Annotated in this window: 61 protein-coding genes (2 of these 61 cut by a window edge); 33 read left to right on the top strand and 28 right to left on the bottom strand. The window is 58.4% G+C overall.

What is annotated here, in order from left to right:
• On the bottom strand, nt 1–1,346 hold the 5' portion of the coding sequence (locus AC0V6U_RS07020) for an alpha/beta fold hydrolase (protein ID WP_472645457.1). 28 nt of this gene lie to the left of the window's left edge; the window shows 1,346 of its 1,374 coding nt (coding positions 1–1,346); the start codon lies at nt 1,344–1,346; its stop codon lies beyond the left edge, outside the window.
• 96 nt (nt 1,347–1,442) lie between these two features.
• On the opposite strand from AC0V6U_RS07020, the gene AC0V6U_RS07015 reads away from it, so the two are divergent.
• The 6 genes from AC0V6U_RS07015 (at nt 1,443) to AC0V6U_RS06990 (ending at nt 5,944) form a co-directional block, all read left to right on the top strand.
• Nucleotides 1,443–1,757, top strand: a complete 315-nt coding sequence (locus AC0V6U_RS07015) for a hypothetical protein (RefSeq protein WP_472645456.1) — start codon at nt 1,443–1,445, stop codon at nt 1,755–1,757.
• Entirely contained in the window at nt 1,729–2,127 is a 399-nt protein-coding gene (locus AC0V6U_RS07010) for an isochorismatase family protein (RefSeq protein WP_472645455.1), read from the top strand. The genes AC0V6U_RS07015 and AC0V6U_RS07010 overlap by 29 nt, the downstream gene beginning before the upstream one ends.
• Entirely contained in the window at nt 2,127–3,011 is an 885-nt protein-coding gene (locus tag AC0V6U_RS07005; RefSeq protein ID WP_472645454.1) for a polysaccharide deacetylase family protein, read from the top strand. Before AC0V6U_RS07010 ends, AC0V6U_RS07005 begins: the two co-directional genes overlap by 1 nt.
• Before the next feature lie 127 nt (nt 3,012–3,138).
• Nucleotides 3,139–4,068: a polysaccharide deacetylase family protein gene (locus AC0V6U_RS07000; protein ID WP_472645453.1), complete on the top strand. Its 930-nt coding sequence runs from the start codon at nt 3,139–3,141 to the stop codon at nt 4,066–4,068.
• Complete coding sequence (locus AC0V6U_RS06995; RefSeq protein WP_472645452.1) at nt 4,065–5,492, top strand: aldehyde dehydrogenase family protein; 1,428 nt, start codon at nt 4,065–4,067, stop codon at nt 5,490–5,492. Before AC0V6U_RS07000 ends, AC0V6U_RS06995 begins: the two co-directional genes overlap by 4 nt.
• Entirely contained in the window at nt 5,489–5,944 is a 456-nt protein-coding gene (locus tag AC0V6U_RS06990; protein WP_472645451.1) for a hypothetical protein, read from the top strand. The genes AC0V6U_RS06995 and AC0V6U_RS06990 overlap by 4 nt, the downstream gene beginning before the upstream one ends.
• Before the next feature lie 31 nt (nt 5,945–5,975).
• On the opposite strand, the gene AC0V6U_RS06985 is transcribed toward AC0V6U_RS06990, so the two are convergent.
• The 10 genes from AC0V6U_RS06985 to AC0V6U_RS06940 form a co-directional block, all read right to left on the bottom strand.
• Entirely contained in the window at nt 5,976–6,161 is a 186-nt protein-coding gene (locus AC0V6U_RS06985) for a hypothetical protein (RefSeq protein WP_472645450.1), read from the bottom strand.
• Nucleotides 6,118–6,699 (bottom strand): hypothetical protein, encoded by a 582-nt coding sequence (locus AC0V6U_RS06980; RefSeq protein ID WP_472645449.1) that lies wholly within the window; start codon nt 6,697–6,699, stop codon nt 6,118–6,120. Before AC0V6U_RS06980 ends, AC0V6U_RS06985 begins: the two co-directional genes overlap by 44 nt.
• Nucleotides 6,700–6,714: 15 nt before the next feature.
• A complete protein-coding gene (locus tag AC0V6U_RS06975) occupies nt 6,715–7,785 on the bottom strand; it encodes a nitrilase-related carbon-nitrogen hydrolase (RefSeq protein ID WP_472645448.1) in 1,071 nt (356 codons plus the stop codon).
• Between the two features lie 21 nt (nt 7,786–7,806).
• A complete protein-coding gene (locus AC0V6U_RS06970; protein ID WP_472645447.1) occupies nt 7,807–9,357 on the bottom strand; it encodes an FAD-binding oxidoreductase in 1,551 nt (516 codons plus the stop codon).
• Complete coding sequence (locus tag AC0V6U_RS06965; RefSeq protein ID WP_472645446.1) at nt 9,357–10,670, bottom strand: MFS transporter; 1,314 nt, start codon at nt 10,668–10,670, stop codon at nt 9,357–9,359. Before AC0V6U_RS06965 ends, AC0V6U_RS06970 begins: the two co-directional genes overlap by 1 nt.
• Nucleotides 10,657–11,670, bottom strand: a complete 1,014-nt coding sequence (locus tag AC0V6U_RS06960) for a VOC family protein (protein ID WP_472645445.1) — start codon at nt 11,668–11,670, stop codon at nt 10,657–10,659. Before AC0V6U_RS06960 ends, AC0V6U_RS06965 begins: the two co-directional genes overlap by 14 nt.
• A gap of 64 nt (nt 11,671–11,734) precedes the next feature.
• The gene (locus tag AC0V6U_RS06955) at nt 11,735–13,444 is read right to left on the bottom strand and encodes a TonB-dependent receptor (protein ID WP_472645717.1); all 1,710 of its coding nucleotides are present in this window, start codon (nt 13,442–13,444) and stop codon (nt 11,735–11,737) included.
• Nucleotides 13,326–14,012, bottom strand: a complete 687-nt coding sequence (locus tag AC0V6U_RS06950; RefSeq protein ID WP_472645444.1) for a TonB-dependent receptor plug domain-containing protein — start codon at nt 14,010–14,012, stop codon at nt 13,326–13,328. The genes AC0V6U_RS06955 and AC0V6U_RS06950 overlap by 119 nt, the downstream gene beginning before the upstream one ends.
• Before the next feature lie 115 nt (nt 14,013–14,127).
• Nucleotides 14,128–15,558: a flavin monoamine oxidase family protein gene (locus AC0V6U_RS06945; RefSeq protein WP_472645443.1), complete on the bottom strand. Its 1,431-nt coding sequence runs from the start codon at nt 15,556–15,558 to the stop codon at nt 14,128–14,130.
• Between the two features lie 8 nt (nt 15,559–15,566).
• Nucleotides 15,567–16,496: a DUF1838 family protein gene (locus AC0V6U_RS06940; RefSeq protein ID WP_472645442.1), complete on the bottom strand. Its 930-nt coding sequence runs from the start codon at nt 16,494–16,496 to the stop codon at nt 15,567–15,569.
• Between the two features lie 100 nt (nt 16,497–16,596).
• Here AC0V6U_RS06940 and AC0V6U_RS06935 point away from each other — a divergent pair, with 100 nt between their 5' ends.
• The 5 genes from AC0V6U_RS06935 to AC0V6U_RS06915 are packed head-to-tail and all read left to right on the top strand — an operon-like array spanning nt 16,597 to nt 21,535.
• A complete protein-coding gene (locus tag AC0V6U_RS06935; RefSeq protein WP_472645441.1) occupies nt 16,597–17,463 on the top strand; it encodes an HpcH/HpaI aldolase/citrate lyase family protein in 867 nt (288 codons plus the stop codon).
• Nucleotides 17,456–17,965, top strand: a complete 510-nt coding sequence (locus AC0V6U_RS06930; RefSeq protein ID WP_472645440.1) for a MaoC family dehydratase — start codon at nt 17,456–17,458, stop codon at nt 17,963–17,965. Before AC0V6U_RS06935 ends, AC0V6U_RS06930 begins: the two co-directional genes overlap by 8 nt.
• A gap of 24 nt (nt 17,966–17,989) precedes the next feature.
• Nucleotides 17,990–19,177, top strand: a complete 1,188-nt coding sequence (locus tag AC0V6U_RS06925) for an acyl-CoA dehydrogenase family protein (protein ID WP_472645439.1) — start codon at nt 17,990–17,992, stop codon at nt 19,175–19,177.
• Between the two features lie 16 nt (nt 19,178–19,193).
• Complete coding sequence (locus AC0V6U_RS06920) at nt 19,194–20,411, top strand: CaiB/BaiF CoA transferase family protein (RefSeq protein ID WP_472645438.1); 1,218 nt, start codon at nt 19,194–19,196, stop codon at nt 20,409–20,411.
• A 23-nt stretch (nt 20,412–20,434) separates the two neighbouring features.
• Nucleotides 20,435–21,535 (top strand): CaiB/BaiF CoA transferase family protein, encoded by a 1,101-nt coding sequence (locus AC0V6U_RS06915; protein ID WP_472645437.1) that lies wholly within the window; start codon nt 20,435–20,437, stop codon nt 21,533–21,535.
• Nucleotides 21,536–21,543: 8 nt separating this feature from the next.
• Here AC0V6U_RS06915 and AC0V6U_RS06910 read toward each other — a convergent pair whose 3' ends face one another.
• Nucleotides 21,544–22,170, bottom strand: a complete 627-nt coding sequence (locus AC0V6U_RS06910) for a GntR family transcriptional regulator (protein ID WP_472645436.1) — start codon at nt 22,168–22,170, stop codon at nt 21,544–21,546.
• A 172-nt stretch (nt 22,171–22,342) separates the two neighbouring features.
• Here AC0V6U_RS06910 and AC0V6U_RS06905 point away from each other — a divergent pair, with 172 nt between their 5' ends.
• From AC0V6U_RS06905 to AC0V6U_RS06865, 9 genes are read left to right on the top strand one after another with little or no spacing between them, the layout of a single operon-like run.
• Nucleotides 22,343–23,569, top strand: a complete 1,227-nt coding sequence (locus AC0V6U_RS06905; protein WP_472645435.1) for an MmgE/PrpD family protein — start codon at nt 22,343–22,345, stop codon at nt 23,567–23,569.
• Nucleotides 23,566–24,867, top strand: coding sequence for an MmgE/PrpD family protein (locus AC0V6U_RS06900; protein WP_472645434.1), 1,302 nt, complete (start codon nt 23,566–23,568; stop codon nt 24,865–24,867). The genes AC0V6U_RS06905 and AC0V6U_RS06900 overlap by 4 nt, the downstream gene beginning before the upstream one ends.
• Nucleotides 24,864–26,231, top strand: a complete 1,368-nt coding sequence (locus tag AC0V6U_RS06895) for a phenylacetate--CoA ligase family protein (RefSeq protein ID WP_472645433.1) — start codon at nt 24,864–24,866, stop codon at nt 26,229–26,231. The genes AC0V6U_RS06900 and AC0V6U_RS06895 overlap by 4 nt, the downstream gene beginning before the upstream one ends.
• Nucleotides 26,215–27,378, top strand: a complete 1,164-nt coding sequence (locus AC0V6U_RS06890; RefSeq protein ID WP_472645432.1) for an amidase — start codon at nt 26,215–26,217, stop codon at nt 27,376–27,378. Before AC0V6U_RS06895 ends, AC0V6U_RS06890 begins: the two co-directional genes overlap by 17 nt.
• Before the next feature lie 10 nt (nt 27,379–27,388).
• Complete coding sequence (locus tag AC0V6U_RS06885; protein WP_472645431.1) at nt 27,389–27,697, top strand: REDY-like protein HapK; 309 nt, start codon at nt 27,389–27,391, stop codon at nt 27,695–27,697.
• A gap of 3 nt (nt 27,698–27,700) precedes the next feature.
• Nucleotides 27,701–28,513, top strand: coding sequence for an SDR family NAD(P)-dependent oxidoreductase (locus tag AC0V6U_RS06880; RefSeq protein ID WP_472645430.1), 813 nt, complete (start codon nt 27,701–27,703; stop codon nt 28,511–28,513).
• Entirely contained in the window at nt 28,513–29,322 is an 810-nt protein-coding gene (locus tag AC0V6U_RS06875) for a polysaccharide deacetylase family protein (protein ID WP_472645429.1), read from the top strand. Before AC0V6U_RS06880 ends, AC0V6U_RS06875 begins: the two co-directional genes overlap by 1 nt.
• Nucleotides 29,323–29,382: 60 nt before the next feature.
• A complete protein-coding gene (locus tag AC0V6U_RS06870; RefSeq protein ID WP_472645428.1) occupies nt 29,383–30,138 on the top strand; it encodes an enoyl-CoA hydratase/isomerase family protein in 756 nt (251 codons plus the stop codon).
• Complete coding sequence (locus AC0V6U_RS06865) at nt 30,135–31,037, top strand: VOC family protein (protein WP_472645427.1); 903 nt, start codon at nt 30,135–30,137, stop codon at nt 31,035–31,037. Before AC0V6U_RS06870 ends, AC0V6U_RS06865 begins: the two co-directional genes overlap by 4 nt.
• A gap of 31 nt (nt 31,038–31,068) precedes the next feature.
• On the opposite strand, the gene AC0V6U_RS06860 is transcribed toward AC0V6U_RS06865, so the two are convergent.
• Entirely contained in the window at nt 31,069–31,530 is a 462-nt protein-coding gene (locus AC0V6U_RS06860; RefSeq protein WP_472645426.1) for an Lrp/AsnC family transcriptional regulator, read from the bottom strand.
• 69 nt (nt 31,531–31,599) lie between these two features.
• Here AC0V6U_RS06860 and AC0V6U_RS06855 point away from each other — a divergent pair, with 69 nt between their 5' ends.
• Together AC0V6U_RS06855 and AC0V6U_RS06850 are read left to right on the top strand one after the other, a co-directional pair.
• Complete coding sequence (locus AC0V6U_RS06855; RefSeq protein ID WP_472645425.1) at nt 31,600–32,322, top strand: hypothetical protein; 723 nt, start codon at nt 31,600–31,602, stop codon at nt 32,320–32,322.
• A 5-nt stretch (nt 32,323–32,327) separates the two neighbouring features.
• Nucleotides 32,328–33,305, top strand: a complete 978-nt coding sequence (locus AC0V6U_RS06850; RefSeq protein ID WP_472645424.1) for a quinone oxidoreductase family protein — start codon at nt 32,328–32,330, stop codon at nt 33,303–33,305.
• A gap of 33 nt (nt 33,306–33,338) precedes the next feature.
• On the opposite strand, the gene AC0V6U_RS06845 is transcribed toward AC0V6U_RS06850, so the two are convergent.
• The 15 genes from AC0V6U_RS06845 to AC0V6U_RS06775 form a co-directional block, all read right to left on the bottom strand.
• Nucleotides 33,339–34,172: an alpha/beta fold hydrolase gene (locus AC0V6U_RS06845; protein ID WP_472645423.1), complete on the bottom strand. Its 834-nt coding sequence runs from the start codon at nt 34,170–34,172 to the stop codon at nt 33,339–33,341.
• Between the two features lie 286 nt (nt 34,173–34,458).
• Nucleotides 34,459–35,115, bottom strand: coding sequence for an IclR family transcriptional regulator domain-containing protein (locus AC0V6U_RS06840; RefSeq protein WP_486169411.1), 657 nt, complete (start codon nt 35,113–35,115; stop codon nt 34,459–34,461).
• A gap of 56 nt (nt 35,116–35,171) precedes the next feature.
• Nucleotides 35,172–36,158, bottom strand: a complete 987-nt coding sequence (locus AC0V6U_RS06835; protein WP_472645421.1) for a VOC family protein — start codon at nt 36,156–36,158, stop codon at nt 35,172–35,174.
• A 22-nt stretch (nt 36,159–36,180) separates the two neighbouring features.
• Nucleotides 36,181–36,477: a DUF1330 domain-containing protein gene (locus tag AC0V6U_RS06830; RefSeq protein ID WP_472645420.1), complete on the bottom strand. Its 297-nt coding sequence runs from the start codon at nt 36,475–36,477 to the stop codon at nt 36,181–36,183.
• 19 nt (nt 36,478–36,496) lie between these two features.
• Nucleotides 36,497–37,663 carry an MFS transporter gene (locus AC0V6U_RS06825; protein ID WP_472645419.1) on the bottom strand — a complete coding sequence of 389 codons (1,167 nt, stop codon included), beginning with the start codon at nt 37,661–37,663 and terminating at the stop codon, nt 36,497–36,499.
• Nucleotides 37,545–37,877 (bottom strand): MFS transporter, encoded by a 333-nt coding sequence (locus tag AC0V6U_RS06820; protein ID WP_472645418.1) that lies wholly within the window; start codon nt 37,875–37,877, stop codon nt 37,545–37,547. Before AC0V6U_RS06820 ends, AC0V6U_RS06825 begins: the two co-directional genes overlap by 119 nt.
• The gene (locus AC0V6U_RS06815; RefSeq protein WP_472645417.1) at nt 37,874–38,686 is read right to left on the bottom strand and encodes an alpha/beta hydrolase; all 813 of its coding nucleotides are present in this window, start codon (nt 38,684–38,686) and stop codon (nt 37,874–37,876) included. Before AC0V6U_RS06815 ends, AC0V6U_RS06820 begins: the two co-directional genes overlap by 4 nt.
• A 97-nt stretch (nt 38,687–38,783) precedes the next feature.
• Nucleotides 38,784–39,938, bottom strand: a complete 1,155-nt coding sequence (locus AC0V6U_RS06810; RefSeq protein WP_472645416.1) for a hypothetical protein — start codon at nt 39,936–39,938, stop codon at nt 38,784–38,786.
• A gap of 143 nt (nt 39,939–40,081) precedes the next feature.
• Nucleotides 40,082–40,870, bottom strand: a complete 789-nt coding sequence (locus tag AC0V6U_RS06805) for a CpcT/CpeT family chromophore lyase (protein WP_472645415.1) — start codon at nt 40,868–40,870, stop codon at nt 40,082–40,084.
• Nucleotides 40,842–42,335, bottom strand: coding sequence for a flavin monoamine oxidase family protein (locus AC0V6U_RS06800; RefSeq protein ID WP_472645414.1), 1,494 nt, complete (start codon nt 42,333–42,335; stop codon nt 40,842–40,844). Before AC0V6U_RS06800 ends, AC0V6U_RS06805 begins: the two co-directional genes overlap by 29 nt.
• A 163-nt stretch (nt 42,336–42,498) precedes the next feature.
• Nucleotides 42,499–44,835 carry a TonB-dependent receptor gene (locus AC0V6U_RS06795; RefSeq protein ID WP_472645413.1) on the bottom strand — a complete coding sequence of 779 codons (2,337 nt, stop codon included), beginning with the start codon at nt 44,833–44,835 and terminating at the stop codon, nt 42,499–42,501.
• A 377-nt stretch (nt 44,836–45,212) separates the two neighbouring features.
• The gene (locus AC0V6U_RS06790; RefSeq protein ID WP_472645412.1) at nt 45,213–45,752 is read right to left on the bottom strand and encodes a VOC family protein; all 540 of its coding nucleotides are present in this window, start codon (nt 45,750–45,752) and stop codon (nt 45,213–45,215) included.
• Between the two features lie 33 nt (nt 45,753–45,785).
• Complete coding sequence (locus AC0V6U_RS06785) at nt 45,786–46,283, bottom strand: hypothetical protein (RefSeq protein ID WP_472645411.1); 498 nt, start codon at nt 46,281–46,283, stop codon at nt 45,786–45,788.
• The gene (locus AC0V6U_RS06780; RefSeq protein ID WP_472645410.1) at nt 46,270–46,401 is read right to left on the bottom strand and encodes a hypothetical protein; all 132 of its coding nucleotides are present in this window, start codon (nt 46,399–46,401) and stop codon (nt 46,270–46,272) included. Before AC0V6U_RS06780 ends, AC0V6U_RS06785 begins: the two co-directional genes overlap by 14 nt.
• Nucleotides 46,402–46,514: 113 nt before the next feature.
• Nucleotides 46,515–46,907: a tetratricopeptide repeat protein gene (locus AC0V6U_RS06775; RefSeq protein WP_486169410.1), complete on the bottom strand. Its 393-nt coding sequence runs from the start codon at nt 46,905–46,907 to the stop codon at nt 46,515–46,517.
• Between the two features lie 260 nt (nt 46,908–47,167).
• Here AC0V6U_RS06775 and AC0V6U_RS06770 point away from each other — a divergent pair, with 260 nt between their 5' ends.
• The 11 genes from AC0V6U_RS06770 to AC0V6U_RS06720 all read left to right on the top strand — a co-directional run.
• Complete coding sequence (locus AC0V6U_RS06770) at nt 47,168–48,676, top strand: flavin monoamine oxidase family protein (RefSeq protein WP_472645408.1); 1,509 nt, start codon at nt 47,168–47,170, stop codon at nt 48,674–48,676.
• Nucleotides 48,677–48,681: 5 nt separating this feature from the next.
• The gene (locus AC0V6U_RS06765; protein ID WP_472645407.1) at nt 48,682–49,716 is read left to right on the top strand and encodes a chromophore lyase CpcT/CpeT; all 1,035 of its coding nucleotides are present in this window, start codon (nt 48,682–48,684) and stop codon (nt 49,714–49,716) included.
• A gap of 22 nt (nt 49,717–49,738) precedes the next feature.
• Entirely contained in the window at nt 49,739–50,191 is a 453-nt protein-coding gene (locus tag AC0V6U_RS06760; protein WP_472645406.1) for a c-type cytochrome, read from the top strand.
• A 131-nt stretch (nt 50,192–50,322) separates the two neighbouring features.
• Nucleotides 50,323–51,132, top strand: coding sequence for a formylglycine-generating enzyme family protein (locus tag AC0V6U_RS06755; protein WP_472645405.1), 810 nt, complete (start codon nt 50,323–50,325; stop codon nt 51,130–51,132).
• Nucleotides 51,133–51,183: 51 nt separating this feature from the next.
• Nucleotides 51,184–51,870 carry a hypothetical protein gene (locus AC0V6U_RS06750; protein WP_472645404.1) on the top strand — a complete coding sequence of 229 codons (687 nt, stop codon included), beginning with the start codon at nt 51,184–51,186 and terminating at the stop codon, nt 51,868–51,870.
• A 60-nt stretch (nt 51,871–51,930) separates the two neighbouring features.
• The gene (locus AC0V6U_RS06745; RefSeq protein WP_472645403.1) at nt 51,931–52,692 is read left to right on the top strand and encodes a hypothetical protein; all 762 of its coding nucleotides are present in this window, start codon (nt 51,931–51,933) and stop codon (nt 52,690–52,692) included.
• Nucleotides 52,693–52,989: 297 nt separating this feature from the next.
• Nucleotides 52,990–53,259 (top strand): DUF6356 family protein, encoded by a 270-nt coding sequence (locus AC0V6U_RS06740; RefSeq protein ID WP_472645402.1) that lies wholly within the window; start codon nt 52,990–52,992, stop codon nt 53,257–53,259.
• Entirely contained in the window at nt 53,256–54,308 is a 1,053-nt protein-coding gene (locus AC0V6U_RS06735; RefSeq protein ID WP_472645401.1) for a YeiH family protein, read from the top strand. Before AC0V6U_RS06740 ends, AC0V6U_RS06735 begins: the two co-directional genes overlap by 4 nt.
• 12 nt (nt 54,309–54,320) lie before the next feature.
• Complete coding sequence (locus tag AC0V6U_RS06730) at nt 54,321–54,587, top strand: aminotransferase class I/II-fold pyridoxal phosphate-dependent enzyme (RefSeq protein WP_472645400.1); 267 nt, start codon at nt 54,321–54,323, stop codon at nt 54,585–54,587.
• Between the two features lie 4 nt (nt 54,588–54,591).
• Nucleotides 54,592–55,239 (top strand): aminotransferase class I/II-fold pyridoxal phosphate-dependent enzyme, encoded by a 648-nt coding sequence (locus tag AC0V6U_RS06725; RefSeq protein WP_486169409.1) that lies wholly within the window; start codon nt 54,592–54,594, stop codon nt 55,237–55,239.
• Nucleotides 55,202–55,463, top strand: partial view of an aminotransferase class I/II-fold pyridoxal phosphate-dependent enzyme gene (locus AC0V6U_RS06720; RefSeq protein WP_472645398.1) — the 5' portion only. 62 nt of this gene lie beyond the right edge of the window; 262 of the gene's 324 nt are visible here — the first part of the coding sequence; its start codon is at nt 55,202–55,204; its stop codon lies beyond the right edge, outside the window. The genes AC0V6U_RS06725 and AC0V6U_RS06720 overlap by 38 nt, the downstream gene beginning before the upstream one ends.

The following is a 55,463-nucleotide window of genomic DNA, read 5'->3' as shown; positions in this document are numbered from 1 at the left end:
AGTGTTTGGTGCCAGCGGCGTGCAGCGTCGTCGGCGCGAATTCGGGCAAGGGCGCGGGCATGGAGCGCTTGTGGCTCCAATCCTGCGGGGTCGAGCGTGGTGGCGCTTGCGGCGCCCGCTTCGTACCACGGGTTAAAGAACTGCTCTGCGCGGGCGATGCCCCAGGCGCGCTGAAGATGCAGGCCAAACCGGTCTGGCGTCATATCTGGATAGAGCTGATCCGGGTCGCCTTGCGGCGCGTCTGGCCACTGGATTTCGGTCGCGGCCAGCGATTTCGCAGCGGCTTCGATTGCGCCGCGCATGTCAGCAAAATCAGAGGATTGTCCATGGCCGGGCACATCGATGGCGAGTTCGCCCTGCGCTGGCTCTGCCATTTCGCCCGCTGGTCCGTGCAGCATCAGCCTGCCGCCGATTTCGCCGCGCCAATGGACCAGCCCGTCATCGACCGGCACCCAGCCTTCGTTTTCATCCTCGGCGAGGGCGGGGCATGGTTCCCCACTGGCGTGCTCTAACAAAAACGCGAGGCTCTGCGACAAATGATCGGCGGGGGTGCGGACCTTGGCTGCTTTCCAAGCCGTCGGCATCGCGCCCAGACGGTCAATATGCGGCTGAAGCGGATCACCGTCACTGGCGGTGATCAGGCACGGCGGCACATCGGCATCAAGGGCTGGTATGTCGCGCGGTGCGCGTATCACCGCGCCATAACCTGCGCGGTAGGCATCGCCTGCATCGAGCATTTCCGACACCGCCTGATTGATGCGGGCAACATCGGCATGGGCCACGGACATGCGCGCTTCCTCGCGGGTGTCGAACCATGGGAAGACCCAGCTTTGCTCGATAATCCTGTTCCATAGCCAGGTCAGGTGCTCGCCGTAATGGCTCGGCTGGAAGGGCGGCAGATACCTCTCGCTGAAGACTGCCATCTCCTCTGCGTTCCAGACGGCATAGCCGCCAATGGCAAGACAATCGAAGCGCACGCGATGACGCTTGGTCGCGGCAACGAGGATGATCCCGCCGGAATGGAAACCGTAAGCGGGGCAGCGCTCAACCCCAAGCGCGTCCAGAAATTCGCACAGCGCATCCGCGAAGTCATCAATGTCCGGATCGCGGCCCTCGGTCTGAGGCAAGGGATCACTCTGCCCAAATCCCGGCGTGTCGGGCACCACACAAGTGAAATGCTCACCCCATACGCGCATCAGATCGATGTATTCGGCGCTTGAGCGGGGGCTTTGATGCACCATCAACAGCATCGGACCCGCGCCGCAGCGGCGGTAGTGAACCTTACGCGCAGGCACTCCGTTTTTTGCTGGAACGGTCAGCATATGCCGTGTGATCGGAGCGCTCAAAAGGGGCCTTTGCAAAGTTGTCCGGACAAATTCTACTCGACAAGCCTCTACGCCTGTTTATTAGCTGCTGTCAAAGAGGAATCGAAAGGGAGCCTGATGAGCGAATTGATCGGTACGAAAATGATCGAGGATGGCCAGACTGCGCGCGCGATCTTTGAAGGCGTGATGGCCAACCCGGCCCGCAAAAAATTCGGCTTTGGACAGAAACTGGCGATTGTGAATGTCGATGTGCAGCAGGCCTATACGCGCACCGACATGTTCAAGACCGCATACGAGACTGACCCGAAACAAATCGATTACATCAACCAGATCAGCCGCCTGGCCCGCGCCAAAGGAATGCCAGTTATTTGGAGCCGAGTGGCGTATAAAGGCGATGCGGCGGATGCCGGCTGTCTGGGGAACGCGGACTGATACTGAGGACAGTCTGCAGAACATCAAGTATGACAGCGAGCGACATGCCTATGACCCGCGCTGCGATGTGCACGAAGACGACCTGCAATACACCAAGCGGATGCCGTCGAGCTTTTTCGAAAGCCCGCTGGCGAGCTATCTAACCTTTCACAAGGTCGACACGGTGGTGGTGACCGGCGGATCGACCAGTGGCTGTGTCCGGGCTACGGCGGTGGATTCGCTGTCTTACGGATACCGCACGATCGTCCCGGTAGAGACCTGCGCGGACAAGCATGAAAGCTATCACTTTGCGAACCTGACCGACCTTCAGTTGAAATATGCTGATGTAGAGCCAGTGCAGGCGGTGATCGATTGGTTGGAGGCGCGTTGATGCAAGAGGGCGCTACTGATCCGGGGCTGTACGATTATCACCCTTATAACGCGCGGCCAAAGATCGCTTGGCCAGAGGGCAAGACCTGCGCGGTCTGGGTCGCGCCCAACCTCGAATATTACGAGATCGATCCACCAGCGAACTCGCACCGCAAAAGCTGGCCCAAGGCGCATCCCGATGTCGTCGGCTATTCTTACCGTGATCATTCCAACCGGGTCAGCCATTGGCGCATGGCCGATGTGATGAGCCGCCACGGATTTCCCGGATCGGTAAGCCTGTCGGTGGCTTTGTGCGATCACCATCCCGAAGTTGTCGCCGATGGGGTGGAGCGCGGCTGGGAGTTTTTCAGCCACGGGATTTACAACACCCGCTATTCCTACGGCATGTCAGAGGCTCAGGAACGCGCGATCATCGAGGACTCGATTGAGACGGTCGAGCGCGCCACCGGACAGCGCATTCGCGGCTGGCTCGCGCCCGCTTTGACGCACACGCCGCGCACGCTTGATCTGCTGGCGGAATATGATTTCCATTACACCTGCGATCTCTATCACGATGATCAGGTGCAAGAGGTGAAGGTTGCCAAGGGCACGCTTGCCTCCATTCCCTATAGCCTTGAGGTCAACGACCATTACGGCTTCAACGTCTACGGCATGTCAGGCCGCGAATATGCCGATTGTCTGATCCAGCAATATGAGCGGCTCGCTGAAGAAGGCGAGCGCACCGGGTCTGGCACAGTGATGTGCGTTCCGCTGCACGCCTATCTGATTGGGCAGCCGCACCGGATTGGCCCGTTTGAAGAGGCCTTGGCGCATATCGCCGCGGACAGCCGCTGTTGGAAAGCGCGCGCTGGCGAGATCGTGGACCATTGGAGGGCCGCGCAATGAGCCATTCCATTCAATCACCGTTCGCCCTGAGCCTGTCGAAGGGCTGTCTTGCTTTCTGCGGTGCCGGGGGGAGCGAAGTGCAATGCTTCGACAAGCTCAGCATGAACGGATCAGGGAGGCTTGTCCCATGACGCTTCCAGCCGACTACACCACCTATCCCCGCCGCGCCGAGGGGTATGACCACGATTACTACGACTGGTCGAACATGCATGACCGCGCGCCGGTCGCTTGGCCGGATGGCAAATCGGTCGCGGTGTGGCTGTGTATCAGCCTCGAGTGGTTTCCGATTACGCCGGAGGACAAACCCTTCCGCGCGCCCGGCCATATGGTCACACCTTATCCCGACTATCGCCACTACACTGTGCGAGACTACGGCAACCGAGTTGGCGTGTTCCGCATGCTGGAGGCGTTCAAGGCTGCCGGGGTCAAGGCGAGCTTTGCGGTCAATGCTGCGGTCGCAGAACGCTATGCCGAGTTGATCAAAGCGGTGCTGGCCGATGGTCATGAGATCATCGCGCATTCCACCGATATGAATGGCACGATCACCAGCGATCTGGCCGAAGCCGATGAGCGCGCGCTGATCGCAGACAGCCTTACGCGGTTGGAGGCAGCAAGCGGTGTGAAGCCCAAAGGCTGGCTCTCGATTGCCCGCTCTCAAAGCTGGCGCACCGCCGATATCCTTACCGAGCACGGGCTCAAATACACCTGCGACTGGGTGAATGATGAGCTGCCGTATCGCTTCAAAAATGGGCTGGTGAACCTGCCGCTCAACACAGAGCTGTCCGACCGGATGATCATCGCCACTCAGCAGCACTCGGCAGAGGGCTGGGCACAGATGATGCGCGATGCGTTCGATTGGCTCGCCGGAGAAGCGCGCGGCACAGCTTACACCAAAGGCGGTGGACGAATGCTACCGATACACATCACGCCATACATTATCGGCCAGCCATTCCGGATCAGTGCCTTGGAACAATTGCTCACAGACCTAAGCGGCCGCGCGGAGGCGTGGATCGCGCCGGGCGCCGAGATCGTCTCCGCATGGGAAGAACAGCAATGACAATGATGAGCGCGCGCAACCCCCGCACGGGCGAAGCGGATTACGAATTCGCTGTTAGCTCGCGGGCTGAGATCGCTGCAGAGGCGGCGCGCCTAAGAGCAGCGCAACCCGCGTGGGAAGCGCTGGGCCCTGAGGGCCGCGCGAAGGTCTTGCTGCGTTTTGCTGATGCGGTTGAAGCTGCTGCGCCGCAGCTTGCCGAGGCGCTTGCGATCGACACCGGACGCCACGCCGTGGCCTGGATCGAAGTGGACGGCCTGTCGCGGTCCTTGCGCCGCTGGGCAGAGCGCGGGCCCGCATTGATCGCCGGGTTGGACCGGGACGCAAAGCCTTCCGCCTCGCCGGGTTTTGAAATTCGTGCAGACTACACAGCTTATCCGCTGTTCGGGGCGATTGCGCCGTGGAATTTCCCGGTGATCCTGACGCATATCGATGCTATGCCAGCTATGATGGCGGGCTGCGCTGCGCTGGTGAAACCATCTGAGGTTACGCCTCGGTTTGTAAAGCCGATGCTGGAGGTTCTGGCGCAGGTTCCAGAACTGCCGCTTGCCTATGTGATGGGCGGTGCTGACGTGGGGCAGGCCTTGATCGAGGAGGCTGACTACATCTGTTTCACCGGCTCCACCGAGACAGGCAAGAAGGTGGCGGAAGCTGCCGCGCGTCAATTGATCCCTGCCAATCTGGAGCTGGGCGGCAAGGATCCAATGATCATCACCGCCAATGCCGACCCGCAATGGGCCGCGCGCATCGCCCTGCGCAGCTCAATTGTAGCGACTGGCCAGGCTTGCCAATCGATTGAGCGCATCTTTGTAGCGCGCGAGATTGCCGAGCCGTTTTTGGCCGCGCTCGCGGAGGCTGCGAAAGCGGTCGAGATCACCTTTCCCGATCCCAAGCAGGGGCATATCGGCCCCTTCATTTTTCCCGATCAGGCGGGGAAAGTTCAGGAGCAAATCGATGGCGCCGTGGCCAGCGGCGCGCGTGTCCTGGCTGGAGGCAAAGTCGAAGAGTTGGGCGGCGGGAATTACTTACGCCCCACGGTGCTCGCCGATGTCACGCCAGATATGGCGGTGATGCGTGAAGAGACCTTTGGCCCCGTGCTGCCAGTGACGATCTTTGATGATCTGGAGGCCGCGATCGCGCTGGCTAATGACACAACCTATGGCCTCTCAGCGGCGGTGCTCGCGGGCTCTTTGGAGGAAGCGAGCGAGATCGGCGCGCGGCTCGATGCCGGAGCGATTTCGTTGCAAGATGGCGCGCTCACCAGCATGGTCTCCGATGCGACTAACCATTCGCGCAAAGCCTCTGGATTGGGGCCAAGCCGCATGGGTGATGAAGGCCTGCTGCGCTTTCTGCGCCGCCGGGCAATGATCATCCAAACGGGCGATGCGCTGCCGATTGATGCCTACCGTGAAGGGCAATCCGGGTGAGCAATCGCGCGCAGCTGGGGGCGGCAATGCCGGCCATGCTGCTGCACGAGGGGCGTTGGGATGGGTGGTACCGCGACTTTGATTTGGACGGCAAATTGCTCGATGAGCGGCGCGTCAAAACGCTTTGCGAGTTTCCCGATGCAGGTGAGTGGCACTACATCCAGCACAATCGGATCAGCTGGGCGGATGGGAGCGAGGCCACGTTTGAATTTGGCGGGCGGCTCGATGGTGACCGGCTGGTTTGGGACACTGATCGTTTCTCTGGATATGGCTGGCAAACGCACGAGCACACGATCATGCTGCGGCTCGACCGATTGGACGTGCCGGGCGCGTGCTATGTTGAGATGATTGGCCTGTTTCCCGGAGCTCAGACCCGCGCGCGGACCTGGCAATGGTTCAAAGACAACGAGCCGTGGAAACGGACTCTCTGCGATGAAAAACGGGTGGGTTGAGAGAGCGTCGCAGAGTTTGGACGCTAACTCCTCAACGCTCCAGCTCCACCAGCTCATAACGGTTCATCATATACCCGTCGATCGAGCCATAGACGAGCACAGAGTCCTCATCCGCCGTTACCCACATGTCAAAATCCGGATGGCGCGTGCCGCCCATGCCCTCATCGCTCTCGTCAACATAGCGATAGCGGCGACATTGGAATGTGCTCGACCTCAACGGTCTTTTCCTCTTCGCCGACATATTCCATCGTCATCTCGAGGCTTGCGATTTGCGGCGGGGTTGCGCCGCGGTGATCGTGGGAGGGGAGGAAGAATTTGAGGCGGCGGCGATGCGGCCCCTTGCTCAAATCCATCATCCGGGTGGTGAACCCATCGCTGACCACCGGATGCGTCCCGAACGCATCAAATTCGCCAGCGTCTCGCGTTTCGGAATTGCGCCCGATTGATGGGCCATAACTCTCGCAGGTGATCTGGTTTGCTGCTGCGTCATAAGCCATCCAACCAGAGCCGAGAAACTCATCGCCGAGCGTAAGGTGCACCAGCAGGTTCTGCGGCTTGCGATCTGGCCCGATGTGGCAGGTTATGTTGCGCAGCACAGTGGGGTCGGGTTCTTCGATTTCGCACTGCGCGGTCATGATGACAGAGCCATCGGCGTGGTGCGAAAAGTTGAACCATTCGCGCCCGCGCTCTTGCCCCTCTTGGCCAGGCTTGGCTGATAAGTAGCGGATTTTGCCGCGCACATTGCGGTGCTGCATAAACCCGCTCCTGCGCTAAATCAGACCGGCGGCATCTAGCCGCGCGATCACGTCTTCTTGGGCCCGCTTGAAGTAATCGCGATCCGGCACGCTGGGGCTGCCTGCGTCCATCATTTCGTTGCCGCGGTGGAAAGCTTCTGCGCTCGCGGCATAGGCGTCTGCGAACAGGCCGGGGCGCTGGCGCGCGAGCGAGTTGATCATTGCCGGGGTCCGGCGGGCGGCGCGCAGCGAGCTAAGGTCAATTGTGCCCGATGCGGTGAAAGTTTCCCCGTCGCCCGATTGCGCCATCAGCTTGCCGCGATAATCGACCATGCGGCTGTTCCCATCCGCACTGGCAGGCGGCAGGCCCGTGCCGGAAATACCCGCCGTATTGGCGGAGACGACATAGGCCATGTTTTCAAAAGCGCGCGCTTGCTTGGCGATGTCCTTGGGCGTTGCCAGCGGCGATCCGATCTCCGAGGAAGAATGCGCAAACACCTCCGCACCGCGCATCGCCAGCACGCGTGCGATTTCGGGATAGAGGATTTCCTCGCTCGCAATCGCTGCGATCCGGCCGATCTCTGTGTCGGCGACCGGGAACACGGCATCAATACCGTAGCGATCGAGATAGGCGTCCCACACATCATGCGGGCTGGGCGCAAACATCGACAACAGGCGGCGATAACGCAGTACAGTATCGCCATTGGGCGCGATCAGAAAACAGGTTTGGAAATAGAAATCTTCGAACGCCGCATCGCGCTCGTAAGCATTACCAGCGATGAACATGCCGAGCCGCTGAGCAACTCCGCCCAGCGCTTCGTACTCAGGTCCGTCCGCATCCCAACACGCCTTGGCCGCAAAATCGGCTATCGAAATTCGGCCCGGATAAGAGGTGAAGAGATATTCGGGCAGCACCGCCAATTTTACCGGCGCCCCGCCATATTGCGCGATAAAGATCGATGAAGCGCGGATTTGCGTTTCAATCTCGCTGATATGCTGCAGCATGGCGGCACGCGCAGCATCATTGTCCAAGGTTTCGAGCGAGCGCGCCGTCAATTGCATTGCAACTGCGGCGTATGGGGCAGGGGTGTTGGCAGGTGTTGTCATTGAAGCGTCATGCAATCCGTATCAGAGGCCGAGCGAGCCGGGGTTCATCAATCCGCGCGGATCAAGTTCCGCCTTGGCGGCTCTGAGCAAGGCATCAGCGCGCGGCTCCAGACTGTCGCGGTAGCGGTAGGTCCGCCCGATCTGGAAATGCGCCGCTCCAAACTCAAAGAAGATATCGACGATCCCTTGCTTGAGCTTTTGTGTGAGCTCCCATGCAGGCTCATTGGGCTTGAGCTTTGGCAGCTTCTTAAGATGCGCCTTTTCGATTGTGTCATTGATGAGCGGATTGCTGGCGTCAGGCCAGTAAAGGCAGGGCTCGATCACCATGCCCGCGCCGCCAACCGTGGCGACCAGCGTGCCGTAATGAATGCTGAGCTGTTCCATTTCATCGGCATGTTTCGCGAACAGAGCTTTGATAGCGGCGAAGCATTCCGCCGAGCGGCCATGCTCGACCAATCCGTGGATCGGCGCCCAGCGCTCGCCATCGGGGCCGAGCATGGAATTGAGCGGGCCAAATGGGTTGGCGCGGATGATCTTTGGGATCGTATTTTCAACTTCGCGCCCGCCATAATGCGCGGCCAATTGGCGCGCGATTTCAACGTCGGCATCGGCTGCGGCTTGGATGCGCCCTTCGGCCAAAACGTGGAGTGAGAAGTTCGCGTCTTTAAGAAAATCGCGTCCGGCTGCGACGACCTTCGCGCCTTCCTTCAGCGCCTTCATGACGCCGCCCTGTTTCTTCATCATACCGACCAGCTGCTTGGCATCGCTGGTCAGGCTGTCGCGCTTCATCCGCAGCGCGTTGAGATAGGGATCAAAGCCAAAGCATTCGGTGGCGATACCGCGCCGCTCGATCTCGGTCGCGGCGGCAAACCAAGCATCCGCGTCGTCAAACGCGAAGCTGGCATAGGCATGGCAATCGGCCTCTGGGATCAGTTTGAGCGTGACGGTCGCCTTGATGCCAAGCGCGCCGGTATCGCCGAGGAACATTCCCGTCATGTCCGGGCCATAGGGGCGCATGTGCTTCTTGCCCGTGGCGAGCAATGTGCCATCGGCCAAGACGACTTCCAATGCGGTGCAGCTTTGCACAGCGGACCCATAGCGGCCCGTGCCCCAAAAGATGCAATTCTGGCTCATCCCGCCGCCAATGCTGGCCTTTAGACCAGAGAGGGTGCCCCACATTGGTGTGCGCAGATTGTGATGCGCGAGCCGTTCGCGCAGGTCCGCCCAAGTGCAGCCTGCCTCGACCGTGACGGTCATGTTGACGTCGTCGACTTCGAGCACGCGGTTCATCTGAGCGAGGTCAAACAACACGGTGCCGGGCGCGTCCTGAGTGTAGCCGCCCGTGTAGCTCATACCGCCGCCGCGCGGGGCCACGGCATGGCCGGCATCGGTCGCCGCTTTCACAGCCGCTGCGAGTTGATGCTTGTCCTTCGGACGCACCACTGCGGCCAGATCTGCGCCGCGTGAATAGATGTCATGGGCGTAGAAGTCGAGACTGGCTTCGTCAGTGAGCACGTCTGCGGCTGATGCACTCAGGCTGTCAGCTAGCGAGGTTTCAGCAAGGGTGGCCATCAGGCTGTCTCCGGTTCGGGGGTGTTAAGAGGTGAGGCAGGTGTGTCTTCTTCAGTTTCGGGAAAGCTCTCAGGGTACTTGCCTAAGAACAGCAGCAAAGCACCGCCTGCGACAAACATGAAAATCGCAATCTCGAGGATAGGATTGAAGCTGCCCGTGCGGTCAAAGACCTGAGCGTAGATCAAAGGCGAAGCGGCCGAGAACAATCCAAATGGCATATACAGCATGCCGTAGATCTTACCGTAATTTGCCATGCCGAAATAGCGGCCCGTTAGATAGGCGATAAGATCGCTCTCTGCGCCAGCGGCAAATCCGAGCAGGAAACCGGCCATTGCGGCGAGCACGAATGTGACGTCGACCTGTAGCAGGATCCAAGAAGATATGGCTGGCAGACACAGCAGTGGGAAGGCGACCATGCCTTGCCAGAAGCGGTCGAGCAGCGCGCCAGTGATTAGGCGGCCTGCAAAAATGCCAATCCCCAAAATGCCCATGACGGTCGCCTGAGCTTCTGGTTCAATTCCGCGCAGTCCCAGCATCTTGGGCATGTTGATGAACGCGCCGCCAAATGCCCCCGCGATCAGCGCAATCGATAGCCAGATCAGATAGAACCGATAGTCTTTTAGCGCTGCGCCGAGCGTAACTCCGGTCAGCTTGCCAGAGGCGCTTTCAATCGCCTTGGGACGCTCCTCAGGTCGCGGTTCGCGAAACAGAAGATAGCCAACCACAAGCGCGGCCATTGGGAACAAGGCGACGAGCGCAAACATCGAGCGCCAGCCGTAATTCTCGATCGCCCAAACGGCGACCTGAGGCACAACCATGGCAGCGAGGCTGGTTCCCATCAGCAAGATGCCCAGGGCTAAACCGCGGTTTTTGAAGAACCACAGATTGACCGCACGGCTCCAGGTGACGGGCGTCGATCCGATGCCGACAAAGCCGACGACGACCCAAAAGCCGTAATAGATGTAGAGTGTTGATGGCTCATTCGCTGTTGGCGTCAAAGAGATCGCGGCAAAGGCGAGACCGAAGGCGAACAAGGACCAAAGTGCGACAGGACGCACGCCGTATCGGTCGGCAAGCCAGCCAAAAACTGGCGCTAGGAAGCTTGCAATCACTCCGAAGATTGTGATTGGGATCAACACTTGGGTTTGCGTCCAGCCGAATTCCTGCGACAGCGGCTCTGCGGTAAAACCAATCACGTTAAACGGCAGCGGAGAGGCTCCGCACATCACGCCGAGGACTCCGGCGAGAAGCACCTTCCACCCGAGCGAAAACTCGCCCTTATCGCCGCTCGTATTTTGTTCAATCGCGGTCACTGTAAAACTCCGTGAGGTTGCCGTCCGGATCGCGGACCGCGAAGATATCGGTTTGGCCAAGGCCCTCTATTTCCACGCCCTCAGCTTCAAAAGCGATATCCGCGCCTTTGCCGGAAATGGCGGCGCGATAGGCCTCCCACTTCGCAACAGGGTAGCGGACTGAAATAATCCCAAGATTGGGCGGTAAAGCATGGGCCGAGAGGTCGCGTCCTTCGAACCCTTCGAATTGCATCAGCTCGATCCTCCCATCTTCGCCGGGCAGCACAGGCTGAACGACAGCGGCGCGGCGCACCAAAGTGGTAGCGAGATTGGCGGGAACGGACAGGTTGTTTGTGCGCGGCTCTGGATCGGTGAAGGGCGCATCGAACAGCACACCCATTCCCAGCGTCTCGCGGTGCCATGCCAGGCTCGCGGGCTGATCCTTGACCATGCGCATGGAGTTGAAGGCTTGGCTTAAGCGACCGGTGGGAAAGCCTTCAAACGGCGGCGCGACGCGCTCATACACCGCATAGTTCACTCCGTGCGGGCCGCGGATCACGACATTGATGAGGTCAGAGGTGCCGAAGCTGAAATGATAGGGTTCACTCTCCGCCCACCAGCCGCGCGCGATCGCCGCATCGAACATTTTTTGTGCATCATTGCTGCGCAGCATAATCGAGAAAATACCGCCGGTATCCCATGGCCGCGCGGCAAGGCGGATTGGCCTCTGGTTCTTGGCGCCGTCAAACCGAACGAAGCGAATGCAGCCCGTCTCCGCCTCAGCCGCGCACACTTTGCGAAACGCACCAGAGACGCCGTTTGGGAGGCCCCAATAGTCAAGTTCACTGCGGGCCATCTCTCCCGAACTTACCTCTCGCCAACCGCCATCTTCGACGAGCCAAGCGGCGCTTTCATTCAGGTCCGCAACGCTAATGACCGCCTCGCTCCATGGCGCCACACCAAACTCACCTGCGTTCTGCGCCGCCGCCGCAGCGGGGCGCAGGAGAGCAAGGACAAGCAACAGGCCAAGTGCGAAAGCTCCGGCGACAAGAGGCTGGCTAAAGAGAGGAAGTGCGTGCCTCATCTCAGTCGAAGGTGAAGCCCACATCGACCCCAAACGTCAGCGGCGGCGCGGCGAACACCTGGTTCTGCGATCCACCTGCAAATGTGTTCGCACGGAAGTATTCCCGGTCGGTCAGGTTCTTTCCCCAAAGGGTGACGCGCCAGCGATCGGTGCGATATCCGATCCGCGCATCTAGGCGCAGGCCGGGCTCTTGCTTGGTGCCGGGGACGTTGGCGACAAGTCCGAAAGTGTCATCTTCCCACGCCGCATCGCCGCCGAAGAACACCTCTCCATTGCCAAGCGCTACATCGTAATTGAACCCGATCAGCCCTTTGAACTCGGGCGCATTTTTGAGGTCCAAACCAAGCGCGCAATCGATGATCGCTTCTTCAAATGCAGCAGTGCCGCCAGCGGGAATTACTGGCCCACAGGCTAAACCCGGCGTTGTCGTTGTGCTGCCGGTGAGCAGGCCCGCCTGAGCGAAATTGAGCGTGCGATATTCCGCATCAAGGAAGCTGGCATTGCCGTAAATGACCAGCCCATCAATCGGTTCAATCCGGCCTTCCAGCTCGACGCCTTGAATGCGCGCCTCACCCGCGTTGATCCGGGTGAAGCCGCCAGTGGGCAAGGTGCCGCTGATCTGCAGGTCTTGATAGTCGTTGAAGAAGTAGGTCGCATTCAAAGTGATCCGGTCATCCCAGAACTGGGTGCGAAGTCCGGCCTCAATACTGTCGAGCTCTTCTTCATTCACCGGCAGGAAGCAGGCGACCGGGCTGAAACAATCAGGCGAGAAGCCCGGTGATTTAAAGCCGGTTGAGTAAGAGGCGTAGAAGAGAATGTCGTCGGTCAACTCGTAGTCGACCTTGGCCGTCCAGGTGATATTGTCCGTGTCGGCCTCGCCCGTGATGCCTGAACCAAAGCCAGCCAGCGGACCGCCCGCATTGCCTTCAAATTCGCGGTCTTCCGTCGTCCAGCGCAGTCCGCCTGTCAGGGTCAGCGCGTCGGTCACATCAAAGGTCGCCTGAGTGAAGAGTGAGAAGCTTTCTGTCTCAACGTCGTTCTCGAATGGGAAGACGAACAGGTAATCGAGATTGACGGATTCGGTGTAGTAGAACGCGCCGGTCGTGAAGTTGAACGGCCCGTCGAAATTGGAGCTGAGCAGCAGCTCCTGGCTGAATTGATCTTGCTCGGTCTGCTGGAAAAATGGGAAGCTGATGAAGCTTGAAAGGTCGTCCTGCAATGAGCGCAGCGCTGTGATCGAGGAGACGGTGAAATTATCATATTCACCGGTCAGTTGGATCGACGCGCCAAAGGCCTCCACCTCGCTATCAAAATCGGTGACGCAGCCGATGGGCTGAAAATTGACTGGAGTGGCCGCCGAGCAGGTGACACCAGCAGCGGGCTCGATGGTGAAGATATCGCCATCAACATCGGTGGTGATCGCCGGGTTCGTGCTGCTCGCAGCGAGCGAGCTTGGCGTGGGATCGCTGTTGTCGGATGTGTAATCGAAAATGGTGAGCATCGACCAATTTTCGTTGAGCTCGCCATAGATACTGCCGCGGAAGGCAAAGACCTTTTCCGCGCCTGCCTCTGTGCCAGCCTGATCGGCGAAATCACCATTGGGGTTGAGCGTGTGGAAGCCATCGCGCTCTTTGTAGAGGCCGGTGACCCGCACTGCGAGCGAGATCTGCCAGGCTGAGGTTGGCGGTCCCGCGCGCTGAGATGCGGTCAAAATTGCCATAGCCTAAATCGGCGGAGAATGAGTTCTCGCCCAGCTGCGGGCGGACCGAGGTGAATTTGATCGCGCCGCCATTGGTGTTGCGACCATAGAGCGTGCCTTGCGGGCCGCGCAGAACCTCGACCTGTTCGATGTCGAGCAGATCGACGAGTGAGCCGACGGTACGGCCGAGGTAAACATTGTCGATGTAAATGCCGACGGCCGGATCAACCGCGCCGCGCGATTCGTCCTCGCCAACGCCGCGGAAAAAGATCCGCGCGGACGAGGCGGTACCGGTCCCGGTCGAGATAACGACACCTGGGATTTGGGCCTGAAGGTCATTGGCGTCGGTAATCTGCCGGTTTTCAAGCTGCGCACCTGTGAGCGCGGTCACTGCTGCCGGGACATCCTGCAAATCCTCTGCGCGGCGCTGGGCCGTCACAACGATGACGTTATCGTCTTCCGCTTCGTTAGTCTCTGCAGTCGCGCCTTCTTGCGCCAAAACCTGTGCAGGGGAGGCCGTCAATGCGGCGATCGAAACAGTGCTCGCGAAGATGAGTGATTTGTAGGTGCGCAAGTCCATGGAAAAATGTCCTTTCGGAAAAAGCAGGCCAACCTTTTCTGGCCGGAGAGCAGTGTTGCACAAGTAAGTTGTCCGGACAACCTCCCGTCACACAAAGGCAGGAGGCGAGCTGTTTCTAACCGCGTGTCAGAACACGGCTTGCAGCGCGTTCACCGCTTTCCAACGCGCCTTCCATGCCGGTGTTTTCGATCGCGAGATGCTCGCCCGCAAAGTGAAGGCGGGCACCTTGTTCTTGGCAGGCGGAGGCGAGGGCGCCCGCCATTCCGGTGCCGATATGATGATAAATACCGCGTGCGCCTGCCTCACGCTGCCAGCTGAACAGGCGTTCGACTTTGACTTTACCGGCGCTTGATGGACGCATTTTGGCAATCCGACTGATGATCTCAGCTTTGGCGACGTCTTGTGGCAAGCGGTCGAGCAGATCTGCGCCTGCGCCGGTAGTCCAGAGTTTCAGCATGGGAGGGCTGTCGCCGCTGCCATCCGATAGGATAAACACCCGCCCAATCAGCGGGTCATCGCTCCACAAAGTGTCGGGGAAGGGATCGCTTTGCCAGAAAGGTTTGCTCGCCGACAAATAGGCAAAGCTCGCGCGGGTGTAGGGCAGCTGCGCCATGGTATGCGCCATCGCTGGTGACATAGGCGATTGGACGATGGCTGCGCCGCGCGCGCGCAGGGCGGAGAACGGAATGGTGCAGATCGCGGCGCGCGCATTCAGTGTTTCTCCACTCGTGCCGAGCGCTAGGGTTACTCCGGTAGGTTCTTCGGCAATGCCGGTAACTCTAGCGCCAAGCCGCACATCGCCGTTAAGTTCTGCTGCCATCGCCTCGGGCAGGCGCTGCGCACCGTTCGTAATTGTTGAGATGGGTCCGGGCTGGCTGCGGAATACCGAGAAACTGCGCGCGAGATGAAGCTGCGACATGCTGGAGAGTGAGTTGCCGTTGAAATTGGCGGCGATCAGGCGCAGTGCTTCATTGCTGGCGCCAGCATTGCGGAGCGCCCGGGCAACTGAAAAGTCGAGCTCCGGTGATGCCTCCAGCCAGTCTTTTGGCTGAGCCAATGTCGGCAATGCGCGGGCATAGCGGCGCAGGAGGGCGGCGGGCTCGCTTTCGCGTTCTTCGGGGCTGAGCTTATTGCCCGGACTTTGCGCCCAGTCGGTGGCAAGCGAGCGCTCGCCATTGATCCAATAGAGATTGCCGGGCGTTTGGGTGCGGCCTGCGCCTGATCCGCCGTCGCTGGATAGAGCGACGCCGAGCCGCGCGGCGATGGAATGCAGCCTTGTGTAGCCCGCGCCAACCTGGATGCCGCCCGCCTCTGGACGGCCCGGTAGGTCATCCAGTGTGTGGAGCCTGCCGCCAATGCGGTCCGCGGCCTCCAAGACGACGACAGACAGCCCGGCGTCCTCGCAGATTTTCGCGGCGTTAAGGCCGGCTAGGCCAGCGCCGATGATGGCGACATCAACCTGAGTGCGCCCCCATGCCATCCTGGGCGCAGCACCGGCGATGATCGCCGCCGAGCTGCCCGCCAGAAATGCGCGCCGTGTCGTCATCGGCAGGCTCAATGCCCTCCTGCAGGTTTTGCTTCGTCGCTTTCAGCGCGAGCCTTGTCAGTCAGCAGCTTGAACTTTGTCCAAGTTGTTTCGTTCTTGCGCGTGTCATCCTTAGGCGGAGCCTGCTCGTAAATCGGATAGTTCTCGCGGATTTCTGTCTTGAGGATCTCTGGCAGCTCTTCGAACCCACCAGGCAGTTTGCGGCCCATCGCGTTGAACACCATTTGACCAGGGCGTCCGCCCATTTCCATCCACGGGGCCCAGCCGGAAATGCGGACCCAGCTGATCATTGGATAGGCAGTTGGTTTTGAGCTGTCGTAAAGGTCGCTCTTCAGCGCGGCGAAGTCGAAAATCTCCATCGCGTGGTATTTGCCGCCGACAAAGTCCTGATATTCGCCAGCCAGCGGATTGGTGTAAAACAATGGCACTTCAAACGGCATGAAGACATACGGCCCCGCTTCGCGCAGAGTGCTGATCTTATACGGTGAACCATCGGTCCCGCGCGGAAAGGTCGGGCGGCTGTTTACAGGGTCGTTGTGGATTTGCATCACGTTGACCGTTTCGCCCGTGTAGGGGTTCTCCCATGTGTCTACGACTTCGCCAGTCGTGGGATCGAGCATCAACATAACCTCGCGGCTGATGATGCGCCAACCGGTCCCGCGTTCTGGGTCTTGCACCTCGACGCAGCGGCGAATATTCATGCCTTCGCCTTTGAACAGCAATTTGTCGCGTTGTCCTGGGGAGCGGCCATAAACATTGCCTGACCAATGATAGACTGCCGGTTCGTCCTCGGACACACCGCATTGCATCCGTTTGGAAATCTCAACCGCATCTTCGGGAACGTTGGGATCGAGCATCCGAGCCTGTGCTGGCTGAGCGGCCAGTGCGGCGGCTCCGGCGAGGCTGGTGACGGCAAAAAGCAGATTGGCGAATTTCATATTCTGGCTCCCAAAACTATCCGACAGGCAAATTTGTCCGGACAAATTTACATTTCTTGCTTGACTTTAGATTTGTCCGGACAAATTGTGAAGTCACAAAATGACGCTAATTTTGGCGTCAGCAAAACGGGTTGATGATTCTTTGTTTTCTGCGGCTTCTCTACTGTTTGTTCCCGGTTCGCGGGCTGATCGCTTTGAAAAGGCGAAGGCTGGCGGCGCTGATTTGACGGTGATCGATCTAGAAGATGCGGTCGCGGCGGACGACAAAACGAGCGCGCGCGAGGCGGCCTTGGGTCAGATTGCTGCAGACAAAGCTGGCTGGGCCATTCGCATCAATCCCGTGCCGACCGCTGCCGGTATCCGCGATCTTGCGGTGTTGACTGACACCGATGCATTGCCGGACACGCTGCTGGTGCCAATGGTTGAAAGCGCGGCTGAGATCGAGGTGATCGCCGGAGTGCTTGGCGATCGCTGTCCTGCGCTGGTACCTCTGGTGGAGACGCCTAGGGGTCTACGTCATGCACTCGAAATCGTCTCGCACGATGCGGTTGTCGCGCTGATGTTTGGTGGCGGGGATTTTTCTGGTGAGCTCGGTGTCGAGCTTGCTTGGGAGCCGCTGCTAACCGCTCGCCAGCAAGTTATTCTCGCCTGCGCAGAGGCGCGCAAGCCCGCGATCGATGTGCCTTATATCAAGCTGGAGGACGAAGCTGGCCTGGCTGAGGAATGCGCCCGTGCGCAGTCAATCGGCTTTGCGGCCAAGGCTGCGATCCATCCGCGCCAATTGCCCGCGATCAAATCAGCCTTCGCGCCCAGCGAAGCTGACGTGGCCGAAGCGCGCGAAGCGCTGGCCGCCTATGAAGCAGGCGGCGGGCGCGCAATTCGGTTCAACGGACGGATGCTCGAGGCGCCGTTCATCAAGAAATACCGCGCGGTTATTGCGCGGCATGAGGAGCAAACAAATGCGTGACGGTGTTATCGAAGTTGCCCCTGGGCGCTTTCGCGAAGTTCAGGGCCGCTACTTTGAAGATTTTCAAGAGGGGCACATCTACGAACACCGTCCCGGTCGCACGATCACCGATGCGGACAATGTGTGGTTCACGCTGCTCACCATGAACACGCACCCGGCGCATTTTGATTATGAGCTTTCGAAAGACACCGAATTTGGCAAGCCTTTGGTGGTGAGCCCGTTCACCATCGCGCTGATGACCGGCATGAGTGTGTCGGACACCAGCGGCAAAGCGATTGCCAATCTCGGCTGGGACGAAGTGCGCATGACCAAGCCGCTTTTCGTCGGCGACACAGTCTACTGCGAGAGCGAAGTTCTCGAAAAACGCGAAAGTAAGAGCCGCCCCGAGCAGGGCATCGTCACCTTCAAAACCGTCGGGAAAAATCAGCACGGCGAAGTCATCGCCCATTACAAGCGCACGGTGCTTGTGTGGAAGCGCGGCTTTGGCGGCCTCGACGACTAACCCCATCTCCCAAAGGAATTGACCATGGCTACCGCTGCAAATCTCGAAGACCAAATCCGCACCATCGATCCCGATGAAGAGCGTGCATTTATGGACGCGATTGATCGCTGGCTGGAGCGTGAAGTGATCCCAGTGATCCAGCATCACGATCACGGCGATATCTGGCCAGAGAAGCTGGTGGATCAGATGGCAGAAATGGGCTTGTTTGGCGCAACCATTGGCCAGGAATATGGCGGCCTCGGTCTGCCCGCGACAACCTATGCCAAGATTGTGATGCGCATCTCCAGCTATTGGATGGCGATCACAGGTATCTTCAACTCGCACCTGATTATGGCGGCGGCTGTTGAGCGCTTTGGCACTCCGCAGCAGAAGGCCAAATGGCTGCCGAAGTTTGCGACTGGTGAAATTCGCGGCGGGCTCGCGCTGACCGAGCCCAATGCGGGCACCGATCTCCAGGCGATCCGCACCGTCGCCAGAAAAGACGAGAATGGCGATTACATTCTCAACGGCACCAAAACCTGGATTTCAAACGCCTTGAATGGCCAGTGTTTTGCGATGTTGGTGAAAACCGATCCAGACGCTGATCCGCGTTATAAGGGCATGAGCCTATTTATCGCGGACAAGCGTGAAGGCCTGACCACCGGCAAGAAGTTCGACAAGCTTGGATACAAAGCGATCGACAGCGCTGAGCTGATCATGGAGGATTACCGCATTCCGGCTGATCAGCTGATCGGCGGCGTCGAAGGGCAGGGCTTCTTCCAAGCGACCGGCGGGTTGGAACTGGGCCGCATCAATGTCGCCGCACGCGGCGTTGGTCTTGCTGAAGGTTCTCTGCGGCTCGCAACCGAATATGCGCAGCAGCGCGAGACGATGGGCAAGCCCATTGCGCACCACCAGGCGATCCAGTTGAAGCTCGGCGAAATGGTCACGCGGGCGCGGGCTGCACGGTTGCTCACGCTTGATGCATCCGAGGCTTACGATTCTGGCGAACGCTGCGACAAAGAGGCGGGCATTGCGAAGTACTTCGCATCGGAAGCCGCCGTTGAGAACAGCCAAGAGGCGATGCGCGTCTTTGGTGGCTATTCCTATTCAAAGGAATATGACATCGAGCGTTATTACCGCGACAGCATGTTGATGTGCATCGGCGAGGGGACCAACGAAATGCAGCGCATCATTATCGCCAAGCAGCACCTCAAAGAAAACCAAATCTAAGGTAAGGGGCTTAGCCATGCATCTTCCGCTTAAGGGTTACCGTGTCATCAGCGCCGAGCAATATGGCGCTGGTCCTTATGGCACTATGTTTCTCGCCCAAATGGGGGCGGAGGTCATCAAAATCGAGCCGCCGATTAAGACCGGCCCGGATGGAAAGCGGCGCGGCGGCGGCGATACGGCGCGCGCGGTTGGCCCGCATTTTCTGCGCGATCATGAGAGCGTCTATTTCAACGCATTCAACCTCAACAAGCGCTCGCTCACATTGGATTTGAGCAGCGAAGAAGGTCAGGCAATTCTGCGCAAACTCGCATCAACCAGTCATGTTGTTGCCAATAATATGCGCGGCGATCTGCCGGATCGTTTGGGTCTAACTTACGATGCGCTCAAAGACGTAAACCCAGCGCTCGTTTGCGCGCATCTATCGGCTTATGGGCGCGACAATGAGCGCGCGAAATGGCCGGGCTATGACTATCTGATGCAGGCCGAGGCAGGCTATTGCCAGATGACTGGTGAGCCGGGCCAAGTGCCCCAGCGTATGGGCCTGTCTATGGTGGACTTTATGACTGGCACGATCTTCTGCATTGGCCTGCTCGGCGCGCTGGTTGATGCAGAGCGTTCGGGCAAGGGCCGCGATGTCGACACTGATCTGCTGTCCGCCGCCGTGCACCAAACGAGCTATCCTGCGCTGTGGTATATGAACAATCGCGATGAGACGCAGCGCACACCGCGCAGCGCCCATCCATCCGCCACGCCCAGCCAAATGTTCAAGGCCGCCGATGGCTGGATGTTTGTGATGTGTCAGCTGCCCAAGTTCTGGGACGTGCTGACCACACGCATGGGCCGCGCTGATCTTAGCGACGATCCGAGATTTGCAACGAATGCGGACCGGCTCGCCAATCGCGAAGCGCTGACCGAAATTCTCGACGCGGAATTCTCAGCCAAGCCGATGGCGCATTGGCAGGATTTGCTTGCTGGCTATGTGCCGGTTGCGCCGGTCTATGAACTGGGCGATGCGCTGGACAATCCATGGCTGGAGACGATCGGCCTTCGCGACAGCGTTGAGCATCCCGACAATCCGGATCTCAAGGTGCTTGCGAGCCCGCTAAAGTTCGATGGAAAGCGCCCGCCTAATCGCGCCGCACCATTGCTCAGCGCGGATAGCGACGCGATCCTTGCCGATCTTGGCTATGGCGAGGGTGATATCGCTGAGCTGCGCAAAAGCGGCATCGTCTGATTTAGCGGAGGCGGGCGAGGGACATGGGCAAGCTTTCCGGTATCAAGGTCATTGACCTCTCATTGTTTCTGCCAGGGCCGATGCTCACGGTGATGATGGCCGACCAGGGCGCGGAAGTGATCAAGGTTGAGCCCAAGGCCGGTGATCCCGCGCGCGACCAAGCCCCATTCGACACCTACGGCGACGGCGAGCATTCCGTTTGGTTTGCCAATCTCAATCGCGGCAAGAAAAGCATCGTGCTCGACCTCAAGAGTGATGACGGCAAAGCCGCGCTGCGCGATCTGATCGCTGGCGCAGATGTGTTTGTCGAAGGTTTCCGGCCCGGCGTGATGAAGCGCCTTGGTTTCGACTATGATGCGGTAAAGGCGATCAAGCCCGACATCGTTTATTGCTCAGTCTCCGCCTTTGGCCAGGAGGGCGCGCTCGCTCACCATCCCGCGCATGATATGGCGGTGCAGGCGCTGGCTGGGTTTATGTCGGTCAATGATGGGCCTGATGGAATGCCGGTAGTGCCGGGCGCACCGAGCGCTGATCTGGCGGCTGGACTGACAGCGCTTTCGGCTGTGCTGATGGCCTTGATTGGGCGCACAAACAGCGGCGAGGGCGCGTATATCGATTGCGCCATGTTCGACAGCCTTTTGCCGTGGTGCGTGCACACCGCTGGCAGCGCTATTGCGGGCGGCGAGAGCCCGGTCTCATCCGCGCAAAGGTCGCTCGGCGGTGCGGGTTTTTACCAAGTCTATCAGACGAAAGACGCGCGGCATGTTGTGCTGGGCGGTCGCGAACTCAAGTTTGCTAAGAACCTGCTCACCGCATTGGGCCGCGAAGACTTGCTGCAGCTGGCCGAGGCACCCGCTGGCGAACAAGGCGAGTTGATCGCTTTCCTGCGCTCCACTTTCGAAACCAAATCGCGCGATGAATGGGTGGATTGGTTCGCCGACAAAGATGTCGCCTTTTCGCCCGTGCTCAATTTCCGCGAGGCTTTGGATGAGCCGCATATTGCCGAGCGCGGCCTATGGATCGAAGCATCGGATGGCGGACGGCACATTGCGCCTGCGATCCGCTTTGCCGGGGAAGATTGGCAGCCGGGCGGCGTGCCCAAATTGGGCGAGCACTCTCAATGAAGGAGAGCCTAAGCCTCGACGTCGATATGCATCGCGTAGGCGAAGCGGTCTCCGGGGTGGTGGCTGACCGAAATTTCGAAGATTGTGCCATCGGGATTGAAGTAGCAGCGCAGAATGCGCAGCACCGGACCGCCTTCGTCGACTTCCAGAACTTTGGCGGTGTCAGCGTCTGCCGCGACCGCCTGAATATCTTGGGTGATTTTGCCAATCCGGACGCCGGCCAATTGCTCAACCTGGCTGAACAAGCTGCCCTTTGCGAGGTCGAGTTCGCCGATCGCATCGCCCAGCATTTCGTGAAAATAAACGTCGGTCACCGCGATGGGCAATGCGTCACCCGGATGGCGTCGGACGCCGCGATGGCAGGTCCAGGCGCCCTTGGTGCTTTCGGCAATCTGCTCGGCAACTTCAAACGGCAAGGGGCCGCTTTCTCCAGCTGTATAAATGATCTCGCTGTCGCGCGCATATTGCAGCAATTCGCCCACGTTAGAGAGCGGTTGGTGCAAAGCGCCGCCGCGCGCCGCGGCGGGTTGAACAGTAGTGCCAGAGCCGCGCTTTCGTTGGATCAGACCCTCCGCCTCAAGCCGGCGCAGAGCCTCGCGCACGGTAAAGCGGCTGACGTCAAAACGCTCAGGCAAAGCGCGGTTTCCGTTGGGAATTGCTTGCCATCCGCAAACTCACCAGCGACAATCGCCTCGCGCAATTCACCCGCCAATTGCAGGTAGCGCGGCGTGCGTTCGCTCTTCTTATTGCCGGCTTTGCTGGCCAATCCTTACTCCATCGATTTGGTAATCCGCAGCAGGTGCGCTCATGAGCGAACCACTGCTTGGCATTCTGGGGCAGAGCTTAGCGCGGCCCGTCGGGAAAAGCGAGCGTCAGCGTGCGCGTCTCCACCTTCTCGACTGGCTCGCCTGCGTCGCTGGCGCGCGCGAAGCAGTGGCGGGCCAAGTGGGTGCCAAGATATCAGCAAGTGGTTGGGAGCAGGCGACTTATCTCGGCAATGTGCTGGAGATGGATGACGTCCACCGCGCGGCTTTGCTGCACCCCGGGCCAGTGATCTGGCCAGCGGCGCTGAGCATGGGTGGCGGCGATATGGACGCTGTGCTTGATGCGGCGGTGCGCGGCTATGAAGCGATGGTCGCGATTGGCGCGGCCTTTGATGCAAAGCACTACGCGCATTGGCATCCGACCGCGACGATGGGCGTGTTCGGCGCTGCTGCTGCTGCAGGTTCGCTGCTCGGATTTTCGGCCGTTCAATATGCGCATGCATTGGGCAATGCCGGGTCGGTTTCTGGCGGGCTGTGGCACATGCGCCATGATGATGTGATGACCAAGCAATGGCACATCTTTCACGCGGTGCGCACTGGGCGCGATGCAGCATTGCAAGTGCAGCATGGCGCGACTGGCCCGCATGGAATTCTGGAAGGCCCGCAAGGCTTGTTCGCGGCCATGACCGATGCTCCGGGAGAGCTCGCATCGAATGGCAAAGGCTGGCTGATCGACGAGGTCAGTTTCAAGCCCTTTGCCGCCTGCCGCCACGCGCACCCCGCGATCGATGCAGCGATGGAATTGCGCGCTGCTGGTAAATTACAGGCACCCTTCTTTGTAGAGACCTTTAGCGATGCTTTGACGTTCTGCGACCGGCCTGATCCGAAGACTGAGGTTGAGGCGAAGTTCTCACTTCAGCACGCAGTTGCTGTGGTGGTTGCTGGGCGCGATGCAAAGCCGGAAGACTTTACCGAAGCGGCCATTGCGGAGCTATCCGAACTACGCGCGCAGGTGTCTGTGGTGGAAGACCTCGCAATCACGGCCCGCTATCCAGCGCATTTCGGCGCGCGGGTGAATGGGCTGGAATTGGTGGATACGTTGGGCGATCCCGAACGCCCTGTTTCCGAGGGTCAGATTATTGCCAAGATGCACACGCTGGCCGGGTGGGGCGGGCTTTCTAAAACGTATGCCGACAAGGCTGTTGATCTCGCGCTCCACGGCGATGATGGCGACGCGGTCAATACAATGCTGGAGGAGTGGCTGGCATGAGCGCGAAGGATGCCATCCTCGAATTCGCCGCGGCGCAGCACAGGCTGCCCGATGACGTTCGCGCAGACACTTTGCGCTTGCTTGCCGACACGTTGGCTGGCGGTGCAGCGGGCGCGCAATCGGCGGAGGCCCGCAAGCTGAGAGGCTCGCTGGGTGCGTTTGGGACTGATCTGGAAGCACGGCTCCTCAACGGTGCTCTGGTTCCGACGGGCTCGGCTGCGTTTTTTAACGGCTTTGCGATTCACTGCCTCGAATGGGATGCGGTTCACGAAGGCGCGGTTGTGCATGCCCTTTCGGTCGTCACCGCCGCAGTGATGGCGCAGTCCGACGACAATGGCGGCATGGATCCGGAAATCGTCCTAATGGCTCTTGCAGTTGGAGTGGACATTGCGAGCGGGCTGGGCCTTTCCGCAACCGGCCCGATGGCCTTTTTCCGGCCCGCCACGGCCGGAGTGATCGGCGCAGCTTTGGCAGCGGCGCGTTTGACCGACATCCCGGCAGAGAAATACGCCGATGTGATGGGCCTTGCCTATTCATTCGCGAGCGGAACGATGCAGGCGCATGTCGAAGCTTCGATCGCGCTTCCGCTTCAGATCGCCAACGCCGCGCGCGCCGCGATCACTGCGGTGCACTTGGTCGAAGCGGGGATGGATGGTCCGCATGATGTTTTGGATGGGCCTTTCGGCTATTCCAAACTGATCGAGCCGCTCGATCTGTCTCGTTACACCGCCGATCTCGGCAAGGTTTGGCGTATTTCTGAAGTGGCGATCAAGCCATTCCCCTCTGGGCGCGCGAGCCACGGCGCGCTTGGCGCGCTCGACCAATTGTACCGCGAAGGCATGCGGCTTTCCGATGTTGCGAAGATCGAACTTTTTGCGCCGCCTCTGATCAAGCGATTGGTTGGCCGACCCTACAATCCAGACATGAGCGCAGCCTATGCGAGGCTGTGCTTGCCAATCCTTGCTCCGCTGATGTTGCGCGATGGGATCATCGATCCTGCGCTGTTCGACAGCGATGCTTTGCATGCGCCAGAATTGGTCACGCTTGCTCCGAATGTTTCGGTTGAGCTCGATGGAAATCCCGATGGTAATGCCATGGCCCCGCAGCGGCTTGTCCTCACGACAAGCACTGGCGAAACCGTGGAACGAACCATCTCCGACAACCTCGGCAGCATCGCCAACCCGATGAGCGGCGAACAGGCCAAGGCGAAATACGACCTGTGTCGCAAGCTCGCCGGTGCCGATGTCGACCCACGTATCTTCGACGACCCTCTTTCCTACTTTGCGGATTCCCTATGACCTACCCGACCTACTTTGAAGCGCTCGATCATAAGCAGATGCTGGCTGACTACCCCGTCGGTGAGGAGTTCGTTGCGCGCTATAAAAGCATGAGCCGTGATGAGCTGTTCGCACTGCAGGATGCGCAGTTTAAGAAGCTGATGGTGAAAGGCTGGCAAGTGCCATTTTACCAGAGGCTGTGGGGCGCACAGGGAATTGAGCCGGGCGACATCAAGGGGCTGGCGGATATCACCAAGCTGCCGGTCTACGACAAGACGGATCTGATGGCCTCGATTGCTGAGCACCCGCCATATGGCGATTTTCACGGGATGGGTGATCAGGCAACGCGCCCGCCCGTTGTGTTCCACACGACCAGCGGCACGACTGGCAAGCCGCAAGTTTTGATGTTCGGTCCAAAGGGCCGCGAAGTGGGCAATTTGATGGTGGGCCGGATGTATCGCTGGATGGGCTTGCACAGTGATGATGTGGTGCATTCGGTTTACGGCCACGGCATGATCAATGGCGGGCATTACATCCGCGAAAGTGTGACCAAGTTCACCAATTCGGTGTTCCTCTCAGCTGGCACTGGGATCGAAACGCGCAGCGTCAATCAGGTGCAACTGATGGCCGATTTCGGCGTCACCTGCGTGGTCGGATTTGTCGACTATATTCGCAAGCTCGCGGGCACAGCTGAAGAGCTCGGCCTGTTCGACAAGATCGACATCAAGATGATCATCGGCCACCTCGGCACCGAAGATCGCCAAGCCACAGAAGACGCATGGCACGGTGCGAAGGCGTATGATTGGTACGGTGTTGGTGACACCGGAACGATTGCGGGCGAGGGCCCTGATCGTGACGGCATGTATGTCTGGGAAGACGCGCAATATCTTGAACTGCTGGGCGTGGATGATAGCGCGCCGGTAAGCCACGGTGAGACTGGCGATATGGTTGTCACCTGCCTGTATAAGGATGATGTCGCGCCCTGCATCCGCTTCAACACGCACGACATCACGCATGAGCTCGATGGTCGCGGCGAGATTGCCTTTAAACGGATCGCAGGTTTCCGCGGGCGCAGCGACAATATGGTGAAACTGCGCGGGATCAACGTTTTCCCGCACGCGATTGGCGCGATCATTGAGAACCGTCCGGACCTGACCGGCGAATATGTTTGCCACCTGACCCGCGATGCGAGCCAGCGCGATTCCATGCGGGTGACCTTGGAAAGCAAGGGCGGCACGGATCAAGCGGCGCTAGCCGAGACGCTGAAGCAGGGCCTCGGCGTAGAAGTCGAAATTGCGCTGTGCCAGCCGGGTGGAACCGCCGCTGTGACTGAGATCGACAAGCGGCAAAAGCCGCTGCGTTTGATCGATGAGCGAGGCGTGTGACCGCGCGATGATCGATCCCTACAACGCCTTTCTTTTCCGCGATGAAAGCGCCTCTGGAGGCGACGGTCCGCTGGCTGGAATAACTGTCGGCGTAAAGGCCAATATCGCGGTCAAAGGTATGCCGTTTCATGCCGGAATTGGCGCGTGGGAAGGTCGGCGCGCAGACCCCGACGCAGAAGTGGTTTCTCGTTTACGAGCAGCCGGAGCGTCCATCACCGGCATTCTCAATATGGAAGAGGGCGCGCTCGGCGCAAAGACGGACAATCCGCATTTCGGCGCGACTCAAAACCCACACCGCGATGGCTTTTCGCCGGGTGGTTCGTCTGGCGGCAGCGGAGCCGCCGTAGCCGCAGGGCTCTGCGATGTTGCGCTTGGCACCGACACTATGGGCTCTGTACGTATCCCGTCGTCGCATTGCGGTGTGTTTGGCTTCAAGCCGGCGACGGACCGGGTCAGCCAGGACGGCTTAATCGCCGCCGATGCGACGCTTGATGCGATTGGTCCCTTGGCGCGCGATCTTGACCTGCTGGAGCGGGTTTCGCAGGTCATCACCGATTTTGGGGACGGCGCAATTGCGGGCTCGGGCGCGGTCCTGATCGAACATGATGTCGATGTGCATCCTGATGTGCTGACTGCATTTGAAGCGGCTGTCACAGCGCTGGACAGCGCGCCAACGGACGTCGCTCTCCCGCATAAACAAAGCCGCATTCGCTTCGCTGGCTTTATCGGTGTTTCCAAGAAAATGGCAGAGGATTTGGCGGGTGTTTCTGTGTCCGACAACCTCGCCAAATTGCTGACCTATGGCCCGCGTCGGTCGGCGGAAGACTGGAACGAAGATCAGATCATTCTCGCCGAAACACGCGAGGCTGTTCGCATGATCATTTCCGAATACGGCTTTCTGATCCTGCCCACAGTTCCCAACCCGCCATTTGCTCATAGCGATGCCGAACCCGCCGCTCAGGCGGATTTCACCTGCCTTGCCAATATCGCTGGTCTGCCCGCAATCAGCATCCCTGCGGGCTGGACCGAAGACGGCCTGCCAATCGGCGTTCAGATTGTCGGACCTGCTGGCGCGGAAGCGGGCCTGTTTGCACTCGCGCGCCAACTGGATCACAAAATGGGCGCTTACCGCGCACCAAACTCCTAGGAGAAAACCCATGCGTATTATTGTTCCGTTCAACCTGAAACCCGGCACCGACGTTGCCGAATACGAGGAATGGGCAAAGACCAAGGATGTGCCCACGGCGAGCGCATTGGGCTCTGTGAAAAGCTTCACCGTTCACAAGGCAACCGGCCTCTTCGGCGATCCAGAAGCGACCTCGCCATACCAATATTTCGAGGTCCTCGACATCACGGATATGGACGCATTCATCGCCGATATTTCGGACGAGAAATTTCAGGAAGCAGCCGCGCCATTCCAAGTTTACGCCGATGCGCCGCAATTCATCCTGACCGAGGATCTGTGATCCATGGGTAAGTATTCTGGCAAAACGATCGTGGTCACTGGCTCCGGCAAGCAAAAGGGGCTTGGCCAAGGCATCCTTCAGGCTTTCGCCGATGAAGGCGCGAACTGCGTCGTCTCTGACCTGACAATTGATGACGAAGCCGAAGCGGTTGCGGAGGAGCTTCGTGCGCGTTCATCTGTTTCGGGCGCAAAGGTAGCGACCATCGCATGTGACGTTTCCAAAGCCGACCAATGCCAGGCGCTCGTTGCCAAAACGATCGAGTATTTTGGCAATGTCGATGTGTTTGTGAACAATGCTGGGATCGGATTCCTGATGAAACCGCTGCTCGAAGTCGATACCGCGAAAGAATGGGACCAAGTCCTCTCGGTCAATCTCTCCGGCGCGTTTTACTGCACGCAGGCCGCAGCGCGCGCGATGGTGGAGACGGGCAAAGGTGGCCGCATCATCAACATCGCATCGCAGGCCGCGAAAACCGGTTTCCCGCATTTGCCAGCTTACGTCTCGTCGAAGCATGGCATGGTCGGCCTCACCCGCGCCAGCGCAGTTGAGCTCGGAGGCCACGGCATCACGGTCAATGCAGTGTGTCCGAACCATGTCACCACCGGCCTCGGCGCGCAGCAAAACGAGTATTTCTCCAAGCTGCTCGGCTTCGACAATGTTGAGGCCTATCTGGAGAACATGAGCGCGAAGAACCCAATGGGTAGACCCGGCCTGCCATCCGACACCGCCGCTGCTTGCCTATGGCTCGCGAGCGACGACGCCTTTTACGTGACCGGCGAGGCGCTCAATGTAACCGGCGGCGAGGAGATGCACTGATGCCACTCATCGAAGAACGCATGGATATGCCGGGCGGCGCGAAGATGGCGCTGAGCGTTGTCGTCAATGTCGAAGAGGGCAGCGAGATGACCATTGCCCGCGGCGATCGCGGGATGGAGCCAGTCGATGAATTGGGCGTTTTCGTAAAGTCGAAGATGCGAAATTACTCCAATGAGTCCAATTACCTTTATGGTATCAAGGCGGGCGCGCCGCGCGTCGTGAAACTGCTCAAACGCTATGACATCATGGCGAGCTGGACGGTGGCTGCGCTAAGTCTGGAAAACCACCCGGAGATCGCCCAAGCCATTGTCGAATTGGGGCACGAACCGGTCAGTCATGGCTGGCGCTGGGTGCACCAGTTTAAGATGGATGAGGATCAGGAACGCGAGTTCATTCGCAAGGCTGTGACCAGCATAGAGAAGACGTGCGGCGTGCGCCCCTATGGCTGGCTCTCGCGCTATCTACTGACCGACAACACCCGCCGTCTGCTGCAGGAAGAGGGCTTCAGCTATCACATGGATGATTACTCTGGCGACGTGCCCTTCTGGGATCGCGAGACCATGCCGGGTAAGCCGATGTGCATTCTGCCCTATCAGCTCGACAGCAATGATATGAAGATGTGGACGGACCCGGCGCTGACGCCGCATCAGTGGCTGGACTATGCCAAGGCGAACTTTGATCAGGTCTACCGCGAAGGCGAGGAAGGCAATCCGAAGATGATGAGCTTAGGGCTGCATTTGCGGATTATCGGCTTAGCCGGGCCGGATTTGGGCGCTGGAGGAATTCTTCAAGCATGTCCGCGCGCATGACGGCGTCTGGGTGACCACGCGCAAGGCGATTGCCGATCACTTTATTGCGGAGAACCCGGCTTGAGCCTGCGCCTCGAATTGGACCGAAATGTTGCGCATCTGCTGATTGATCGCGCTGACAAGCGCAACGCGTTTAACATGGCGATGTGGCAGGCGATGCCCGGTCTGCTCGATCAGGCAGAAAACAATCCGGATGCGCGCGTTCTGGTGCTGCGATCCGCGGATGGCGGCGCGTTTTGCGCGGGCGCGGATATCAAGGAATTGCTCGCCAACAAAGATGATGCCGCATGGCGCGCGGCTAATCAGGCAGCGATCAACACCGTTCAGCACAAGCTGGCGCGGCTCAATATGCCAACCCTCGCTTGGGTGGAGGGCGACTGCATTGGCGGGGGCTGCGGGCTTGCGCTGGCGTGCGACATGCGGCTTGCGAATGGCTCTGCGCGTTTCGGAATTACCCCGGCCAAACTTGGGCTGGTCTATCCGCTGCATGATGTGAAGCTGCTGATCGATTTGGTTGGGGCAGGGCAGGCGCGCCGGATGCTGTACACTGGCGAATTGATTGATGCCGAAGAGGCGCTTAGGATCGGTCTGATCGAGCAGGTCGTCGACAATCCGGAGGGGCAAATCGACGCGCTGCTATCGGCAAGCCCGCATTCGATCCGCGAAAGCAAACGGATGATCCGCTTTGTGTTGGATGGTCAATCGGATGAAAGCGAAGAAACCGCCGAGATGTTTGCGCGTGCTTTCACGCTACCAGATTTTGCGGAAGGGACGCAGGCCTTCGTTGAGAAGCGCGGGGCCAAGTTCGGGAAATGAGTATTGCGCATGGCACCATTATGGGCGGGCTTTCGACCGTACCAAACCTAGAGCGCGCATCGAACGGCTACCGCGATTGCCTTGGATTGGAAGTGGTCGAACAAGGCGAATTGCCGGCCGATCTCGCTGCAAGTTGGGGGTGCGCTGGCAATGCTGGTGCGCCCTATGCTGTGCTTCGTCCAACCAGCGGGGAGCCGTGCTGGTTTCGCCTTGTCGAGCAAGAAACGCACTCGGATTTTAAGCCAACGCGCAGCTATGGCTGGGCGGCGTTTGAATGCACAGTCGAAGACGTGTGGCATTGGCCGAAAGTCGTCGAGGACGCTGGCTTCATGATCGTCGGGCCGCCCAAAAAGCTGGAGAATATTGAGCCTGCCTTCATCCCGATGCAGGTGCTCGGCACCGGGCAGGAAATGGTCTATCTCAACCAGGTCTTGAACGACATGCCGGGCACCGATCTGCCGCGCGCGGCCTCGCCAGTGGACCGCATTTTCATTGTCGTTCTAGCCACGCCGGACCGGGAGGCGAGCCTTGACTGGTACAGTCAGCGCCTCGGCCTGGCACGTGGTGCGGATTACACTTTGCCCTATTCGATGATCAACAATGCGTTCGGCCTGCCCGCAGATACGCTGACGACGATTACCATGGTCCAGCAAGACCGGATGCCGATTGTCGAGGTCGATGATTATCCATCCGAAACCATCGAGCGTCCGCGTACTCTAGGCCAATTGCCTCCGGGAAATGCGCTGGTCAGCCTGGCTGTGCGCGATCTGGACAGCTGCGATGTGGAGTGGATAACCCCGCCTATCCAGCGCGAAGGCGCGCTTTACGAAGGTCGCCGCTGCGCGACAACGATCGGGGCAGGCGGGGAGCTAGTGGAGCTGATCGAGGTCGGTGATTGAGAGGGCGCGCTCCGCACCCTAGCGTACCATCTCAACTTGCATAATCGAGCGGCAGCGCCGTGGTCGATTTTATCACTTCCATCGAGAAGCTTGCGCTGACGTCTGACAGCGTCACGCCGTCAATCAGCCGCTTGTAGATTTCGTCATAGCCAGAGATGTCTGGCGCGACGACTTTGAGCAGGTAATCGACGTCGCCCGCCATCCTGTGCACTTCGATAATTTCCGGAATGGTCGATACCACAGTGGCGAAATCCTTCAGCCATTTGTCAGAATGATCGCTGGTTCGGATCAGCACAAATCCGGTTAGGTCCAGGCCGATTTTGCGTGGGTCGAGTAGAGCCACCCGGTCACGGATCACCCCGGTCTCTTCAAGCCGCTTCATCCGCTTCCAAACGGGCGTGGAGGAGATGCCAATGCGAGACGAAATCTCGGCGACAGTTAGAGAGGCTTTTTCCTGGATCAGGGTGAGCAGGCGTTTGTCGATTCTATCCATGGTTCTCTAATATCAAGAATCAGAGAAGAATCACCTATCAAAATACATCTCAATAGAACTAATAACCCTATGTCCGATCTTCTCGATCTAAACCTGCAAGAATTTGTCCGGACATATCTTTGCAAACAGGCGCAGGCAGGCTATGCCACCGGAATGCGAAAATCCCTCATATTGCTTGTCGTTGGGCTCGTCCCTTTCTCCGCATCCGCCCTTGCCGCCGATTCTCTTTCGCCGGGTATCTGGACCAACACGGAAGATGTCTATTTCGCCGAAGAGGAAGGCCGCGAAAAGGGCGAATGGGCCGGTATTGAAGTCGGCGAAGAAGGCCAATGGAGGTGGATCGATCCGTATGGCGCATCCAAGTCTGAATGGTCTTCTGACCCAATCCCCAATCTGAGCGCCCGCGAAGCAGGTGGCTGGCAAATTGGAGATACAGAAGTGCGCCGCGCGCGGCCTTTGTCCTGCTGGGTCGCGGTCCGCAAGCATGAGCCTAAACCTGATGGCAGCGAGGATTGGACGTTTGAGCGCGGCCTTTCGATATTCGATCAAGGTGGCCGTATCTTGGTCGAAGGCGGAGAAATCGCGCCGGATGTGACGATCCGTGTCCGCAATGTCACTTGGGCAAAAGACAGCAATCAAAAGCCGGTTCGGGTCATCTATGTTCACACCGATGATATGGTGCGCGCCGATAGCTACAGTTGGTCATCACCCACCTCAGAAATCGTCGGCATCAACCTTCGCTGGGTGCAGGCGAGCTGCAGCGAAACGCCAACGCAAATCGAGGGAATTTGATCACAATGGAAACGCTGCGCGCAGTCATTGGCCAAACTGGCGGGCCGGAGGTTATCGAATGGGTGACCGAGGAGCTTCCTCACCCAGCTGCTGGTGAAGTCACGATTGAACACGGGGCGATTGGTCTCAACTACATCGATACCTATCATCGCCGGGGCATCTATCCGGTCGATTTGCCAAGCGGCCTGGGCCTCGAAGCTGCTGGACGCATCTGCGCGATCGACGACGGGGTTGAGGGCTTTGCTGTGGGTGATCGTGTCGCAACCTTCGGTCCCTTGCTCGGCGCCTATGCGACGCGTCGCAACATTGGCGCAGAGCACCTATTCCGACTGCCCGATTCCATCGATGATAAAACTGCGGCGGCGGCCATTCTTAAGGGCTGCACGACGGAGTTTCTCGTCGAACGATGCGCCAAGGTTGAGGCAGGCTGGCCAGTTCTGGTCCATGCTGCGGCAGGAGCGACGGGGCTATTGTTGGTCCAATGGCTCCACCATATCGGCGCAGAAGTGATCGGTACGGTTTCAACCGAAGAAAAGGCCGAAGCCGCCCGCGCAGCCGGAGCGGATCATATCATCTTCTACAAGGAAGAAGACACCGCCGCGCGCACCAGAGAGATCACTGGCGGCAAGGGCGTGCGTGTGACGTTCGATGGGATCGGCCGGTCAACTTGGGAAACATCGCTCGATGCCACGGGCCTGCGCGGTCTGATCATCAATTACGGCAATGCCGACGCGCCGGTTGGCGAGGTTGATGTTGGCGTGCTTGCGCTGAAAGGCTCGCTGTTCAACACGCGGCCCATGCTGTTTCACTATTACGAGGATCCTGCCGAACGTGCAGCGGGCGCGGCGCGCGTTTGGGAGATGATTGAGAGCGGCGCTTTGTCGGTAAAGATTGGCCAGACCTATGCGTTGACCGATGCGGCGCAGGCGCACCGCGATCTGCAATCGGGTAAGACGACCGGATCAACGGTCCTGCTGCCGTAACTGGAGTTTGCGCAGGGGCGCTGCCGCGGCGCGCTATTCCGCAGCGACGGCTATGCTTTGGCGTTCGAGCAATTGGACCAGCAGCTCAGCGAACTCGTCGGGCTTTTCCTGCGTGAAGCCTAAGGTCCAATCTTCTCTCTCGACATAGTGCCCAGAAAACAGGTGGCTGCTCGAGCGGGTCGGCTTAAACAGATCGTCGCCCGGATTGATGAGGTCCACATCGTGGGGAAGCCCCTCCAATCGGGCGGGGAACTTCTCATTGTAGTCCAGCAGAGCGAGATTGCCCCAGCCATAGCTTTCGCCGGATCGCACCATCTCCGCATATTGCTGTGCCAATGTGGCAAGCGACGTTTCAGGCGCGGCGTTGCGGGTCAGCATTTCCCAGAATTTCACGAAGCGGCTGCCGGCCTTGTCGAGCGGAATATGCACGAAGGCGTTCCGGATCCGCTCCACCTGGCCGCTGTCGAGCAAGGCGGCTGATGCTACGACGAGATGCCCGACATCATCGGGGCGCTGTGCGGCCATTTCGACCGCGACTTTGGATCCGCCGTGAAGGCCGAACAGATCCAGTTTCTGACCGTTAGTGAGCAGACCCAATCCTTCGGCCGCCTGCCACATGGCAGAGGCGTAGTCCTCTGCAGTGATCGGTTCTGCAGGCGCATCGGATTCGCCATATCCAGGAAAATCTGCAGCCGCAGCCGTCCGGCTTGATCCGATCAGCTCCAAAGCCTCAGCAAAAATGCGGCTGGATTGCGGGAACATGTGCAGCAGCAATACCGGCGGTTGATCGGAGCCTTCGTTGCGCGCAATTCGAGCGTGGATCTGGCCGTAGGGCCCGTCGAGAAATTCTCGCTTCACTTCAGCCATGATCGCTCCCTCGAATGTGTTAGTCGTTTTACTCACACATGACTTATATATGTATAATTGAACTCAAATGATATACATATATAAAATATATGTCCAGCAAAAGCGAGCATTGGCGCGCCCTTTAAGACGAAGCGAGTTGCAAAACTGGTGGCTGAATTTTGTCTGCCTTAGACCAGGCGAGTTTCGGCAATCTCAAGCTTATGCTTAGCCGCAAGATCGAGCAGGGTAGCGCGATATTCTTGTTCGTTTTCAGTGATTCGCGCGCTTGGACCGGCCAAGCCGACGACTAACACCTCGCTCGAGCGACTGGGCTTAACAGGCAGGCAGATCGCGCCGATTCCTTCGACCAAAAGATCGCACCGCATCGCCGCTTTTTTTCTGAGAAGTCGTGAAGGATCGAGTTTAGCTCTTTTTCATCGATCACATTGTCCGGCGTCAGCGTTCTTTCGTGCTCGATCAGCCAATCCCGCTCTGCCGGATCCATGCCCGCAATCGCGGCCAATCCGGTGAGCGAGTGGAGGATGGGCATCATCGTACCAATTTGCGATGCGACGCCGATGGGGAACTTTGTCTCCAGCCCATGAACAACGCGGATTCTGGCCCCGACGCGGCGCAGGATGTTGACCGTCTCGCGGGTCTTTTCATTCAGTTCAGTCGCGTAGGAGACGATCCGTTTCTCGTGGTCGAGGAAGTCGGGGATCCAATCGACAATCGCAGCCAGGCTGCGCGAAGGGTAGTAACACCGGCTCGACATATCGAAGTCGATATAGCCCATCAGATAGATGCTCTTAAGCAGGGCATGGGTGCTGACCAAGGGATAGCCCAAGCGGTCCGAGATATCCTTTGCCGGCAGAGGTCGACGCACGGAGTCAAACATTTCGAATATCTCGAAAACCCGCCGAACGGATTTGATCACCTTGTCATCCATGACCTCTCTTTTCACTACCGCGTCCCTTTTTGCAATTGTGGTTTTGGATGATTTTGAGTGGGGGGCGGGCCCTAACCCTCGATGATTTCTATCAGGAAGCCGTCGGGGTCTTGCAGGATCATGGTCCGCGCTTTGCCCAGCAGCGGGCTTGTGCGTTCAGCAGCGGGTTTGACCATCGTCGTTCCAGCATCATTGGCGCGCTTGGCGATCTCATCAAATTTCACTGTCACGAAAGACCACATCGCGATGCCGCGATTGGGTGGGCCATAAGATGGGGCAGGGCTTTCAATAGTCGCGTCGCCGTGGTCCATAAGCACGACGTAGCCGCTCGCGGCGCCAGCGGCGAAGCCTTGGATAAATCGTTCTTCCGTGCCCTCTGGCATCAGCAATGCGGAGCGTTCACCGACCGTGAATGACACGTCTCGGCGAATTTCATAGCCGAGCACGTCATTGAAGAAGGCGACCGTGGCGTCTGCTTTTGCGATGCAGCGCGCGGAATAAGACGCGCCGCCAATTCCGGTGGCGGGATCAATCGGGCCGGTTGGAACAAAGATATCGGGTCGAGTGACGCCCATTACGAAGACGTTCTCTGGCGCTTTGTAGACGATCTCTGCTGAGATATAGGTCTCGCCGGTTGGGCTCGTGAACTCCATTTCCTTCACGCCGATCGTGGACTCCACGCCGATTGCGTTCATGCGTTCTTCGTGTGCCCGAAGATCATTGATTGGGAAGCTGATCGTTGCGCCGCCGGTGTTGAGGCCGGAATAGTCTGGCCGCACCAGTGGAGTATCCTGATCGATGTGGATCACCCGGACCTGGATGTTCGCGCCTTCGCCAGCCTTGGTGAAGCCGCAGACGGAGATCGCTTGCAATGCATCGAAGCCGAGATAGCTTGCTGTGTCTGCATCTGCGTCTTCCCACCCGCTCGATACGAGCCCGTACCCTTCGGTGAAAATTCGCTCCATCGTCTCGCGATCGCGGGTTACCAATGTGACAGTGTGCAATGGGCCAGCCAGCGCGTCATCCGGGCTGCTTTTCGGGACGAAAATATCTTCCATGATTGAGTTCCTGCAGCTGAGATTAGGCGGGGGCTTCGACGAGCAAGACTTCGGCTTCGGCGATGCCTTCGCGCAGCTTTTTCACCTCTGCATATTCAGGCGAATCCCAGAACTTCTTGGCCGATGCCTTGTCCGGCCACTTTGAAATCGCGACAGAGGCATAGCCCTCAAGAGTGCCTTCCAGCAGCTCTGCGCCTGGCGCGACAATCAGATATTCGCCGCCAAATTGCGCGACGAGTGGGGCGACGGCTTGTCCATAGCCCGCGCGGAACTTGTCACGGTCGTGGATCTTGCATGCAATCATCATAAAGGCGGCCATTGGTGGTCCTTTCTAAAACTTAAGCGGTCTGTTCTGCGACCCCTTCGGGGTTTTCCGAGGCCATGATTTTGGCAAGCTGCTTGCGGTAGGCGCGCAGCGTTGCGGGAATGAAAAGCGCGGGAATGATGGCGTAAATCGCGCTGGTGGTGGCAAAGGCGAGGCGCAGCTCGTCCTCGCCAAACACGTTCGTCGACAGCCAGCCAACAGTTGATGGGCCGAGCAACAGGCCGACCATGCTGATCGCGATGTAATAGAGCGCGACAATCTGTCCGCGCACTTGCGAGGGTGTGATGGCCAGCAAGGCGTTGACGCCCATCGCTGAAATGATGCCAATCCCTGAGGTGTTGAAGAACAGGAAGACAAACGCCAGCTCGCCGCTGGGCATGAACATCGGCAGTACTGCGGTTGGCACCATCAGCAAAAAGCCGATGATCAGCAACAAGATCGGCGCGTCCCTGCGCCCGGCCTGCGCCCATTTGTCGGACAACCAGCCAGCGGCGAATACCGCAGGCGGACCCGCTGCCAGAATAACCATCGCATTGACGAAGGCGTAGGTTTCGGTTTGCCAGCCCCACGTTCGCTCGAACACGGATGGCAAGAACCCTTGGGAGTAGGCGCAAATGGTCATTGCGCACGCAAGCGAAACAAAACCAGCGAATGGCCCAAGGTTGCGCCAGACATAGCCGAGGGCGTCGCGGAAGCCGTTGCCGAGTTCCTCTTCGCCTTCTGTGATTTTCAAAAGCTGCCGCTGCGGCTCTCGGATCACGAGGAACACAAGGGCGAGAATAATGCCCGGCGCGCCCACAGCGATGAACGTCAATTGCCACGGTGCGAGCGATCCCAAGAGCGGGACGACAATGTCGTCCGTGGTCTTTGCCCACAGCAAGACGGTGCCGCCGATCAGTGAGGCAACGGCTGCGCCTATAGACAAAGCGGCGGTGTAGATCGCAATCGGCTTGCCGCGTTTCTCCGGCGGGAAACTGTCCGAAATCATCGACATGGCCGAAGGGCTGAGCACGGCTTCGCCGGCGCCTACTGTCATTCTCGCGAGGAACAATTGCCAGAAATTACGCGCAAGGCCCGAGACTGCGGTTGCGAGCGACCAGATCAGAACAGCCGGCGGCGACAATCCAGGTGCGCCGCTTGCGGTCGACCAGCCAGCCGAGCGGCAAACCCGCGCCAACATAGATGATCGCAAATGCCGGGCCTAGGATGTAGCCGATGTCTTCGTCGGTCAGATTGAGGTCTGCCTTGATCGGTTCGATCAGCAGGCCAATGATTGAGCGGTCGACATAGCTCAGCACATATGCGGCGGTGAGCATGGCAACGAGGAACCATGCGCTGCTCGATGAGGGATAGAGCTGCGTTTGCGCGCCGCTTTTAGCAGTTTCAGAACTCATGAAGCATCATCCAAATAGGCGCGAATTTCTTGCGCGGTTGCCGGGGCGGCTGCGTCCAATACAGAGCGTGTGATATCGAGCCTCTCAATCAAGGTGACGCCAGGTATGGCCTTTGCGCAATTGCGGGTTTCATCGAGCAAAATGGATTGCGTCGCGAGAATTAGAGTTTCGCTGTCTATCTGCGGAAAACGCTCGGGCCAGGGATAGGCGAATGCCGCGATGGCCGCTTCATTGCGCCGCTCGCCGCAGCGCAGTTGCTCTGCGAACATAGCGAAGGCTTGGCTGCGCCCTTGCGCTTCCAAACGGCTTTTGAACGTCTGCTCCCATTGCGCATCAAGGCAGGCGAGATTGTCGGTAATGACAAATGCGTCCTTGTGGCTCTCGATGAGGTCTGCCGTTTGTTCTGGCGCGAAGGCTGGCACGTCAACCATGCACAAATGCGCGACCCGATCCGGTAGCATGCGCGCGATTTCTGCAGCGACGAAACAACCGGAATGAAAGCCGATGAGATCAACCGGTGCGCCATTTCCCAGATCGTCTGCGACCGCTAGCATCAGCCCTGCATAATGCTCCACCGACGGGGTTGCTGTGGTGTCGGATCCGCCATAGCCGGGATAGTCCGGGGCAATGACGCGCCGATCGCTGGCCAAGTGCGGGGCAAGGTTTTGGTAGGCCAGGCCGCTAAAAGGTGAGGGGTGCAGGCACAGCACATCCCGCTTGCCATCATTTCCGGCAGGCTCCCACATGCGCCAGTGGATCTGACCAATAGCGGTTTTTGTGTATCCCTTGGTGGTCGAAATCGCGGTCATTGCGCGGTGCCTTTCCGACATGCAGCAACGCTCTGCCAAGCAAGCGCAAGCTCGGGCGTGGAAGCGAGACTTAGGCCCTTCTTATGGTCAGCACTGATCATAAATACCGCGCGAAGGCCTTCATCTGTGGGTCCCGGATCAGCCTCACGATCCGGCTCAGTGCCTGAACTCGTTCGCGCGGGCTCTGAATCGCGCGGGCGGTCTTTGCGGCCTGTTCCAGCTTGCCATGACGCGCCTCTCCCCAAGCGATATCGCGTGAGGTCGCATCGCGCAGCGAGCCAGCTGACCCGAAAGTCTCGTCTGGCACTTCTGGTAGAAGGCCTCGCGCCGCCGCGAAATCACCAGTGAACGCCGTCGATCCCGCAATTTCGTAGAAAGAGTATTTGCGCATCACGTCAGAGGGCTCGGTGCGATTGGTGGCTATCGACTGCTTGAGGTAAGGGCTTACCATATCGCCCATGCCAACATCTGCCATCACGGTGGCGATGCGGCTGATGGCGCGCGCTGTTTGCTGGGGGGATTTGGCGCCCTGTGTGAGCGCGACCGCTTCGTCGAAAAGGCGCGCAGACTTCTCTGCGTCGCCCAGCAATGCCCAGCCTTTGGCCGTATCTCTCAGCGCTCCAGCGGCGAAGTATCCGTCCTCGTCAACCCGAGCCAATGCTTCTGCATCATTGAGTAGCCGCTTTGCGAGTTTGGTTTGGCCCTGCTTGATCGCGTGGAAAGCAGCGTCCGAGCGCGCGACGGCGCGGTAATAGGAAAGGCCGAAAGTGATCCTTGAAATGGTCTCTTCAGCCACTTCGAAATCGCCCTGCGCAGCAGCCTTCTCGGCAATTTCGCGGTATGCGCGGGCCTTCAACGAAGCGAGATCGCTCTCATTTTGGGGCAGGGCGGACACCAGCGAGAGCGCCTTTGCAAGATCACCCGATGCGGCCACCGAGGTCGCCAGCTTTGCAAGCGAGTCCTGACGTGTGGTCTTGCTTTCGATGGAGGCGGCGGTTTCTCGCGCTGCCGCATCAACCACTGCCGCTGCATCATGCGCACCGATAGCGGCCAAGCTCTGATTGATCGTAATGCTCGCTTTTAAGCGATCCGAAGGCTCCAGACCAAGGCTCGCCTGATGCCCGCTCATCAGCAGAGCCACGGCTTCATCGCGCCTTTGCACGGCTGCTAGCGCTTCTGCATATTCTGCGCTCGCCGAAATCCAATCGCTCAGCTTTGTGATTTCAGCGAGTGAGCTTGACGCATCAGCCAAAAGACCAGCTTCAAGCGCGCCCGCTTCGGAAATTTCGGCAGCGTTACTAAGCTGCGAACTCTCTGAGACCGACGCGCAGCCCGCCATTAGCAGCGACGCGGCCAAAGCAGGTGCGCTAAGCGCCTTAAGCGAGCGGAGACCCATCAGTTCGCCGGGGTGAAGGGATCAAGCTCGTGGTAACTAAATTCACCAACTTGCGAAATTATGACGTCGTCGGCCAAGCGGGTGATCTTGTCACGGAACCAAATGGAATCTGAACCGAGCAGCACCTGATAACTGAAGTAATTCTCGCCAAAGGCGCAGTCCTTTCCGTTCATCGCGAGATGATACTTGCCGTCCTGCTTGGCCATGATCAGGTCGCAGTTGCGGCCAAACGAGGACATTTCTTCTTTGGTCAGTCCACTAAGTCGCGACAGGTCGCGCCACGCGCCGACGTATTTTTCTTTGTCTTTGAAGGTCCAAAGGGTGACGCGGACCTGATCGGTTTCGTCATCGACGTACAGCTCGTAAATGCGCTGCCGAAAGATGTTGGTTGGATCGCCGTGCTTGGTCTCTTCGACATAGAGCACGTTCTCGCCAAATTCAGGCATGTCTACCACGCGGTAATGCGATGTAACCTCGATATGGCCACCTTTGCCGGTGTCATCCACGCGCCAGATCGGTTTGCCCTCAGCTTCCAGCCGGGCAAGTTGGCGGTCGTTATTGTAGTCACCGGGCCACCATTCCATGATTTTTGCAAGATGCTGTGCTTGGGTCATTTCTGCAGGCGCAGCCACGCTTAAGCAGAGCTCGTTTCCTGGCTGTTTGCAGTAGCGCAGGCACTCAGCCCGAGGATTGCAGCGGCGGTTGCTGCGCTGCGGAAAACTGATTTGAACTTCATCATGTTTGCTCCTCGATTGCGAATTAGGCTTGCAAGGCTTCGACAGCTTCAAAGGCCGCGCGTTCGCCCGATTCCATTGCGCCCTCCATGCCCCGCGATGATCGTGAGGTGTGCTCGCCAGCAAAGTGGAAATTACCAGCGGGCAGGCCGACATCGCTGCCGTAAGTGGACAATTGACCCGGCTTCCATGCGGCATAGGCGCCGCCTGCGAATGGATCGAGCTGCCAGGAATAGAACTTCACGAATTCCAGCGCGCCTTCGGTGCTGGGCCGGGTTTGCTTGAGGTAGGATTGCAGATGCGCATCTGCCTCTTTTTCGCCGAGCCGGTCGAGATGGTTCGCCACGTGATCATTCGCAAAGGCGATGAAGCTGGTAATTTCTTCCGGGTCATCCGGATTGTTATTGAGCGCCATAAAGCGTCCGATTGGCCCATTGCTCCAGATTGACGGCGCAAGCTCATCATCCTCCCAAAACTTGCGTTTCGGAACGTAGTGGAGGTGGGTGACATTGGTATAGCCCAATGTGCGGATCGCGCGGGCCTGATTGTCGGACACGGGAATGTCGAAATCGATCAGGTTCAGCGCTGAGAACGGGATTGTCACGATGACGCGCTTGGCTTTTGCAACTTCACCATCGGCGAAGTGAACCTCTGCACCATCGTCATTGTTGCGCAGGCCCACGACTTTGCGATCAAGGTGTACCTTGTTGGAAAGCGCGTTCGCCATCGCTTCGGGCAGGCGCTGGTTGCCGCCTGCAACGGCGAAGGGTGAGCCGGGCAGTGTGCCGCCCGAATTCTGGCTGCCAAAGGCGATGATGTTGAAGAACATCAACACGGAAAGACCATTGGGGCCTTCGCCGTCGCCATAGCTCATATTGGTCCCGGCAAGCAGCTCCATGGCTTCGCGGCTGAAACCTTGCTTGAAGAAGTAATCCGCGACGGACTCGTCATATTGCGCGAATTGCGATTCAACGAATTGCTCCGGGCTCGCGAGCGGATTGTCCTTGGCATAGGAGCTATATTGGATCTGCCACGGCAGTTTTTCTTTGAGCTCTGGCGGAAAAGGATTGGATGGATGGCTGGCCCATTCTTGCGGTGAGATCGTGTTGCCGCCCAGATCGACAAGGGTCTGGCCAGCCCTTGGAACGGTGCGTGGGCGCTCACTTGTTCGGCCCAAATTGAGGCGGTCCATCATGCCGAGGATGCGGCCATAGCTGGAGCCAATACCGCTGCCGCCAGCCTCCGGCATTCCGGGCACGTCGTCCATAGTGTGGAGCCGCCCGCCGATGCGGTCTCGGCCTTCGACCACAGCGACGCTGTAGCCTAATTCTTCGAGCAACAAGGCCGCGTTGAGGCCCGAGAGACCCGCGCCGATTACAATTACGTCATTGGTGCCAATGCTGCGCCGTTCTTTAGCGGCATCGCTGCTGCCGGCTTCGGAACATGCGCTGCTAGAAAGGGCGGTGATGCCTGCGGCGCCGACTGCGGCGCCTCTCAAAAGTGTGCGGCGATCAAGCATATTGGGTTCCTCGACCTGTGACCTGCGCGGCGCGGCAGTATGGGGGCAGCATTAACAGAGAGAGGGTGAGACGCTGCCCCCAAAACCTTACCGAACCGAATTTTGTGCTGCACGCCGTCAATGATCAGACGGCGCGCAGCCATACTTCTTTGGCCGTCGAGACCTAGAAGTTGCCGCTAACCCGAAGGCCGAACTGGCGGCGGTCACGCAGGCCGACGATCCAGCCGAAGGTTCCGAAATCAAACAGTGGGGTATTGGCTGAGAGATCGCGGAAGCGGCTAACCCCGGTCGGCGTGTCATCATTCGTGACGTTGGTGACAAATGCTTCGATGCGGAGCTTCTCACTTTCGACACCTGCGCGCAGGTTTGAGCGGAAGCCTCCTGGTGAGGTGGTAAGGTTGATCTCGCTGGCAAAGCTGGATTCTTGGTAGAAGCCATCAGCGCGGGCGAAGAAGTCCCAATCATCGCTCAGCTCGCCAACATATTGAGCGCCCAATGCGCCGCTAAAGCGAGGGAAACGTTCCGCTTGGGTCCCCGATGCGTCGGTGGAGCCGAAGACTTCGCCGAAGATGCCCGAGTTGTCGAACGAGGTCACTTCAGCATCGATGTAAGCGGCCGAGGCGTTAATCGTGAAGCCTTCGACCAGTTCATAGCTGCCTTCAAACTCAATGCCTTTGATTTCAGATTCGCCGATGTTGATGAAGTAGTTGATCTGATCTTGGGATGCATCATCAAGCTGGATCAAATCCGAGCGGCGCACGGTCTGATTCCCGCGGTCCATATAGAAAGCGGCGATCGAGACAAATCCGGCACCGCCGAAATTGTGCTTCAAACCGATCTCGTAGTTCTTCAGAGATTCTTCGTCGAAAAAGTCTGGGGCGCCGGGTTGAATCACTTCCAATCGAGCGAGCTCAGTCGGTGAGAGTTCGGCGACCTCGCGGTTGATACCGCCGACGAGGTTGCCCTCTGAGTAGCTGGCATAGACCAGTGTGTCAGGGGTTGGTTCCCAATTGACGATGAAACGCGGCAGGAACGATTTGAAGGTCGAGTTGAACGCTCCAACATTGTCCGTGAGGTCGTTGTCATTGCGGATTTCATCGATTTGGTACCGTGCTTCCGCCGTGAGCGACAGTTGTTCGGTCAGATTGAACTGAGCACTACCGAAGACACCGATGGTGTTGGCCTCTTCTTGAGCTGGCTCACCGCCGCCGAATGCAAACCGACCAAATGCCGGAACGATGAATTCGCCATTGTTGGTGAAGCGTTGGTCAAAATAGTTCGCGCCAAACTGCCAATCGATCAAACCTTCACGCGAGTTGCCAGAGAAACGTACTTCTTGGCTGAAGTCGCGGAATTGGCGACCGGAATAGCTGACGAACTGATCGTCAGGGCTGTAATCAGCGTCTTGGAAGAGGTTGACCTCATCGTAGTTGAGGCCAGTCAACCAGCTGAAGATCACGTCGGTGCCAGGGAAGTTTACATTGAACTGGAGGCTTGCACGAAGGCTCTGACGATCCAGACCATAGGTATCACGCGGAGCGCCATTCAGCTGAGTCAGCGTGTTCTGGTAGAAATCGAGAACCGTATCGTTCGGCGCATCATTCAGCGCTGGCTGCAAGATTGGCACGTCACCGCAAAGGGTGCTGTCCGTGCCGGTCACGCCGCCGACCGTGAATGGGCCGCAATTGTGGAAGGTCGAGTTAACAAATCCGATCGCAGGCTGACCGTCTTCGTTCTCGAAATAGTTCACGCGAATGGTTGCGTCGAAATTGTCGGACGGTTCAAAGAACACCGAACCGGTCACTGACCACGTTTCCTCATCGCCGACCTTCTCGCCATTGGTGGCGTTCACATAGTGGCCGCCTTTGTCGCGGTACTGTCCCGACACGCGCAGTTTCAGGCTGTCTGAAACAGGTACGTTGATGCCAGCGGTGATATCATAAAGATCGCGGGTTGCGACCGTGACAGAATAGTCGACCTCAAGATCATCGCCCGGCTTTTTGGAGATGTAATTCACCGCGCCGCCAAAGGTGTTCCGGCCGAAGAAGGCGGACTGAGGGCCTTTGATGATTTCGACTCGCGCGACATCGTTCAAGGTGATGCCCTGAGCGCCGTTAGCGACGAAGATGCCATCGACAAAAATCGATGCCGTTTGGCGCAGCGGGTTGCCAGTGTTGACGCCAACACCGCGGAAGCGCGGCGAGTTGTCAAAGCGGCCTGGCAGAGTCGCGAGCGATTCGTAAACAAACCCCGGTGTGACCGCTGGTAGGTCGTTGATGCTGACGAGGCCTTGCGCTTCGATTGCAGCTTCGTCGAATGCGGTGATTGCAACCGGCACATCGAGGAGGCTCTCCTCTGACTTACGAGCTGTCACAATGATGACATTGCCGCTCGATGCAGCATCTTCCGAGGTTTCGGTGTCTTGTGCGTGGGCAGCCGTCGCCGACATTGCGATGCTTGCAGCCAAGATCGATGCAGAAGCTTTGAGTGTGAAGCGCATTCGTTCCTCCCTGTTACCGTTGCCCTGCGTATTCGTTGGGACGGTAGTTTTCTTGAGCCCTAGCCGAGGTTCAACCGGTGGCTCTTAGCGATTGAGAGGTTCGAATATTTCCAAAAGGCCTGCCGTGTCAACAAATATGTATAATCAGACACACTAAATATGCACATATATGATTATTTGTCTCATAGCTTCGTTCGGGTTTTTGGGGCTTCATCCGGCGGAAAATAATGCTTTACAATTGGTTAAGTCAGTGATCGCACCGTTGTTGCATTCATGTTGCGCTTGCGGGCTAACTTCGCGTGTTGCTCGCTGCGAGCGCCTAGTTTCCTAGAAAGTCGCCTGGCGACTCGTTCTGTCCGATCCACAGGCGCTCGCCATCAGGGCCTCGCATCAATAGCTGCGTTGGGCGCTGGCCTTCGCGTTCGACCGGAGCGGCGATGATCTCGTAGCCGCACGGCAACCACTTTCTCGTGGATGTCGAGAACATCGCTGACGAAAATGAGGAAAGCCATGGATCCAGGACGGTTCGGTTCGCGCAGCGGCTCTGGCGTCTGAGCCAATGATCCATCGGCTTCTCGTATCTCGATCAGGCCGAGGTGCCCGACCTTGATGTCGTTCGCTCTGGCTAATGAAGGGCGGAGCGCCACTAAGGAGATGGTCTGTCCCTCCTTAATGCCCGAAAACCCGGCGAGCCTCGGGTCGTCCAGCTTCTCGCGCGTGTAAAACGGCTCCAACCCAAGAATGCCTTGGTAGAACTTGAGGCTCTCCTCGATACTGCCAACCGAGATCGTGGTTCGAGAAAGAACCGCGGTGAGCGGCTCTTCCTCTTCTTCGGCTGCCTGGGTGACCGTCGTTAGCTCTTCCGATTGAGATTGCGCATGAGAGGGCGATGCGGCCAGCGCTAGGCCAGTGCTCATCGCGACGATGCTTTTGTGTAAGGTGCGCATGTTTCAATCCAGCCATGGCAATTGAGGGGCGGGGCGAGCGTTTGGACCCGCTGCGATAGCGCGCTCGACCAGCGCAAGTTGGTTGTCGATCACTCGGTTGGGGCGCTTGCTGACTTCACTTGCTTGAGAGAGATGTGCTCTCGCAGCCGTCAGGTCGCCCGCCCGGTAGTTGGCCCAGCCAATGGCGGCCAAAGCCATGGCGTTATCACTATATTGTGCGCCGTAGTCTCGGCTTAAGCGCAAGGCCTCTTCGGGCCGCCCGCTCTCTGCAAGGCTGTAGACGAGAGTCCAGAAGCCATAGGCGCTGTTCTCGGATTGCCACGCCTGTTCCGCAAGCTTTGCCGCTTTCGCCGCGTCGCCAAGTTCAAAATGAAACAGAGCAATGTTCAGGAGAGTGTAGTTGGAATTGTTGCGACCATCCGCGCCCGAAATGTCGATATATTGATCGAACAACGGCTGGATCGCCTCTTCGCCGCCTAGCTTCGCATCAGCCAGAGCCATGCGGTAGAATGTCGAGCGGCGGGTCGTATCCGAAGACAGGCACGGTTTTGCGGTAGCCGATGCCTTCGCATAGTCGCCCGCGCGATAATGCGCCTTGGAATGGAGGTAGCAGATCCACGAGGCATTCCATTTCTCGGCTCTTGGCTCTGCGGCCCATGCTTTCTTCGCTGCGCTGGCTGACTCCGTCCAAGAGCCGGAGATGCTCAGCGCCGCTGCGAGATCATACCAAGCTCATCGATCATCGGGGGTGTGCGCAAGAAGCGCTCGCCATGCTGAGATTTCGGCTTCTGTATCGAGGTTCGCTTTCGCCTCAAGCGCGGCAAGCCTCAGGCGCTCATCTTCGCGCAGTTTGAAAGTATCGGCGCGGAGCGGGGCAAGAACGGCAGCCGCATCATCGGCCTGACCAATCTTGAGGTGCGCATAGGCAAGATCAAGCCTGATTGATGCATTTTTCGGATCGGCACCCAGCGCTTCTTGCAAGGCTGCAACGGCCTTTGGGTATTCGAACCGCGTTTCCGCATCATATAGAAGCGTGCGTGAGGTCTCTGCTGTTTCACCATTGGAACGCTCAGCGGTTTGCCCGACTGCTGGTGAATACATCGATATACAGGTCAACAGCGCCATGCATGGCGCTAAAGCTCGACCTGCCCTCGACAGCTTTGGCCGAGTAGGCCGCCGGTCATTCGCGTACTTTAGTTGCGTTTTTTCGTACATTACAATTCACATATGTATCTATTGACTTCCATAATGGATACATCCATGCATCAGAAAGGCAAGCTTCTGTTCGGCGTTCGTGTCCAATTGCGTCGCTCTGGAGTAGTCTGTTTTGACAGCCCGCCTATGTGATAAAGGTGCGGGCTTTATAGCGGTTTAGGAGAGTTTTGGTGTCAGATTCAGGTGGTAAGAAGCATATCAACGTGCTTGATAAATTCAGCCGCAGGACTTTTGTTGCGGGCGGAACGGCCTTTGGCGCGCTCGCGATTGCTGGCTGCGCTGGCGAAGCTGCCGCACCGAAAACTGCCTCTAGCGAACATGTGTATGATGCGATTGTGGTTGGGGCGGGGCTGTCCGGCCTTCACGCGGCCAACCTATTGCAGGAACAGGGGCTTGATGTCCTAGTCCTTGAGGGGCGCAACCGCCTTGGTGGACGCGTCTACACGCTCATGGATATTCCCGGAAAGCCGGAGGCTGCGGGCGAGCTCATCGGAGGCAACTATGCCAGAATGCTCGACACCGCACGCCGGCTTGATCTTGAATTGTTTGAGCCGGAACCAGGCTTTATTGACTCAGAAAAACTCTATCATCTGAAGGGACAGCAATTCACGAGAGACGAGTGGGCTGGACACGCTCTCAACACGCTGACTGGCGACAATCGGGAGCTGCTTCCCGATCGCATGCTTTGGGAGCTGACCAACCGCGACAATCCACTGAAGGGCAAGCCGCTCGACGATTGGATCAAGCCTGAATACGCTCAATACGACATTCCGTTTAGCGACTATTTGCGCAATCAGCGCGGCTATGACGAGCAGACTGTCGAGCTGATGAATATCATCATCCACACAGATAACATCGACAACACATCCGCTCTGCATGAGCTGCGCCGTTATGCGGTCAATGACTTTAACAGCGCGATGGCAAAGGCTCGTCCCGATTTACCGGCAGTCCAGCAGATCCGAGGCGGGAACACGTTGATCATCGACAAGATGGCCGAGAAGCTGAACAACCCAGTGCTGCTCGAGAAGTCGGTGTTCGGCTTTGATGATGATGGCAGCAAGGTTGAGGTGAATTGCCACGACGGCACCACCTACCGCGCGAAGCAGGTGGTCTGCTCTATCCCCTATCCGGTGCTGAACGCGGTCAAATTCGCGCCGCGCCTTCCAGCCTGGATGGACAATGCTATCCGCGAAATTGACTATGGTATCTCGCTCCAGGTGCACTTCCTCGTCGAACGCAATTTCTGGGAAGATGATGGTTTGCCAGCCAGCATGTGGACCGATGCACCATTTGAACGCTTTGCGGTTCTACGCAGAGGTGAAGGCGACGAAGTCACCTCGGCCCTCGCATTCATCAACGGCGATGAAGCTTTCAAATATGAAATGATGTCAGACGAGGCGATCTATGCCCACACTCTGGCTGAGCTTGAGCGCATTCGCCCATCGACCAAAGGCGCACTGAAGCCGATTATGGTTCAGTCGTGCCACCGCGACGTTCACGGGGCGGGCGACTGGGTGTTCTGGCGTCCCGGGCAAATCCAAGCCTACGCCGGTAAAATGCGCGATCCGCACGGCAATATCCACTTTGCTGGTGAGCACACCGCATTGCTGGAGCGGGGCATGGAAGGCGCATTCGAATCTGGCGAGCGCGCCGCGACGGATCTCTTGCAAAGGGTGTAACGATCATGCCGATGGGATGGAGCAATTTGGGGCGGCTGGCACTCGCATCCGTCTTGGGTGGCGGACTGCTGGCCGCTCAGCCGGTGCTTGCCGCTGACAACGACCCAATGACGCGCGACCTGCTGCTGCTCACCGATTGGTTTGAGGGCCGCTTCGACAATGAAGAGCAGCGCTGGTTCCAGGAGATGGAAGGGTACAAAGGCCGGACAAGCGAAGAGTTTGACCGTATCCATACCATGCACAAGCGCGTCGACTTGCCGCAGTTTGGCGAGCATGTTTTCTACGTCGAGGAATATCGCGAGAGCGACCCCAGCCAGATCTTCCGGCAACGATTGGTCATTTTCTCAACCGACGGCGAGACCCGGCAAGTCCGGATGCAGCAGGGTTTTTTCAAATCACCGGAAGCCTACGCAGGCGGCTATCAGGAGCCAGAAAAGCTCGCCGGTTTAACACCTGAGGACGTGTCCTTCATTGACACTTGTGATGTCACATGGAAGCGCGTCGCCAGCCAATTCGAAGGCTCTATGGCCCCCAAGGCTTGCGTCTTTGGTGAAGGTGAAGATCGCCGTTATTCGGTGCATGACATGTGGCTGTCCCCCGACAAATATTGGCGCGTTGATGCCACTTTCCGGGTATCAGATGATAGCCATTTTGCCGGGGCTCAACGCGATAAACCCTATGAAATGCGCCGCGCGCTGCCGTTCAATTGCTCGTTCTATTTCTTCGCCAACAATCAGTTTGAAGGCCAGGTGATCGAAGGACTCTCGCTCCACAGCCAAGGCGGCACAGTCACCGCAACGCGCGACAGCGACGGCAAAGCGTATGAGATTTTCATGCGCGAAAAGGAATACGACTATTACGAGACTCGGCCCGATTTCATCTATTTCGCATTGCGCGAAAAAGGTGAGACCCGCTCGGTCGCTTTTAGCGTGAACGATCCAGATGCGCGCACCGTTGGAGTGCGTGCGGAGTCCATCGGTGCCTTCTGCCACCGCGATGGATACACGTTCCGCCAGCCTCTGGAACTTCTCGAAGATTAATAACGAATTGGAAGCAAGTCTCATGAAATATCAGTCTCTCGCGGCCGTGGTCGCCTTCTCACTCGCACTTGCTGCATGCGGCGGAGACGCGGGCACCTCATCTGACGCTGGCGATGCGCCAGCTGCGGTTGCTGATACGGCTGGCGGCACGGAGACTGCCGCTCCAGCAAAGCCAAACAAGGGCCAAATTGCCTTCCTGAAATGCCGCAGTTGCCATACTCTTGAAGAAGGCGCGGCGCACCTCACGGGTCCAAACCTGTATGGTCTGTTCGGCGCGAAGGCGGGCGCAAAAGAAGGTTACGTCTTTTCTGACGCGCTTGGTGCGACCGACCTGACTTGGGATGCTGAGGCACTGGACAAGTGGATCGAGTCCCCGGTGAACTTCGTTCCAGGAAACAAGATGGCTTTCGCAGGGATCGCCGATCCTGAAGAGCGGGCCGCATTGATCGAATATCTCGAAGCAGAAACCAAATGAGGCAGCTGGGCTCTCTGGTTGCATGCGCTGCATTGACGCTCCAGCTTTCGAGTGCAGCATTTGCTCAAGACGCTGGCGCTGATGAAGCAGCTGCGCCGCCATCGTTTAGCGACTGCGAAGAGTGCCCAGATATGATCGAGCTGCCGGCTGGCAAGGCGATGCTCGGTGCTGAACCCTATGAAGCCAATCGTAAGCGCGGCGATATGGACCTGCGCGAGGTCACGTTTGATTACCGCCTAGCAGTTGCCCGGACCGAGACAACACGCGGGCAATACCGCGCCTTTATGGCAGAGACCGGTCACAAGATGGCGGAGGATGGCTGCAACACGTGGTCGACCTATCGGATCATGGGATATGACCGGGCGAACAGTTGGGAAAGCGCGGGCTATCCGCAAAACGATTCCCATCCCGTGGTTTGCGTCAGCCATGTCGATGCGACGGCGTATACGCAGTGGCTCGCGGCCAAGACTGGCAAGCCTTATCGCCTGCTTTCATCGGCAGAATATGAATACGCGACGCGGGCCGGGACACGGGGGCCGTGGTTCTGGGGTACGGCCAATCGCGACGCCTGCACCTATGCCAATGTTGCGGATAGAAACCTGCGGCGGACCCACACATTTGCGCCGACCTTCGATTGCGATGATGGGTATGAGCGGACCGCTCCCGTCGCCAAGTACAAACCCAACCCATGGGGCCTGTATGATATGCTGGGCAATGTGTGGGAATGGACCGACGATTGCCTTCACCGCGATGCGTCAAACGCTCCGCTGGATGGTAGTGCGTGGCTCGCTGAGGACAATGGCGAGTGCGATCGCCGTGTGCCGCGCGGCGCGAGCTGGGTTTCCGGAACGGACTGGACCAGAGCGGCTGCGCAGGCTGGCGACTATGCGATTTATCACAGCCAATTGCTGGGCTTTCGCGTCGCGCTAACAATCGAATAATCACCTCGCTCGTTTGAAAGTTGAAAACGCGACGAGGTTGGGGGACATGACATGATCGAAGTACTTGGATTTTCGACGTATCAGTTTTTGGTCTTTATTCATCTCCTGCTGTTCGTGCTCTGGCTCGGGGCAGACGTTGGCGTTTTCATGCTGGGTCAGGAATTTCGCAAACGGCATAAGTACGATCTGCCAAAGCGCCTTGTGCTGCTGCAATTGCTGGTCAATCTCGACATGGTCCCGCGCACGGCGTGGGCTCTGATGGTGCCGATTACGATCACGATGGTCTATTCCGGAGGTTACTGGGATCTGCCAGTCTGGGCCGTCGGCCTCACATGGCTCGTCGGGGCATTCTGGCTCACTCTCGTCTGGGACGCGCATATGCACGATCAAACACCGCGTGCTGCCAGGGATCGCAAGATCGAGTTCGCGCTGAAGATCGGTCTCACCGCATTTTACTTGGTACTCGGCGCAGTGTCGCTGGCCACAGGCGAGCCGCTGATGATGACCTGGCTTGCGAACAAGGCGCTGATGTTCGGCCTCATATTTGCCGCAGCCATTATGATCGATGTCGCGTTCAAACCGGTCGGACCGCGTCTGATGAAATTGGTTGAAGAGGGGTCATCGGATGAAACCGAGATCCCGCTCTTGAAAACAATGAACCGCAGCCGTTTTTGGGTTTGGGTTGTCTACGCACTGCTGCTTGCGACCGCGTTTCTTGGGAATGTTAAGCCGGTCTAGCAGTACCGGCACAGAGCGAACTGCCAACATGTGGCGGTTCCAAATTACGGGAGCACTGAGATGAAAAATGCAATCTTGGGCGCATTGGCACTTGGCTTTGTTTGCAGCCCGCTCGCCGCTGAAGAAACCCTGTTGGAAATCCGGGCGCTGACCCAGGATGCGAAGTTCATCGGTAGCAGCATGTCGGGCATGAACGTCATCGTCGAGGATGCCGATACCGGCGAAATCCTGGATACGGGTGTCACGACTGGGACGACGGGCAACACCGACGTGATCATTCGTCAGCCGCGCGCTCGTTATGGTCAGATATCGGACGATAACAGCGCCGTTTATGTATCGACCCTGGACATAGCGGAGCCGCGCCGGATCCGGGTGACCGTGAGCGGCCCGAACGCGCAGGCCCAGGCAAAAGCGGAAGCCTCTTCGACTCGCTGGGTGTTGCCGGGCAAGCATGTGGACGCGGGCGATGGATGGATGATCGAAGTGCCCGGGTTCGCTGTCGATATTCTGGCGCCGGGCGCGCATCGCTACGTTGAAGACAAAAGCGAGATGATGACGATTACCGCAAATGTCGTGATGATTTGCGGCTGCCCGACATCCCCTGGTGGCACGTGGGATTCTGATAAGATCGAAGTCACCGCGCATGTTCGCCGCGATGGCGGGGAGTATGAAGAACTCTCCATGCCTTACACTGGAAAGCCCAGCACGTACTCGGTCCAAGTGCCGTCAAAAGAGCTCGGCATTTACGAGGTGTTGGTTACCGCGTTCGACCCGCGAAATGGCAATAGCGGGGTCGACCGGTCGAGCTTCGTAGTGCGATAAGACCCTGCCGCAATGGCAGTCTGCCACGCGGACTGTCAGGGCTGCCAATCAGGCCTGATTGGACTGCTCCAAGTTGGCTTCGGCACCTCTCAAATAGCTTTGGGAATCACCAAGATTTCTCGCCGGTAAACGGTGTGAGCCTATTTGGCTTCTGCGATAGAATTTATCGACGCCAGAAAGAGTAAATGGTAGATTATTTTTCTATTCATGGGGCAAATTAGCAGCAACCTTAGGAGCCTTTTCTCTCACTAGCGAGTTAGAACGCGTCAAATTCGAACTGGAATTGCGAGGATTTGCGTGAAACGGCTTTTTACAGAACACCCCGAGTCAGTTGGTGAAACTTACGTCCAGCACCTGGCAATGGCGAGCGGCTTTGGTTGGCGCATGTGCATGGCAGGCATCGCTTGTCTGCTGCATGGCATCTTCCCTTTCTGGTTTAAGAGCACGGGAAGTGAGACCATTTGCACCCTGCATGATCGGATGGTTCGCCATCGCACCGATCATAAGGCTGACGATCGCAGCCTTCCGGCGGACACCTCAGGTCTTGAGGTCCAGCGCCTGAAATGACCCTCGTGTCCAAAAACCTGGCGGACACGCGTTTGGGGCAGGGTGGGGCTGCACTTTACAGCTTCGTACCCGGTCTTGCGCAGGCAATTGTATTGTCGGTCAGCGCCTATGTGGTCGCGGGCTTCGCTGGTTTGCCAAGCATCCTGCTCGCACTTCTGTTTGGCCTTGCTGCGCAGCCGCTTGTATCTGGGCAGGTAGTGAGGCCAGGCCTCAATCTCGCCGCGAAGAAGATGCTGAGAATAGGCGTTGCGTGCCTCGGCGCTGGCGTCATCGCCAGCGACATTGCGGCGCTTGGTTGGCCTGTCCTGATCCTTTGCATGATCTGCGTCGCGTTCACGATTGCGGTAGGCTGCGCCACTGCGCGAGTGCTGCGGAGCGACACGGCATCCGGCCTCTTGTTTGGCGGGGCGGTGGCCATTTGTGGTGCGTCTGCTGCGCTCGCGATTTCTGCAGCCTTGCCGCAAACCGAAGAAAACAATTCCAAGACGCTTGTAGCTGTGATCGGAGTGACCGCGCTTAGCACGATTGCAATGCTCCTTTATCCCTTGATCACAGCCTATTTCGGTATGAGCGACAAAGCCGCTGGCATCTTTTTTGGCGCGGCTATCCATGATGTCGCTCAGGTTGTGGGCGCGGGCTATATGGTGTCTGACGCCGCCGGAGAAACGGCCACAATGGTCAAGCTGGTGCGCGTCTCTTGCCTTCTCCCAGTCGTTGCGATCATCGCCTATTCCATGTCCAAAACCTCCGCTGGCAAAGCTGCGGGTATGGCTGGCGGACGGGCGCAACTCTTCCCGGTTTTCCTGCTTGGTTTTGTCGCCCTGTCGATCATCGCCAGCTCTGGCCTCATCGCGCCGATCGTGCTGGACGGCATTGTCGATGCTGGCAAAGCTTTGCTGCTTATGGCAATCGCTGCGTTAGGGTGTTTGACCTCGGTTCAGGCGCTCTGCAAGATTGGTTGGGCGCCTGTCACAATGCTGGTAATCCCGACGATTTCATTGGCGGTTTTTGCATTGCTTGTTCTCGCCTCATTCCCAACTTTCTTCTGAGCGAGATCGCCTATGTTTGAGACCTTGGAGCCGCCAAAGCTGGACCCGCTCTATGCGACAGCCGCCGCTTTTGCCGCGGATAGCAGGCCTGACAAACTCGACCTCGGTGTTGGCGTCTATCGCGACGAAGACGGATTGTCCCCGGTGATGCGCTGTGTTCGCCAGGCCGAGGCGCATCTTAGCAAAACGAATGAGACCAAAGCCTATCTGCCGCTTGCCGGTGAGCCCTCTTTTTTGCGCGGAATGAGCGAGCTACTGTTCGCCGGCTGTGCGGCCTGAAGTTGTGGCTGCTGTCCAATCGGTTGGCGGCACTGGCGGGATCAGACTGGCGCTGGAACTTGCGCAAAAGGCCAATCCGAAACTGACTGTGCATCTAGGGGTGCCGAGCTGGCCCAATCACCAGGGCATCTGCGACCGGCTGAAAATTCCGGTGAGCACATACGACTATTTGGATGCGCAAGGCGGCGATGCGTCGCTCGAAAATGCGCTTGCCTCGCTCGAGAAAGCTAGCAGTGGGGACGTGCTAATTGTGCATGGCCCATGCCACAATCCCACGGGTCTTGATCTCCATAATCAGGCCGTTGGGGAATTACTCACGCACGCCGCGGCGAAAGGCGTCATTCCCCTGATCGATGCCGCCTATTATGGCCTCGGCAATGCCCTGTCGGATGATATGACCGCGCTGCGCGCTCTGATTGAACAATTGCCCGAGTGCTTCTTGATCATGTCCGGCTCGAAAGCCTTCGGGCTCTATAGAGATCGGATCGGTGTTCTGTTCATCAAAAGCCGCGACAAGCAATCCGCAGAGCTTGCGCAATCGACCGCCGAGATTCTGGCGCGGGTCAACTACTCTGCGCCGGCTGGCCCACGGCGCGCAGGTCATTGGCACAATATTGGCGGACGAGAAACTGAAAGCAGATTGGCAAGCTGAGCTAGCATCTATGCGCGCCAGAATGACTGATCTGCGTGAGTTCATTCGTACCGCTGCAGACAATCACCCGGCGCTACGCACGATTTGGCGAACGAAGGGTATTTTCTCGCTACTGCCGTTCGGCGCTGAGGTGACCGATGTGCTCGCGCGGGATCATGCGATATACATGCCGCCAACAGGGCGGATCAATCTGGCTGGACTATCCTCCTCCACCGCTGAGCGGT

It is taken from the genome of Erythrobacter sp. W36 (genome assembly GCF_057364935.1).
Note: the sequence above shows the minus strand (reverse complement) of the source record. Positions and strands in the feature narration are given on the sequence as shown.

Excerpts from the sequence above, each read along its gene's own strand:
- AC0V6U_RS06975 (WP_472645448.1), bottom strand. The coding sequence starts at position 7,785 with ATGACAACACCTGCCAACACCCCTGCCCCATACGCCGCAGTTGCAATG.
- AC0V6U_RS06885 (WP_472645431.1), top strand. The coding sequence starts at position 27,389 with ATGCGTATTATTGTTCCGTTCAACCTGAAACCCGGCACCGACGTTGCC.
- AC0V6U_RS06750 (WP_472645404.1), top strand. The coding sequence starts at position 51,184 with ATGATCGAAGTACTTGGATTTTCGACGTATCAGTTTTTGGTCTTTATT.
- AC0V6U_RS06890 (WP_472645432.1), top strand. The coding sequence starts at position 26,215 with ATGAGCGAGGCGTGTGACCGCGCGATGATCGATCCCTACAACGCCTTT.
- AC0V6U_RS06880 (WP_472645430.1), top strand. The coding sequence starts at position 27,701 with ATGGGTAAGTATTCTGGCAAAACGATCGTGGTCACTGGCTCCGGCAAG.
- AC0V6U_RS06755 (WP_472645405.1), top strand. The coding sequence starts at position 50,323 with ATGATCGAGCTGCCGGCTGGCAAGGCGATGCTCGGTGCTGAACCCTAT.
- AC0V6U_RS06970 (WP_472645447.1), bottom strand. The coding sequence starts at position 9,357 with ATGGCCACCCTTGCTGAAACCTCGCTAGCTGACAGCCTGAGTGCATCA.
- AC0V6U_RS06935 (WP_472645441.1), top strand. The coding sequence starts at position 16,597 with ATGACGCTAATTTTGGCGTCAGCAAAACGGGTTGATGATTCTTTGTTT.
- AC0V6U_RS07000 (WP_472645453.1), top strand. The coding sequence starts at position 3,139 with ATGACGCTTCCAGCCGACTACACCACCTATCCCCGCCGCGCCGAGGGG.
- AC0V6U_RS06945 (WP_472645443.1), bottom strand. The coding sequence starts at position 15,558 with ATGACGACACGGCGCGCATTTCTGGCGGGCAGCTCGGCGGCGATCATC.
- AC0V6U_RS06915 (WP_472645437.1), top strand. The coding sequence starts at position 20,435 with ATGGGCAAGCTTTCCGGTATCAAGGTCATTGACCTCTCATTGTTTCTG.
- AC0V6U_RS06980 (WP_472645449.1), bottom strand. The coding sequence starts at position 6,699 with ATGCAGCACCGCAATGTGCGCGGCAAAATCCGCTACTTATCAGCCAAG.
- AC0V6U_RS06735 (WP_472645401.1), top strand. The coding sequence starts at position 53,256 with ATGACCCTCGTGTCCAAAAACCTGGCGGACACGCGTTTGGGGCAGGGT.
- AC0V6U_RS06930 (WP_472645440.1), top strand. The coding sequence starts at position 17,456 with ATGCGTGACGGTGTTATCGAAGTTGCCCCTGGGCGCTTTCGCGAAGTT.
- AC0V6U_RS06745 (WP_472645403.1), top strand. The coding sequence starts at position 51,931 with ATGAAAAATGCAATCTTGGGCGCATTGGCACTTGGCTTTGTTTGCAGC.
- AC0V6U_RS06900 (WP_472645434.1), top strand. The coding sequence starts at position 23,566 with ATGAGCGCGAAGGATGCCATCCTCGAATTCGCCGCGGCGCAGCACAGG.
- AC0V6U_RS06820 (WP_472645418.1), bottom strand. The coding sequence starts at position 37,877 with ATGAGTTCTGAAACTGCTAAAAGCGGCGCGCAAACGCAGCTCTATCCC.
- AC0V6U_RS06995 (WP_472645452.1), top strand. The coding sequence starts at position 4,065 with ATGACAATGATGAGCGCGCGCAACCCCCGCACGGGCGAAGCGGATTAC.
- AC0V6U_RS06905 (WP_472645435.1), top strand. The coding sequence starts at position 22,343 with ATGAGCGAACCACTGCTTGGCATTCTGGGGCAGAGCTTAGCGCGGCCC.
- AC0V6U_RS07010 (WP_472645455.1), top strand. The coding sequence starts at position 1,729 with ATGCCGGCTGTCTGGGGAACGCGGACTGATACTGAGGACAGTCTGCAG.
- AC0V6U_RS07015 (WP_472645456.1), top strand. The coding sequence starts at position 1,443 with ATGAGCGAATTGATCGGTACGAAAATGATCGAGGATGGCCAGACTGCG.
- AC0V6U_RS06775 (WP_486169410.1), bottom strand. The coding sequence starts at position 46,907 with ATGGCGCTGTTGACCTGTATATCGATGTATTCACCAGCAGTCGGGCAA.
- AC0V6U_RS06800 (WP_472645414.1), bottom strand. The coding sequence starts at position 42,335 with ATGCTTGATCGCCGCACACTTTTGAGAGGCGCCGCAGTCGGCGCCGCA.
- AC0V6U_RS06730 (WP_472645400.1), top strand. The coding sequence starts at position 54,321 with ATGTTTGAGACCTTGGAGCCGCCAAAGCTGGACCCGCTCTATGCGACA.
- AC0V6U_RS06860 (WP_472645426.1), bottom strand. The coding sequence starts at position 31,530 with ATGGATAGAATCGACAAACGCCTGCTCACCCTGATCCAGGAAAAAGCC.
- AC0V6U_RS06920 (WP_472645438.1), top strand. The coding sequence starts at position 19,194 with ATGCATCTTCCGCTTAAGGGTTACCGTGTCATCAGCGCCGAGCAATAT.
- AC0V6U_RS06925 (WP_472645439.1), top strand. The coding sequence starts at position 17,990 with ATGGCTACCGCTGCAAATCTCGAAGACCAAATCCGCACCATCGATCCC.
- AC0V6U_RS06790 (WP_472645412.1), bottom strand. The coding sequence starts at position 45,752 with ATGAGCACTGGCCTAGCGCTGGCCGCATCGCCCTCTCATGCGCAATCT.
- AC0V6U_RS06760 (WP_472645406.1), top strand. The coding sequence starts at position 49,739 with ATGAAATATCAGTCTCTCGCGGCCGTGGTCGCCTTCTCACTCGCACTT.
- AC0V6U_RS06765 (WP_472645407.1), top strand. The coding sequence starts at position 48,682 with ATGCCGATGGGATGGAGCAATTTGGGGCGGCTGGCACTCGCATCCGTC.
- AC0V6U_RS06845 (WP_472645423.1), bottom strand. The coding sequence starts at position 34,172 with ATGGCTGAAGTGAAGCGAGAATTTCTCGACGGGCCCTACGGCCAGATC.
- AC0V6U_RS06830 (WP_472645420.1), bottom strand. The coding sequence starts at position 36,477 with ATGGCCGCCTTTATGATGATTGCATGCAAGATCCACGACCGTGACAAG.
- AC0V6U_RS06850 (WP_472645424.1), top strand. The coding sequence starts at position 32,328 with ATGGAAACGCTGCGCGCAGTCATTGGCCAAACTGGCGGGCCGGAGGTT.
- AC0V6U_RS06865 (WP_472645427.1), top strand. The coding sequence starts at position 30,135 with ATGAGTATTGCGCATGGCACCATTATGGGCGGGCTTTCGACCGTACCA.
- AC0V6U_RS06785 (WP_472645411.1), bottom strand. The coding sequence starts at position 46,283 with ATGGCTCTGGCTGATGCGAAGCTAGGCGGCGAAGAGGCGATCCAGCCG.
- AC0V6U_RS06895 (WP_472645433.1), top strand. The coding sequence starts at position 24,864 with ATGACCTACCCGACCTACTTTGAAGCGCTCGATCATAAGCAGATGCTG.
- AC0V6U_RS06950 (WP_472645444.1), bottom strand. The coding sequence starts at position 14,012 with ATGGACTTGCGCACCTACAAATCACTCATCTTCGCGAGCACTGTTTCG.
- AC0V6U_RS06940 (WP_472645442.1), bottom strand. The coding sequence starts at position 16,496 with ATGAAATTCGCCAATCTGCTTTTTGCCGTCACCAGCCTCGCCGGAGCC.
- AC0V6U_RS06855 (WP_472645425.1), top strand. The coding sequence starts at position 31,600 with ATGTCCGATCTTCTCGATCTAAACCTGCAAGAATTTGTCCGGACATAT.
- AC0V6U_RS06795 (WP_472645413.1), bottom strand. The coding sequence starts at position 44,835 with ATGCGCTTCACACTCAAAGCTTCTGCATCGATCTTGGCTGCAAGCATC.
- AC0V6U_RS06875 (WP_472645429.1), top strand. The coding sequence starts at position 28,513 with ATGCCACTCATCGAAGAACGCATGGATATGCCGGGCGGCGCGAAGATG.
- AC0V6U_RS06835 (WP_472645421.1), bottom strand. The coding sequence starts at position 36,158 with ATGGAAGATATTTTCGTCCCGAAAAGCAGCCCGGATGACGCGCTGGCT.
- AC0V6U_RS07005 (WP_472645454.1), top strand. The coding sequence starts at position 2,127 with ATGCAAGAGGGCGCTACTGATCCGGGGCTGTACGATTATCACCCTTAT.
- AC0V6U_RS06825 (WP_472645419.1), bottom strand. The coding sequence starts at position 37,663 with ATGTTGGCGCGGGTTTGCCGCTCGGCTGGCTGGTCGACCGCAAGCGGC.
- AC0V6U_RS06815 (WP_472645417.1), bottom strand. The coding sequence starts at position 38,686 with ATGACCGCGATTTCGACCACCAAGGGATACACAAAAACCGCTATTGGT.